The organism is Acinetobacter sp. TW_SC_4 (genome assembly GCF_054861205.1).
The window spans coordinates 1-57,671 of sequence record NZ_JBSLRK010000002.1 but is presented as its reverse complement, the minus strand read 5'-3'; the positions used below and the strand labels follow the sequence as shown (position 1 = coordinate 57,671).

At 39.9% G+C, this 57,671-nt stretch carries 46 protein-coding genes, 13 pseudogenes and 1 other annotated feature (1 of these 60 running past the window's edge); of the genes and pseudogenes, 32 read left to right on the top strand and 27 right to left on the bottom strand.

Annotated elements, in window-relative coordinates:
• From ACWM1W_RS15790 to ACWM1W_RS15770, 5 genes and pseudogenes are all read left to right on the top strand, one after another.
• A pseudogene (locus ACWM1W_RS15790) lies at positions 1–237 on the top strand (IS256 family transposase) (it extends 985 nt beyond the left edge of the window).
• A 43-nt stretch (positions 238–280) separates the two neighbouring features.
• Positions 281–2,947, top strand: a complete 2,667-nt coding sequence (locus tag ACWM1W_RS15785; protein ID WP_375726234.1) for an excinuclease ABC subunit UvrA — start codon at positions 281–283, stop codon at positions 2,945–2,947.
• A 166-nt stretch (positions 2,948–3,113) separates the two neighbouring features.
• Positions 3,114–3,362 (top strand): annotated as a pseudogene (locus ACWM1W_RS15780) (IS5 family transposase); the annotation flags it as partial.
• A 162-nt stretch (positions 3,363–3,524) separates the two neighbouring features.
• Entirely contained in the window at positions 3,525–4,193 is a 669-nt protein-coding gene (locus ACWM1W_RS15775; RefSeq protein WP_375726233.1) for a hypothetical protein, read from the top strand.
• Positions 4,190–9,238 carry a tyrosine-type recombinase/integrase gene (locus ACWM1W_RS15770; protein WP_375726232.1) on the top strand — a complete coding sequence of 1,683 codons (5,049 nt, stop codon included), beginning with the start codon at positions 4,190–4,192 and terminating at the stop codon, positions 9,236–9,238. The genes ACWM1W_RS15775 and ACWM1W_RS15770 overlap by 4 nt, the downstream gene beginning before the upstream one ends.
• 70 nt (positions 9,239–9,308) lie before the next feature.
• On the opposite strand, the pseudogene ACWM1W_RS15765 reads toward ACWM1W_RS15770, so the two are convergent.
• Positions 9,309–9,410 (bottom strand): annotated as a pseudogene (locus tag ACWM1W_RS15765) (IS5/IS1182 family transposase); the annotation flags it as partial.
• A 383-nt stretch (positions 9,411–9,793) separates the two neighbouring features.
• Here ACWM1W_RS15765 and ACWM1W_RS15760 point away from each other — a divergent pair.
• The 4 genes and pseudogenes from ACWM1W_RS15760 to ACWM1W_RS15745 all read left to right on the top strand — a co-directional run.
• Positions 9,794–10,011 (top strand): annotated as a pseudogene (locus ACWM1W_RS15760) (hypothetical protein); the annotation flags it as partial.
• Between the two features lie 149 nt (positions 10,012–10,160).
• Positions 10,161–10,322, top strand: coding sequence for a hypothetical protein (locus ACWM1W_RS15755; protein ID WP_375726237.1), 162 nt, complete (start codon positions 10,161–10,163; stop codon positions 10,320–10,322).
• A 63-nt stretch (positions 10,323–10,385) separates the two neighbouring features.
• Positions 10,386–10,952, top strand: coding sequence for a plasmid replication DNA-binding protein (locus tag ACWM1W_RS15750; protein ID WP_375726231.1), 567 nt, complete (start codon positions 10,386–10,388; stop codon positions 10,950–10,952).
• A 200-nt stretch (positions 10,953–11,152) separates the two neighbouring features.
• Positions 11,153–11,494 (top strand): hypothetical protein, encoded by a 342-nt coding sequence (locus ACWM1W_RS15745; protein ID WP_375726230.1) that lies wholly within the window; start codon positions 11,153–11,155, stop codon positions 11,492–11,494.
• A 160-nt stretch (positions 11,495–11,654) separates the two neighbouring features.
• Here the strand turns inward: ACWM1W_RS15745 and ACWM1W_RS15740 are convergent, their stop codons facing one another.
• The 3 genes from ACWM1W_RS15740 to ACWM1W_RS15730 all read right to left on the bottom strand — a co-directional run bounded on the left by ACWM1W_RS15740 (position 11,655) and on the right by ACWM1W_RS15730 (position 13,951).
• A complete protein-coding gene (locus ACWM1W_RS15740; protein ID WP_375726229.1) occupies positions 11,655–12,095 on the bottom strand; it encodes an SRPBCC family protein in 441 nt (146 codons plus the stop codon).
• A gap of 58 nt (positions 12,096–12,153) precedes the next feature.
• On the bottom strand, positions 12,154–12,813 hold the full coding sequence (locus ACWM1W_RS15735; RefSeq protein ID WP_461603326.1) for an HAD-IA family hydrolase: 660 nt from the start codon (positions 12,811–12,813) through the stop codon (positions 12,154–12,156).
• 109 nt (positions 12,814–12,922) lie between these two features.
• Positions 12,923–13,951, bottom strand: a complete 1,029-nt coding sequence (locus ACWM1W_RS15730; RefSeq protein ID WP_034171601.1) for a MerR family transcriptional regulator — start codon at positions 13,949–13,951, stop codon at positions 12,923–12,925.
• A gap of 290 nt (positions 13,952–14,241) precedes the next feature.
• On the opposite strand from ACWM1W_RS15730, the gene ACWM1W_RS15725 reads away from it, so the two are divergent.
• Positions 14,242–15,576 (top strand): ISNCY family transposase, encoded by a 1,335-nt coding sequence (locus tag ACWM1W_RS15725; protein WP_461603325.1) that lies wholly within the window; start codon positions 14,242–14,244, stop codon positions 15,574–15,576.
• A gap of 311 nt (positions 15,577–15,887) precedes the next feature.
• Complete coding sequence (locus ACWM1W_RS15720) at positions 15,888–16,085, top strand: hypothetical protein (RefSeq protein WP_004779908.1); 198 nt, start codon at positions 15,888–15,890, stop codon at positions 16,083–16,085.
• 344 nt (positions 16,086–16,429) lie between these two features.
• Here ACWM1W_RS15720 and ACWM1W_RS15715 read toward each other — a convergent pair.
• A pseudogene (locus tag ACWM1W_RS15715) lies at positions 16,430–17,665 on the bottom strand (IS3 family transposase).
• Positions 17,274–17,390: a sequence feature (AL1L pseudoknot), on the bottom strand. (Overlaps the previous pseudogene by 117 nt.)
• A gap of 214 nt (positions 17,666–17,879) precedes the next feature.
• Between ACWM1W_RS15715 and ACWM1W_RS15710 the strand changes: the two are divergent.
• Positions 17,880–19,016 (top strand): tetratricopeptide repeat protein, encoded by a 1,137-nt coding sequence (locus tag ACWM1W_RS15710; RefSeq protein WP_375726160.1) that lies wholly within the window; start codon positions 17,880–17,882, stop codon positions 19,014–19,016.
• Positions 19,017–19,018: 2 nt separating this feature from the next.
• Positions 19,019–20,164 (top strand): non-hydrolyzing UDP-N-acetylglucosamine 2-epimerase, encoded by a 1,146-nt coding sequence (gene wecB / locus ACWM1W_RS15705; RefSeq protein WP_375726161.1) that lies wholly within the window; start codon positions 19,019–19,021, stop codon positions 20,162–20,164.
• On the opposite strand, the gene ACWM1W_RS15700 is transcribed toward wecB, so the two are convergent.
• From ACWM1W_RS15700 to ACWM1W_RS15680, 5 genes are read right to left on the bottom strand one after another with little or no spacing between them, the layout of a single operon-like run.
• Positions 20,161–21,036 carry an alpha-amylase family protein gene (locus ACWM1W_RS15700; RefSeq protein ID WP_375726162.1) on the bottom strand — a complete coding sequence of 292 codons (876 nt, stop codon included), beginning with the start codon at positions 21,034–21,036 and terminating at the stop codon, positions 20,161–20,163. The genes wecB and ACWM1W_RS15700 overlap by 4 nt on opposite strands.
• Positions 21,036–22,856 (bottom strand): hypothetical protein, encoded by a 1,821-nt coding sequence (locus ACWM1W_RS15695; protein WP_375726163.1) that lies wholly within the window; start codon positions 22,854–22,856, stop codon positions 21,036–21,038. The genes ACWM1W_RS15700 and ACWM1W_RS15695 overlap by 1 nt, the downstream gene beginning before the upstream one ends.
• Positions 22,857–22,858: 2 nt before the next feature.
• Complete coding sequence (locus tag ACWM1W_RS15690; RefSeq protein ID WP_005237568.1) at positions 22,859–24,112, bottom strand: glycosyltransferase family 2 protein; 1,254 nt, start codon at positions 24,110–24,112, stop codon at positions 22,859–22,861.
• Complete coding sequence (locus ACWM1W_RS15685) at positions 24,109–25,002, bottom strand: hypothetical protein (RefSeq protein WP_375726164.1); 894 nt, start codon at positions 25,000–25,002, stop codon at positions 24,109–24,111. Before ACWM1W_RS15685 ends, ACWM1W_RS15690 begins: the two co-directional genes overlap by 4 nt.
• A complete protein-coding gene (locus ACWM1W_RS15680) occupies positions 24,999–25,514 on the bottom strand; it encodes a hypothetical protein (RefSeq protein ID WP_313399991.1) in 516 nt (171 codons plus the stop codon). Before ACWM1W_RS15680 ends, ACWM1W_RS15685 begins: the two co-directional genes overlap by 4 nt.
• Before the next feature lie 808 nt (positions 25,515–26,322).
• Between ACWM1W_RS15680 and ACWM1W_RS15675 the strand changes: the two genes are divergently transcribed.
• The 5 genes from ACWM1W_RS15675 to bioD all read left to right on the top strand — a co-directional run bounded on the left by ACWM1W_RS15675 (position 26,323) and on the right by bioD (position 30,967).
• The gene (locus tag ACWM1W_RS15675; RefSeq protein WP_004812113.1) at positions 26,323–27,048 is read left to right on the top strand and encodes an alpha/beta hydrolase family protein; all 726 of its coding nucleotides are present in this window, start codon (positions 26,323–26,325) and stop codon (positions 27,046–27,048) included.
• Positions 27,049–27,121: 73 nt separating this feature from the next.
• Positions 27,122–28,399, top strand: coding sequence for an adenosylmethionine--8-amino-7-oxononanoate transaminase (bioA, locus tag ACWM1W_RS15670; RefSeq protein WP_005237570.1), 1,278 nt, complete (start codon positions 27,122–27,124; stop codon positions 28,397–28,399).
• Positions 28,396–29,565, top strand: coding sequence for an 8-amino-7-oxononanoate synthase (locus ACWM1W_RS15665; protein ID WP_286712911.1), 1,170 nt, complete (start codon positions 28,396–28,398; stop codon positions 29,563–29,565). Before bioA ends, ACWM1W_RS15665 begins: the two co-directional genes overlap by 4 nt.
• Positions 29,562–30,317 (top strand): malonyl-ACP O-methyltransferase BioC, encoded by a 756-nt coding sequence (gene bioC, locus ACWM1W_RS15660; RefSeq protein WP_375726165.1) that lies wholly within the window; start codon positions 29,562–29,564, stop codon positions 30,315–30,317. Before ACWM1W_RS15665 ends, bioC begins: the two co-directional genes overlap by 4 nt.
• Positions 30,314–30,967: a dethiobiotin synthase gene (gene bioD / locus ACWM1W_RS15655; RefSeq protein WP_004780106.1), complete on the top strand. Its 654-nt coding sequence runs from the start codon at positions 30,314–30,316 to the stop codon at positions 30,965–30,967. The genes bioC and bioD overlap by 4 nt, the downstream gene beginning before the upstream one ends.
• Here the strand turns inward: bioD and ACWM1W_RS15650 are convergent.
• Both ACWM1W_RS15650 and ACWM1W_RS15645 read right to left on the bottom strand, forming a co-directional pair.
• Positions 30,945–31,184 (bottom strand): annotated as a pseudogene (locus ACWM1W_RS15650) (ATP-binding protein); the annotation flags it as partial. The gene bioD and the pseudogene ACWM1W_RS15650 sit on opposite strands and share 23 nt — an antisense overlap.
• Positions 31,180–31,302 (bottom strand): annotated as a pseudogene (locus tag ACWM1W_RS15645) (ion transporter); the annotation flags it as partial. The pseudogenes ACWM1W_RS15650 and ACWM1W_RS15645, both read right to left, overlap by 5 nt.
• A gap of 232 nt (positions 31,303–31,534) precedes the next feature.
• Here ACWM1W_RS15645 and ACWM1W_RS15640 point away from each other — a divergent pair.
• The 4 genes from ACWM1W_RS15640 to ACWM1W_RS15625 all read left to right on the top strand — a co-directional run bounded on the left by ACWM1W_RS15640 (position 31,535) and on the right by ACWM1W_RS15625 (position 36,158).
• A complete protein-coding gene (locus tag ACWM1W_RS15640; protein ID WP_286712918.1) occupies positions 31,535–32,452 on the top strand; it encodes a DnaJ C-terminal domain-containing protein in 918 nt (305 codons plus the stop codon).
• Positions 32,453–32,463: 11 nt separating this feature from the next.
• The gene (locus ACWM1W_RS15635) at positions 32,464–32,775 is read left to right on the top strand and encodes a chaperone modulator CbpM (protein WP_004780103.1); all 312 of its coding nucleotides are present in this window, start codon (positions 32,464–32,466) and stop codon (positions 32,773–32,775) included.
• 245 nt (positions 32,776–33,020) lie between these two features.
• Positions 33,021–35,777, top strand: a complete 2,757-nt coding sequence (gene acnA, locus ACWM1W_RS15630) for an aconitate hydratase AcnA (protein ID WP_375726166.1) — start codon at positions 33,021–33,023, stop codon at positions 35,775–35,777.
• Positions 35,778–35,843: 66 nt separating this feature from the next.
• Positions 35,844–36,158, top strand: a complete 315-nt coding sequence (locus tag ACWM1W_RS15625) for a DUF6088 family protein (RefSeq protein WP_005237573.1) — start codon at positions 35,844–35,846, stop codon at positions 36,156–36,158.
• A gap of 283 nt (positions 36,159–36,441) precedes the next feature.
• On the opposite strand, the pseudogene ACWM1W_RS15620 reads toward ACWM1W_RS15625, so the two are convergent.
• From ACWM1W_RS15620 to ACWM1W_RS15605, 4 genes and pseudogenes are all read right to left on the bottom strand, one after another.
• Positions 36,442–36,681, bottom strand: a pseudogene (locus ACWM1W_RS15620) (integrase core domain-containing protein); the annotation flags it as partial.
• Positions 36,682–36,856: 175 nt separating this feature from the next.
• Positions 36,857–37,141: a putative quinol monooxygenase gene (locus ACWM1W_RS15615; RefSeq protein WP_312329279.1), complete on the bottom strand. Its 285-nt coding sequence runs from the start codon at positions 37,139–37,141 to the stop codon at positions 36,857–36,859.
• A gap of 20 nt (positions 37,142–37,161) precedes the next feature.
• Complete coding sequence (locus ACWM1W_RS15610) at positions 37,162–38,160, bottom strand: zinc-binding alcohol dehydrogenase family protein (protein WP_375726167.1); 999 nt, start codon at positions 38,158–38,160, stop codon at positions 37,162–37,164.
• A gap of 71 nt (positions 38,161–38,231) precedes the next feature.
• Entirely contained in the window at positions 38,232–38,972 is a 741-nt protein-coding gene (locus tag ACWM1W_RS15605; protein ID WP_375726168.1) for an SDR family oxidoreductase, read from the bottom strand.
• Between the two features lie 135 nt (positions 38,973–39,107).
• On the opposite strand from ACWM1W_RS15605, the gene ACWM1W_RS15600 reads away from it, so the two are divergent.
• Positions 39,108–40,007, top strand: a complete 900-nt coding sequence (locus tag ACWM1W_RS15600) for a LysR family transcriptional regulator (RefSeq protein ID WP_461603324.1) — start codon at positions 39,108–39,110, stop codon at positions 40,005–40,007.
• Between the two features lie 14 nt (positions 40,008–40,021).
• Here ACWM1W_RS15600 and ACWM1W_RS15595 read toward each other — a convergent pair whose 3' ends face one another.
• Both ACWM1W_RS15595 and ACWM1W_RS15590 read right to left on the bottom strand, forming a co-directional pair.
• Positions 40,022–41,038 carry a zinc-dependent alcohol dehydrogenase family protein gene (locus ACWM1W_RS15595; RefSeq protein WP_005237577.1) on the bottom strand — a complete coding sequence of 339 codons (1,017 nt, stop codon included), beginning with the start codon at positions 41,036–41,038 and terminating at the stop codon, positions 40,022–40,024.
• Complete coding sequence (locus ACWM1W_RS15590) at positions 41,028–42,023, bottom strand: zinc-dependent alcohol dehydrogenase family protein (protein ID WP_312088294.1); 996 nt, start codon at positions 42,021–42,023, stop codon at positions 41,028–41,030. Before ACWM1W_RS15590 ends, ACWM1W_RS15595 begins: the two co-directional genes overlap by 11 nt.
• A gap of 468 nt (positions 42,024–42,491) precedes the next feature.
• On the opposite strand from ACWM1W_RS15590, the gene ACWM1W_RS15585 reads away from it, so the two are divergent.
• The 4 genes from ACWM1W_RS15585 (at position 42,492) to ACWM1W_RS15570 (ending at position 45,597) form a co-directional block, all read left to right on the top strand.
• Positions 42,492–42,767: a metal/formaldehyde-sensitive transcriptional repressor gene (locus ACWM1W_RS15585; RefSeq protein ID WP_001133624.1), complete on the top strand. Its 276-nt coding sequence runs from the start codon at positions 42,492–42,494 to the stop codon at positions 42,765–42,767.
• 21 nt (positions 42,768–42,788) lie between these two features.
• Complete coding sequence (locus ACWM1W_RS15580; RefSeq protein ID WP_000842149.1) at positions 42,789–43,901, top strand: S-(hydroxymethyl)glutathione dehydrogenase/class III alcohol dehydrogenase; 1,113 nt, start codon at positions 42,789–42,791, stop codon at positions 43,899–43,901.
• A gap of 228 nt (positions 43,902–44,129) precedes the next feature.
• Positions 44,130–44,960 (top strand): S-formylglutathione hydrolase, encoded by an 831-nt coding sequence (fghA, locus tag ACWM1W_RS15575; RefSeq protein WP_034171248.1) that lies wholly within the window; start codon positions 44,130–44,132, stop codon positions 44,958–44,960.
• A gap of 334 nt (positions 44,961–45,294) precedes the next feature.
• The gene (locus ACWM1W_RS15570) at positions 45,295–45,597 is read left to right on the top strand and encodes a putative quinol monooxygenase (RefSeq protein ID WP_000920558.1); all 303 of its coding nucleotides are present in this window, start codon (positions 45,295–45,297) and stop codon (positions 45,595–45,597) included.
• Positions 45,598–45,682: 85 nt separating this feature from the next.
• On the opposite strand, the pseudogene ACWM1W_RS15565 reads toward ACWM1W_RS15570, so the two are convergent.
• Positions 45,683–46,000: pseudogene (locus tag ACWM1W_RS15565) on the bottom strand (IS3 family transposase); the annotation flags it as partial.
• A gap of 191 nt (positions 46,001–46,191) precedes the next feature.
• Here ACWM1W_RS15565 and ACWM1W_RS15560 point away from each other — a divergent pair.
• The 3 genes from ACWM1W_RS15560 (at position 46,192) to ACWM1W_RS15550 (ending at position 49,430) form a co-directional block, all read left to right on the top strand.
• A complete protein-coding gene (locus ACWM1W_RS15560) occupies positions 46,192–47,349 on the top strand; it encodes an iron-containing alcohol dehydrogenase (protein ID WP_375726170.1) in 1,158 nt (385 codons plus the stop codon).
• A gap of 75 nt (positions 47,350–47,424) precedes the next feature.
• Positions 47,425–48,102, top strand: coding sequence for a type 1 glutamine amidotransferase domain-containing protein (locus ACWM1W_RS15555; protein WP_004915316.1), 678 nt, complete (start codon positions 47,425–47,427; stop codon positions 48,100–48,102).
• A gap of 200 nt (positions 48,103–48,302) precedes the next feature.
• Positions 48,303–49,430 (top strand): alkene reductase, encoded by a 1,128-nt coding sequence (locus ACWM1W_RS15550; RefSeq protein WP_375726171.1) that lies wholly within the window; start codon positions 48,303–48,305, stop codon positions 49,428–49,430.
• A gap of 83 nt (positions 49,431–49,513) precedes the next feature.
• On the opposite strand, the gene ACWM1W_RS15545 is transcribed toward ACWM1W_RS15550, so the two are convergent.
• Positions 49,514–49,744: a hypothetical protein gene (locus ACWM1W_RS15545; protein WP_001087973.1), complete on the bottom strand. Its 231-nt coding sequence runs from the start codon at positions 49,742–49,744 to the stop codon at positions 49,514–49,516.
• 111 nt (positions 49,745–49,855) lie between these two features.
• Entirely contained in the window at positions 49,856–50,464 is a 609-nt protein-coding gene (locus ACWM1W_RS15540) for a TetR/AcrR family transcriptional regulator (RefSeq protein ID WP_004281836.1), read from the bottom strand.
• A 144-nt stretch (positions 50,465–50,608) separates the two neighbouring features.
• On the opposite strand from ACWM1W_RS15540, the gene ACWM1W_RS15535 reads away from it, so the two are divergent.
• Positions 50,609–51,628, top strand: a complete 1,020-nt coding sequence (locus ACWM1W_RS15535) for an NADP-dependent oxidoreductase (RefSeq protein WP_375726172.1) — start codon at positions 50,609–50,611, stop codon at positions 51,626–51,628.
• A 16-nt stretch (positions 51,629–51,644) separates the two neighbouring features.
• Entirely contained in the window at positions 51,645–52,283 is a 639-nt protein-coding gene (locus ACWM1W_RS15530; protein WP_375726173.1) for a glutathione S-transferase family protein, read from the top strand.
• A 410-nt stretch (positions 52,284–52,693) separates the two neighbouring features.
• Here ACWM1W_RS15530 and ACWM1W_RS15525 read toward each other — a convergent pair.
• From ACWM1W_RS15525 to ACWM1W_RS15500, 6 genes and pseudogenes are all read right to left on the bottom strand, one after another.
• A pseudogene (locus tag ACWM1W_RS15525) lies at positions 52,694–52,843 on the bottom strand (PPC domain-containing protein); the annotation flags it as partial.
• Positions 52,840–53,168, bottom strand: a pseudogene (locus ACWM1W_RS15520) (transposase); the annotation flags it as partial. The pseudogenes ACWM1W_RS15520 and ACWM1W_RS15525, both read right to left, overlap by 4 nt.
• A gap of 351 nt (positions 53,169–53,519) precedes the next feature.
• Positions 53,520–54,005 carry a hypothetical protein gene (locus tag ACWM1W_RS15515; RefSeq protein WP_004780074.1) on the bottom strand — a complete coding sequence of 162 codons (486 nt, stop codon included), beginning with the start codon at positions 54,003–54,005 and terminating at the stop codon, positions 53,520–53,522.
• Between the two features lie 56 nt (positions 54,006–54,061).
• Positions 54,062–55,337: pseudogene (locus ACWM1W_RS15510) on the bottom strand (MFS transporter).
• Between the two features lie 72 nt (positions 55,338–55,409).
• On the bottom strand, positions 55,410–57,044 hold the full coding sequence (mqo, locus tag ACWM1W_RS15505; protein WP_004812147.1) for a malate dehydrogenase (quinone): 1,635 nt from the start codon (positions 57,042–57,044) through the stop codon (positions 55,410–55,412).
• A gap of 435 nt (positions 57,045–57,479) precedes the next feature.
• Positions 57,480–57,662, bottom strand: a pseudogene (locus ACWM1W_RS15500) (IS5/IS1182 family transposase); the annotation flags it as partial.
• Between the last annotated feature and the right edge of the window lie 9 nt (positions 57,663–57,671).

Genomic DNA, 57,671 nt, shown 5'->3' with positions numbered 1-57,671 from the left:
CCTGCTGAAATACGTCATGCGATTTATACAACAAATGCAATTGAATCATTGAATAGCGTGATCCGCCATTCAACTAAAAAGAGAAAGATCTTCTCTTCTGATGATTCAGTGAAAAAGGTCATTTATTTAGCAACTTCAAATGCTGCTAAAAAATGGACCATGCCAATTCAAAATTGGCGTTTAGCAATCAATTGGTTTACGATTCAGTTCGATGATCGATTAAAAGATCATTTATAAAAAAATGAGACTTACACAAAATAATTTACAGGCTCGTAGAAACATGAAAATACATTCTTTTGGTGAACACAATAACATTACTTTATCTAATAATTGTATTGAAGTTCGAGGTGCACGTGAGCATAACCTTAAGGATGTAGATGTTTCTATCCCAAGAAATGCACTTGTTGTTTTCTCAGGTGTATCGGGTTCAGGAAAATCATCACTTGCTTTTGGAACTATTTTTGCTGAAGCACAAAGAAGATATTTCGAATCTGTTGCACCTTATGCAAGACGCTTAATAGATCAGGCCGGAGTACCAGATGTTGATGCTATTGATGGTCTACCACCAGCAGTAGCATTGCAACAACAACGTGGTGCAAGTAATACCCGTTCTTCTGTTGGAAGTGTAACAACTTTATCAAATCTCGTGCGAATGATTTATTCGCGTGCTGGTGCATATCCTGCCGATCAGCCAATGTTATATGCCGAGGACTTTTCACCGAACACTCCTCAAGGTGCTTGTCCTACCTGTCATGGTTTAGGTCACATTTATGAAGTTACAGAATCGACAATGGTTCCTGACCCAACACTCAGTATTCGTGAGAGAGCTATCGCATCATGGCCACCTGCTTGGCACGGGCAAAACTTACGCGATATCTTAGTAACCCTAGGGTATGATGTTGATCGACCATGGAAAGATTTACCGCAATCGGATAGAGACTGGATTTTATTTACTGAAGAAACCCCAACAGTTCCTGTCTATGCTGGTTTAAGCCCCGCTGAGACTCAATCTGCACTTAAACGTAAACTAGAACCCAGCTATATGGGCACTTTCACTGGTGCTCGTCGCTATGTCCTTCATACTTTTGCTAATACCCAAAGTACGTTGATGAAAAAACGTGTTTCACGTTTTATGGAAGGAAAAATATGCCCTTCCTGTCATGGTAAACGCCTTAAACCAGAAGCCTTATCTATTACCTTTGCTGGAGTAAATATTGGTGAGTTTATGCAACTTTCTTTGGATAAGTTAACTTGCCTGCTTGAGCCCATTGTTCTTGGCAATTTCGACGCTCATGATGCTGGAGAAAAGACTAATAATAAAGTAACCCAACTTGATAGATCTGAACGAGCAACAACAGGTAGAGCAGTGCATTCTGTATCTCCAGATGTAAGACGTACGTCAGCACTTTCAGATGAAAAGAAAATTGCTGCCCAGCGTTTAGCAAATGGTGTGGTGGGGCGTTTAAATCAATTACGCCAGTTAGGTCTTGGTTATCTAACATTAGATAGAGCCACGCCGACTCTTTCAGCGGGAGAGTTACAACGTTTGCGGTTAGCAACACAATTAAGTTCTATGCTATTTGGTGTAGTTTATGTACTGGATGAACCATCTGCTGGATTACATCCTTCAGATAGTCAGTCATTATATGATTCTCTCGATAAATTAAGAGACGCTGGAAACTCCGTATTTGTTGTAGAGCATGATTTAGAGCTCATGCGTCGTGCTCAATGGTTAGTGGATGTTGGACCAGATGCAGGAGAGCAAGGTGGTAATATTTTATATAGTGGAGTACCTCAGGGTTTAAGTGAGATTTCAGCTTCACGTACTGCAAGTTATTTATTTAATAAAATCCCAGTTACTCAAAGTTATGGACGTACACCCTCTGGTTGGCTTGAACTTAACAATATTTACCGACATAACCTGCATAATATTGATGCTCGTATACCTCTTGGTGTACTTACAGCAGTTACAGGTATTTCAGGTTCAGGTAAATCTAGTCTCGTTTCTCAAGCTTTACCCGAGTTAGTACTTTCATATTTAGGCAATGAATCTGAAACTGAAAACAATAATGAAAATAATCCTTTAAATGAAGGAATGTTGGTTACCGAGGTTACACAGGGTTCTCTGGCTGGTGATGTGGAGGCTATACAGCGTCTGGTACAGGTTGATCAAAAACCAATTGGCCGTACTCCACGTTCTAATCTGGCAACTTATACGGGTTTATTTGATCATGTTAGAAAGTTATTTGCTGGGACTCCTGAAGCTCGCCAAGCTCATTATGATGCTGGACGTTTTTCGTTTAATGTGGCTAAAGGGCGATGTGAAACTTGTGAAGGTGAAGGCTTTGTCAGTGTAGAATTATTGTTTATGCCAAGTGTATATGCCCCTTGTCCGACATGTCATGGTGCTCGATATAATGATGACACTCTGAAAATTCGCTGGAATGGACGTAATATTGCTGAAGTATTAGGAATGACCGTCAATGAAGCACGTGATTTTTTTGATGGAGAGGTCTCGATTGCTCGTTCACTACAATTATTAAAGGAAATTGGCCTTGGTTATTTACGTTTAGGGCAACCAGCGACTGAACTATCTGGTGGAGAAGCGCAACGTATTAAATTGGCGACCGAGCTGCAACGCAATCAGCGTGGAAATACACTGTATATACTTGATGAGCCAACTACAGGTTTGCATCCATCAGATGTAGATCGATTGTTAGTTCAATTGCAGCGATTAGTCGATGCGGGTAATACCGTGGTTATGATTGAGCATGATATGCGTGCCGTTGCACAAGCAGATTGGGTGATTGATGTGGGACCAGGTGCTGGAAATGCTGGTGGGAATATTGTTGTGGTAGGAACACCAAAACAAATAACAGAAAATCAAGATAGCCGTACTGCTCCATATTTAGTTAATGAGTTAGTGAGTCGTGATACTAAACGTTGATATTGCGAGTGGGTAGAATAAAAACTTAAATTAAAATACTTTAAAATCAATTAGATATTTTTTGTTTTAGGTGGTGTGTGAGCATGAAATCTAAAAGTTTTTTTCAACTAAGGGCTTTGTTGCACAAACCTATCTGTAACGGCTTTTTCAGCGATATAATTTTCAAATGAAGAAGCCTACACACAAAATCTACCGCACAACCAATTGGCCCGCATATAACCGAGCACTCATGAGTCGCGGAAATATTGCCATTTGGTTTGATCCTGCTACGCAATGGTATGCTCCATCAAAAGGCAAACAAGGACGAAATCAAACCTACTCCGACGCAGCTATCCAATGCTGCTTAATGATTAAATCCTTATTCCGCCTATCTTTAGATATGGTCACTGGCTTTGTGCAAAGTCTGATTAAACTTTGATTTAGTATAAAAATAAAGTTAGTAAATAAATAATATAAACCATATAAATCAAATACTTTTTTATTAAATATAAAATCTATTTGAATTAATTTTGTTAATTTTGGGACTGTGTTATTCTATTATTGTAACGCTAAAAATAATTTACCTGTGCAGAAAAAAATGATGACACCATTGCTCATTGATGCATTAACAATATCTGAAGGTAGGTTTGAAAAACCATGCCCAGTTTTAGTTTTGAAAATGCTGTTACTTGATGAGGAAACGAGCGGGTTTTCAGAGGTGATTAAAAATCAAGCATTACTACTGCTCGCGACATATCGCAAATTACTGCGTGCTGTCGCTAGGGATTTAAGTAATGTAAAAACTATAGAGAACAGTGTGAAAAAAAGACATTGGGGGAAAGCGGATAAAGCACAGGATAAGATGGTGATTGCAGACCAACTTCGACTAAAGCATTTAGATTTAGAAGAAATGATTTTATTTTTAAATACACAGCATTTTTTTAAACAGCTGCCGATTTCCTTTGTTAAAAAATTGGTAGATTGGGCACCACCGGTAGTTAGTGGTATTTTTTTAATCGAAAATGTTTTAGCCGGTTATATCGCCCAGAAGCTTTTGCCATTAGAAAGAATTAAAGTGAAAGAGCTGGACAAGTCTGTGCAACCCTATTTTCACATAGCTGACTTTTTTGTATTTTTACCTCAATTGGAGGAACTTTATCAAAAACATCAGCAGCAAATTGTTTGTGCGGCACCAACTGCAGAAGTTGCTTTAGCTTTAACAGACTGGAAGAAGGCATGGGGCTATCGTATTCGGAGTAGTTCATGAATGAGTATTTGGTACAGCTCCTAGAATGTATTAATCAGAATGAAAATATAGAAAAAGAACAACTGATCCAAGCATTATTTTTGTTGCGTGCACACTATAGCTTAGCTGGCATTGTTGTCATTTGTCAGCGAATTTTCACATTGGTTGGTGATGATGAATTACCAGAATTTCGTGATGAGCTTAATACTTTAAAGATCGTTAGTAGATTACAGGATTCTGAGAAATATTCACATTTCTTCTCAGAAACAACAGATAGAAATAATATACTTACGCCATTACGCCCCTACACTGGAGACAGTGGTATTTGTGACTTGCTATTGATTCAAGCAGGACTAAGTCGAAATAATGAAAATTTTGATGCTGTAATAATTTGGTTTTTAGAGCAAATCTTTTATTTTCAAAAAAAAGTACATACTCTAGAGCTTTATAGTAGTTATTTAACGGGTGATGGAAGCATAAAGCTGAAAGATCAAAAAGGATCTCGTGTGTACAATGCCTTTTTAGCGATTAGGCTGTTGGGTGATCCAAGTCGTGAGGATATTTTAGAACGAGTCAAAGACTTAATCACTCAAAACGGACCGGAACAATGGATTCGTTCAATGTCCGATCGTTCTGAAGATAAACGATTTAAAGAAGTTTTTTATCCATTAAAGCTATTTTTATCCCAAATTTGGGAAAACAATCCTCTAAAAAATAAGAAAAAACGTCCAAAGTTTGTACACTGTATAGGGTTAAAGCACAAAAAATTGATCCTGCAACGATATGGTTCATTAAGTATTGCTATCCAACCTTTAGAGGATGTAGATGAAATTCATCGTGGTCTAGTCTCTGATGTATTTGAGCATGATGAGATTGAAGAAGATGAAACACCATTGGAGCCCTTGTTTAGATTTTTTTTGGCAGAACAATCCGATTTAATTCGAGGGCTTTATGCATCTAAGTCTACTTCTCAACATATTGAAGCTGCAAATGTTGGTTTAGTTTGGACCAAATCGCGATTGTCCTTAAATTCAATTCAAGAAGTATTTAGGCTCTGTCAACCATCTCATACTGATACCAGCTTAATTTTACGCGCAAAATTAGCTTTAATATTAAGTTTACTCACAGGACGTTCGGTGAGTGAATTAACAGCGCCTCGTTTTAATCAAAATGCAGATCAGAATAATATTGCTATTCAGTATGATCATACTTTATCTGCATATGTATTAAGTGTGTTTGCAGGGACACCGACACTCAAAAAAAAACCAGAAGATTCTAAATTTCATGTGCCATGGACCAATGAATTACATTTGGTTTTACCGATTGAACTCAATGATTTAGTGAGTCAAGTCAAAAATCTTGGGATTACAAGACATCATATGGCAGTTGAACGTGACGTGAGTGAACTGATTAACCGTGTACCTAAAGAGCTAGAAATCAGCCTCAAAAGCATTCGAGATATTCTTCCACGGTTGTTATATGATCATAGCCAAGGTGATTTAGCTGTCGTTAAAGCAGTGACTAATGCATCAGGTCGAAATTATGATAACTTGATTCATTATGCCTCTTTTGAACAGAGGCAACTTGAGCAACTCTGGGCTGCTTGTTTAAGAACGATAAAAATTAATATTCCTGAATATATATACTCTTCCAATAAGCGGGTGGGTAGCCCAATTGGAATAAAGATTATTGAAATACAAAATGAAATTACACGAATAAAAAAGAGAATAAATCATGCTGCCGAACAGAAAGATTGGCAGACGCTCTTTGATAACTTAACATTGTATACAGCATTATGGATGAATCTTGCAACTGCAGGACGAGGAATTAAGCAGCCCTTTCCAAAGTGGATCAGTCAGCAAGGCTGGGCATTGATTCAAGATAAACATCATCAAGATGAATCAACCGATCGTTATGTGCCATTGACGCAAGCGTTGATCAAACAGATTCAAGGTTTACGTGGTTTGATGGGAATGCTAGGGGAGCAAGTTGAACCACGTGTTGATTTATCATCTTATGCTGTGCAACTTTGTGCTCCTCATCAGATTGAAGGTTTAGTTAGAAATTGGGCACGGAAGTTGGTTCGCTCTGATTATAATCAGTTACCTGGACGGTTCAAGGACGCTGGACTTGGGCACTGGATACGGGGTCGTCATCCATGGGATATGTTATCTGTATTTCCTGTATCAGCTTTTCAACAACAGTGGCTTGATGTACAAGAAAACTTGCAAAAACAATTAGGTTTCGAATGTCTTGAAGGTTTTGATTTTTTAAAAATCAAGCATATTCCAATATTTGTTTTAACCCAAGAGACTAAAACAGCTCAAGTAGAGACGAAGCTGAGAATACAATATTCAGAAAATGATGTAAAAGAATGGCTGAAAAACTCAGAGTATGAGTCCTATTGTCCGTTGATTTTTGAGGAAAATCCTGAGCCACAAGTAGCTTTAGAGCTTGGACATCTATTAGCCTCAAATTTAGCTAAAAATAAAAATATTGATTTGCCAGAAGCGATCAAGGAATATTGTGCTTATATTCGCGATGAAGCGAAAATTCCTTTATTCGTTCAGCTACCTCAAAAGGCTCATCGTACATGGCTGACATCTGAAAATAGTTTTAGTACATGGTGTTATATAGAACAAAACTTACTTGATGTTATTCAGGAGGATTTAAAAAAATTACCTGAACATCAAAATTGTGATGTTGAAATAGGACGTTTGCTGGTTGTACTCTCGATGTATTCACAATTTTGCAGAGTAAGCCATTTACAAGCAATGTTAGAGTTTATTGCTTCTGATCAGCCTATAGTCGCTATGGGATATAGTCGGCTTATTGAGCTGGCAGTGAATAATGATAGATCTGTGACGAAGATACGCCGTACAGTACTGTTAAGTCCTTATGTCTCGACTTTAATTTTAGTAGACCGACAGTATCTACAGCCCCGATTAAAAAATATTTTAGCACAGTCAAAAGATCAACAAAGAAAGGCTTGGCAAAAGTGTTTTAATACATATTTAAAACAAATAGGACTTAAGTCAACTCTATCGTTAGCTCAATGGTTGAAAGCTTTACAGCAAAAGGTGATGTTAAATAGCACTCCGTTGATTGCAGGTTATATATCAGGCCAAGTCCTGACTGAAGATCTTTCAATAAATGAATTATTACGATTATCCGAATATGAAAAATTAACCATAGGTTTAGATAGCACTGAGCCTGAAAGTGAAATAGAAATAGGCGATGAGCAACTACATTTGTCTGATATTTTAGTGATGATTCAGCAACTAAAAGGTGAGTCTAGGTCAAGCATTTGGCTTAAACAGCTTGCCAATAATAAAACGAATCACTACTCAGTCAATTTATTAACGTGCTTTGTGCAATGGTTGATTTTACGCTGTGATGCAGAAGAGTTAAGTCTACAGAATCGAAATATGATTCATCTACATTTGGCCATTGTCAGTGCAGGTATATTGGGGTTTTCAGAAGATTTAACAAAAGATAGCCAGATTGATGAAGATGTATTTCAAAAATGGATGGAGTTGACGCAAGAGCATTTTCCACACCGCAAGCATCTCGCAGCGTGGAATCGCTTTAGAGATTTTTTAATTCAGTTAAATAATGATCGTATAAAGTTACACAAGTGTACAGCGCATCAAGCAAGTGCTAAAGTTTTTTCAAAAAATGAAGTGCAGCAGATCGTTCAAATATTACAATCTGTAGAATCTGGGGTGAATGATGCTGCTTTACGTCTAGAGATTCAGCGTCATTTTCGTTTATCTGCGGCGATGGGTGTACGCCGTTCAGAGACACTTCATTTACGGCCCTTAGATATTGATGAAGATATGCTCCGAATTCGTCCTTATGGTGAGCATCAGTTAAAAACACTTGGATCAGAACGTGTTGTTCCGATGAATTTATTAAGTCAGACGATTCAAAAGGGATTAGATAATATTTATAAGAATAAAAAAGATTCAATATTAATGTCTGATGAGAATAGTGGGCATAGGCCTTTTTTTGATCAAATATCTCAAATATTAAAGAAAGTCACTGGAGATGTTGATCTCAGCTTACATCATTTAAGACATACGTTTGCAAGTGCATATACTTTAAAGTGTTTGCAAACAGTGGTGGATTTTAAAGTGCTGACGATAGAACTTCCATGGCTACAAACTTGGATGCCATCGAATGAGCAATTTAATACGCTAGTAGGCAATGAAGGACAGGTTGGGCAAGGGATTAAGGCGATTAGTCGAGTGCTTGGACATTTACATGAATCGACAACGTTAAAGCATTATATTCATATCTTATTTCTAGCTACTTATGCCTATAGCATGCAACAACAGCAACCCAATTTACATACTGCATTTTTTAACCGAGTCATGAGTCGGAGTAATTTATTCAGGCATTTCCAAGCGATTAACCAACAGAATGGTAATCTAAACTATGAGTTGAGAGATACCATCGAAAAATATGTGCTCAAAAAAATAGAAAGTCAGAGGTGGGTAATCTATGCTCAAAAAATAGGGAATTCGACGGGTAAAGTAATTAAACACGACCTGTTTCAAAAGATTGAAGATATTGAGCGGTATCTTATTTCTGGACAGGGGCAGCCACAATTAGATATTGAGTCCTGGAAGAGAGCTTTAATTACGATGTCAAACATTCCTTCAGGTAAGCGTGGTTCAAATATAGGAAGACATCCATTATTGACACAAGGGAAATTAGCACGTTTGCCTGAATTACTAAGGGCTGTAGATTTTAATTCCGCACAAGAGATTTTAGAGCGATTTGATTATTTAGAACGAAACCAATCAGACACTTATAATTGGTTAATAAAAAAATGGTTGTATGAAAGTAATGTAACAAAAGTATTGATGCATTTTACCGCAGAAGATAAACCTATGCTTTCACTTCTTATAGAACATCAGTTTTTTCCGGTAGTGATGAAACATAATAAATATGATTATTTTAGAATAATGTCTCAACAAGCGTCATTAAGCGCCGTGCGATGGGTACTTGCGTGGTTGAGTGTACGATATTTAGCGATTGGAGATCATATCAGAATCTAAGTATATATGACTTACGCACGCTTTGTTACACAAAGGTTTGAAAGACAGCGCTACCTTAATTGAGCTAATTTCAAGTGACAACTTGGATGTAAGTGCAGCCAAATTCTGTGAATTCGTTCAAGATAGCTACGCGTGCATGAATATCATTTACCTGACTAGGAAAATTTCTTGCTGCTCATTTATAGCTTAATAATAGAGACTTAAGTATTTTTTATGGATCAACAGAACCAAAAAACATCGCATTATCTATTGTGTTTTGTCTGCTGCTGGAAGCTATGTAACATGATTCCTTAGGGGAAATAGCCTAAGCTTAATAAGTGATTAAAAGCGCTGAAAATCCGCAAATTTGATTTTTTTCTTCGCTTTCAATTTGATCCATACGTTATTTATTTATATTTTTCATTTACAAAGCAATAAAAGATTCTAATTTGGTTTGCTCAAAGAAAAAGATACCCATTTGATAATTAGGTTACAGCAAAATCTGTAATCAGGCGTGGAAACCTGAAAATTACTACAGAAGTATTAAAACTGCTTTAACAGTTTTTTGTGCCTATTATGCTTAGTTTGCTATTATTAAATATCATTCAGCATAAAGTCATGTTGCAGAAGAAATGTCACCTTCAATGCAGCGTGACAATTTTGAAGTAGCACTAACTGATTTTGAAAAACATCCAATCATCAAATGTTTATTTAAAGCGAATAACCAGCGTTCTACAGAATATTGGAGCGTGCAAGAAATTGCAAACTTTATTGAGGATTGTACAGAAGATCAAAAACATCAATTTATATTCTAGTAACTTAAATTCTCAATAAAAAATTATGTTTTTTTTAATAAACAATAGCTTATTTTACTATTTCTTATTAATAGTTATAATTTTTTCATAACAAAAAACTCTTGATAAAAATTTTACAGCAAGCTTACATGTTTGGTAACCAGCTGTCTCGATTACCTGAATTTTCTAATTTAGCTGTAGGAGGTGAAAGTTATGAATCTCTCGCTGTCAAAATCAAAGAAATGCTCAGAGATCCAATACAACAAAAGCAATTTTTACCAAATCTAAGAAACTTAGGCTTCAAACCTTGAGTGTATTGGAGAATACACTTATTGTATTCTCCAATACGTATCGTAAATACACAGTAATACACCATGAAAACAAGTACAAAATACAGTGTTAGTGATGCAGCTACATTGTATAAAAAATCTCGTGCTACACTTTATAAAGATATAAAAAATGGGGTATTAAGTCGTGATCATGATGGCTCTATCGACTTCTCTGAGTTACTCCGCGTTTATGGTGAACCTTTTAGTGGAAAACACTCAAAACATACTGATACGTCTCCAACACAAACTATAAATACACCTGAATACACCGACAATACAGTTATTGAACTAAAGAATCAGATCGATTTTCTAAAGAAACAGTTAGAAAAAGCAGAAGATCGCGAAGCTAAAGCAAATTCTCGTATTGATACATTACTTACCCTAATTGAAATGAGGCCAACTCAGGTTCATTCCACACCAACTTCAGATCAATCTTCAGTGCAATCTAGTTCATCTCAAGTAGAACCTACATTGAATGTAGATAACGACAAACATGACGGATTGACTACTCCAGATCAAAAAGAAAATAAGCGCATTCTGGTGCCTAAACACATTGAACCAGTGCCTGAGAAAAGAGGCTTTTGGAGCCGTTTTCTTAGACCCTATGATTAACCACGATTGTTTAACCCATATGAATAAAGTCGTGAAACTTTGATTAAATAATAAGCGTCGAACGTGAAAAATCATAAAAAAAAAGCCCACCTTGGGGAGGTTGGGCAAAAAAGGAACTACAGCTTTGATTTGTAAGCGGAATTATAACGCATTTCATATAAGGTGTATTATGTTAATTTTAGGGAAATTAAAGAGTTGAAATGAACTTAAATCTAAATAATAAAAAATTTGTAAATGCTAAAAATACATCTAATGGAGAAGTATCTCACGAGACTGTTTTTAATTATTACCAAGTAGGTGAGCGTATAGAAGCTACCTATTCTGGTGGCAGTATTACCAATGGACATTTACTAGGTTTCATGACTTCTGAAAAAACTTTCACTATGGCGTACCACCACATCAATGAGATGAATGAATTACGTATAGGTGAATGTAATACTGAGATTGAGATCCAAGCCAATGGGAAAATTAAGTTAATTGAAAACTGGCAATGGCGTAATGGCGACTGTTCTACAGGCGAATCAATACTTATTGAAATCTAAGGTAGAGATAAATAAAGCCCTGATCTAGGGTCAGGGCTTCGTATAATCCGTATTATGTAAATTTTAGATGAATTAAAAAGCTGAAATAATCAAGAAGTGAAGTGCCTACATGTATCTGTTTTTAATAACGATAAAAACTGATTGCCATATAATTTCGGATCTAATTTTTTGATTCTACAAATAATTTTAGAGATCGATTCATATATTCAAAATCTTTCGTTATATGTGTCAAGTTTTTATGCATTATAGGTACAAGCACACCACTAAATCTGTCAGAGTGTACGAGATGGGTTTTTCCATTCTCTTGAGAGTAAATTTCAAAACGATGATTACCATCTAAAAGACCAGGTATTAGAAAGTGACCTAGCCAACTTAAAGACTGAGCATTTTTAACTTCCAATAGTGTAGGCTTAAATTCCATTGCTTTTTTCTTAGTTGGATGAATCCTAATCTTTAGTTTTTCACCTATGTTTAACTTTCCTTCAACTTTACGGTTAAAGGGATTCCAACTCTCATACGATTTAAAGTCAGTCAGTACCTGCAAAACTTGTTCCGGTGTCGCATTAATATCAATATGTGTAGTTAGCTTTAAAGAAAGCATAATTTACCTCTGGTATCTAGAATGGCGATTCTCTGCTTATAAGCATAATTTAGTAGGGTTATTTTTTGCTGACAGTAATCCTCTTTATGGCAGACACATTTTCAAATGTCTCATCAGGTGACAGTTTCTTTAAAAGTTTTTCTGTACTGTAACCCCATAAAACTGCACCGAAAGCAATTCCTACCGATCTAGCTGCTTCATAATCGGTAATCTGATCACCAATATAGATAGTTTCTGAGGGTTTAAAGTCTGCTTTTTTTAAAAGCTGCTTTAACCTAGATGCTTTTCCAAAAAAAGATGCACCGCATTCAAAGTAACTAAAGTATCGACAGCTTGAACCAAGAACACTGGTCACATTTTCGTATCCATTTGAAGAAACTAATTCCACTGTAATTCCATGTTCATTAAGGTGTGCAAGCATTTCATCTGTATGATCAAATAGAGGAATCTTTGAAGAATTTACCTTCATAAGTTTTATAAAACTCTGAGTAATCGCAGGTAGTTTCCATACTGGTATCCCAAGATTTTTCATTATCTCTCGGGAAGATATTTCCCTAAAAGATTCAACCTCATCTAAATAAATCTTCTTGAAAGAATGCATGTCAGCTAGATGATTTATAGTTGAAACAAAGAAAGGAAAGGAATCTGCTAAGGTTCCATCAAAATCGAAAATAACCAACTTATATACTCTAGTTGGATAAGTTTGTGAGAATACCATTTACTCTACTTACTCTATATAAAATATTTTAAAATCATAAACTTAATGACTACCCCAAATTATGGGATAGCCATACTACTTTGATTATTTGAATAGAGGTAAGCATGTACTAAGCACAACGCATTAAAGCTGATACTGCTTTTTCTAAAAATTGCAAAGTGGTAGGTTTGAGCCAGGTTCCCTCGGCAAGACTTGGTTCATTTTGCATGGCATTGCGAATCTTCGCATGTGTCGCCGGATTTTTGCCTGCGTAACCTTGTAACATGGAGAGCCATTGCTGTGCTAAACATTTTGCTTGTTCACTGTCAGGTTCAATCCCAGCATGAATGGCCTTCTCCAATCCGATCAATAACTGGGGCCAATTTTTCATCTCACGTGCATAATTTTGCTTCATAAAAGCAAATTCCTCCTCGGATAAATAACGTGCAAAAACGTTCAGCTTACTCTCGGCAAATGCTTCAAGTAGAAACTCAACCACTTCCGGATGCACACCCAATTTTTCCTGAAATGCCGATTCAGCTGAATGCATGCTATTCAATTTAGCCAACCATTCAGGATTAGCAGCCGTATTCTGTTCGAGAGTCAGCATCCAGCGTGAAGCCAGGTTTTGGGCAGTTTCACTACTAGAAGATTCTCCGGCCTTAAAGAGTGCATTCGCTTCGACGACAAGCGCTTCCCATTCTTTTTGTTGTTTACTGTCTGCCTGTAAAAAAGTCAGATCTGCAAGTTCCTCTTTTGTAAAATATTGTTCGTACATAGACATAAGCTCCAGTGTTTTTAGCCAATTATCCAGTTCCAGCTCTTCACCATTCATCAGTTGATTTTTGAGACTGCTCAAACGATAGCGCAGTTGAGTCTGCTTAATGATCATCTGATCGATTGCCTGAATCTGCCGATCAATTAATGGGGCGAGTGCCAGGTTTGGACTATTAAGAACCGCGCCAATTTCTGCCAATGTCATTCCAAGCCCTCGCAATGCCTGAATTTGGTATAAGCGAGTAATATCTTGACGACTGTAAAGTCGGTAACCGGCGTCGGAGCGGGCCGAAGGCTGAAGTAAACCGATATCGTCATAGTGATGAAGGGTGCGAATAGTTAACCCTGTCCGCTTAGCCAGTTCACCGACTTGTAATAACATCTTTTGACTCCTTTATTCCTTAGGCGTGTCTTATGCTAGAGGCTAACGTTACGTTAGGGTCAAGTATCTAAGCTATAAAAAATATTTATGGCAAATAATTTACATTTCTAATGTTTTATTTATTTAGGTAGTAGAATTTTTTATATTCCAAAAATTTCGTATCCATTTAACATAATGGGCGTTATACGAACTTAAAATGTTAGAAACCATTTAAAGTGTCTATATTCTCACCAATAAAAATGTCTAGTTTATGATGGTTTTTACCATCATGGACTGGATATAAATTAGAGATGTTGATCACTATGTCTGACAAGGAAATTCAACGTCTTGCAGTTCTGCAAGACGTTCGAGATCATCGTATTACCCAGGTCCGTGCTGCTGAAATCCTGAATCTTTCCACTCGTCAAATTACCCGGTTATTGCAGAAACTCAATCAAGACGGTGTTTCAGGTCTGGCACATGCCAGTCGTGGTCAACCTGGCCATCATCGCCATGATGAGTTATTAAAATCAAAATGTCTTTCCATTATTTCTGAACATCTGCTGGGCTTTGGACCTACCTTGGCGCATGAGAAGCTCAGCAGCATATTTGACCTGAATATCCCGGTAGAAACGGTTCGGCGCTGGATGATGGCCAATGACCTCTGGATTCCGCGATCCAAGCGCCTTAAACGTCCATATCAGCCACGTTATAACCGGGATTGCTTCGGTGAGCTGATCCAGATTGATGGCTCATATCATGACTGGTTCGAAGGACGCGCTGCTAAGTGCTGTTTATTGGTGTATATCGATGATGCCACTGGAAAGCTGTTGCATCTACGCTTCTGTGAGGCGGAAACCACCTTCGACTATATGCTTTCAACCCGAGCCTACATTGAACAATACGGCAAACCTCTGGCCTTTTATAGCGACAAACATTCGGTATTCAGAGTTAATCAGAAATCCAGGAAAGACAGCAAAATCACGCAATTTGGGCGGATTCTGAACGAGTTAAATATTGATATTATCTTTGCCAACTCACCACAGGCTAAAGGTCGCGTAGAACGCGCGAATAGAACCCTTCAAGACCGTTTGATCAAGGAGATGCGTCTGGAAGGCATCAGTTCAATTGCCGAAGCCAATGCATGGCTACCCTGCTTCATTGAGCACTTCAATCAGAAGTTTGCCAAGTGTGCGAGAAACTTGAAGAATTTACATCGATCTTTAACGGAATCTGATGCTGAGCTGGAGGATATATTCACTTGGCAGGAACCGCGTAAGGTCACGAAGAACCTAACCATCACCTATGACAAGTGTATTTATCTGCTTGAACCGACAGAGCTGAATCATAAGCTTGTTGGGCAATACATTTCATTTCTGGAGTACCCGGATGGCACTGTGGCCCTCATGCATGAAGGACGGAAGATCAACTATAGCGTCTTCAATAAACTGGCTGGACTACAGCAGAATGAAGTGGTTGAGAATAAAAGATTAGGCTCAGTTCTGGCGCATATCCAGCAACAACATGAAGAGTTGGAGAAACAGAATAAACGTTCCCGTCTCAAGAAAAGTATGCCGAGTCGTAAAGCTCAGAAAGCTGTTATTGAACAAAGAAAGTTAAATCCTGTGCTTGACTCTTGTGGTTAAAAACAGGACATTTTAAATGGTTTATCACATAGACATTTTAATTGGTGAATAACATAAAAAATTGAGACTATAGCATTAATCTTTATGTATTTTTAAAATTTAAAGCCTAGCCAAGTGTCTAGGCTTTTTGATTTCGCATAACCCCCATTATGTTAAATAACAATGATTTTAGTTGATTATTCATCCTTATAGCTTTCGAAAACTTGCAGAACCTTTCTTAATTTGTAATCCTTGCTGCCAAGGGTGCCTAGCTAAGCTAAGGCAGGTATTTGTTGTAGTCGGGCCGCTATAACAGGATGAAGAGTACCTGTATGTTTAATCTAAATATTTTTAATAAGATTTCTACTGAAGTCTTAACCTATAAGAATGCCCTTGAACTGAAGTCAGAGAATCAATTAATCATAAAATATAAGACCTCCAGTTCTGATGACTATAGAAAAGCTATTGTTTTAGTTCTAAAAGAGCGAGGATATAGTAGGTTGGAAATAGGGCAGTTACTTGAGAGTTAATTCTTAAAATTTTCTAAAATTAACATAATACCCCCTTATACGAATTCCCAGAACATGGCTTTCAGCCATGCTTTTGTTTATCAAAATAGTATAGATATATGAATTTTAAGATAAAGAAAAAGCCTTATAGTCTCTCCCGGAACTATAAGGCTTATAAATCGCTGTAATTTTTTTCTTAATTACCTACTTTTTTACTCTATAAGTTATGAATATATTTTACCAATAGGTAAAAAAAGATATAAGACAAAAGATGAATATGCTAAGAATTCCGCGTAAAGCCTACTAGTTTCGCATAACTACCATTATGAACCGTACCGGGTTTGTCGGAGACTTTTTTATTTAAGTTAGGCCACCTGACCTAACGGGTTAATCTTATCATAGTACATTGCTTCAAACTCAAAAGGCGATACATAACCCAGTGCACTGTGTACACGCTTTTTATTGAACCAATCTACCCAGTTTAGTGTCGCAAGTTGTACATCTGCTAAACCTTGCCAATCTGCTTTTAGATATTCAATCACCTCTGTTTTGTATAAGCCATTCACCGTTTCAGCCAAAGCATTATCGTATGAATCACCAGTTGTACCGACTGATGCTCGTAAATTTGCAGCTTCTAAACGATTGGTATAGCGAATGGAAAGATATTGCATACCTCTGTCGGAATGGTGAATCACATTCTTTGGCATGCCTCGATCGTGCAATGCTTGCTCTAATGCATCGAGTACCATATCTGTATTCATACGTGTTGATACTTTCCATCCAACAATTGCTCGTGAGAACACATCAATAATAAAGGCGGTATAGACCCAGCCTGAATTTGTTTGAATATAGGTAAAGTCAGCAACCTGAGAAACACTGTTTCGTAAGGTGATTAGGCTGATCAGCTTTAAAATTCCGTTTCACCAAGTCAGGTGCTCGTTTTTGGTCATCTCGGCTACGGGTGGTTTGTTTGTTCTTACCACGCCAAACACCTTGTATACCTAGCTTTTTCATTAATCGAGCAACAGTACAGCGTGCAATAATACAGCCTTCACGTTTCAGTTTTTGCCAAACTTTACGTACACCATATCGACCTGAACTTTCCTTCCAAATTCGTTTAATTTGTTCCGCATGATGCAAGTCATGTAAATCTCGTTTCGCTCGATGTTCTGGATTGTCCGCGAGATCTAAAGTCCGATAATAGGTTGAAGGGGTGATCGGTAAAATTCTACAAATCGCCTCGACTCCATACAGCTCTTTATTATGATGGATAAAATCCACCATTATTTGTGTGGGCGGTCGAGCTCCGCCTGGGCGAAAAAAGCGGCTGCTTTACGTAAAATTTCATTGGCACGTTGCAGTTCTTTATTTTCACGTTTAAGTTGTTTAATACGTTCTTGATCAGATATCTGTTGTACTTTAATAGGATTTTGCTGATCTAAATGCTTTTGATGCCAGGCACGAAGTGTTTCAGGAGTACAACCAATCTTATTCGCAATTGCTGTGATTGCAGCCGAATTCGATGGATAATCTTTTTCAGATTCAATCAATAATTGAACCGCTCTTTCTCTGATTTCAGGGGTATATTTTAATTTTGTCATCGAACCTTGCGAAGCAGTGCTTCTCACTCAGAATATTGACTCTCCGACAAACCCGGTACGGTTCATGTATTTTTTTATAAAAATAATAGAGAGTTTGGTAACTTAATTTCATCCGCTCCAAGCTTAAAATAAATTGCTGTTATAGTGTGAACTATAATATTCTAATTCATGCATTAAAATGAAAAGATTACCTACTATTTCAAGTATTTGCTTGATGATTTTAACTTTATCAACTCGAGCAGAGACCCTTCCTGAAACTTATATATTATGGGAACAATATTACCAAGTTGAACAAAAGGATCTTGAACAGGCAACACAACTTTTACAGCAGATTAGCCAGAAATCACCGCGAGATCCAAAGGTCTGGAAAACTTGGACATATCTGGAAATGCGCAAAAATAATAATAGCGAAGCTTTAATTTATATTGATCGAACTCTTGAATTAACGCCAGATGATGAACAATTGTTGTTGCAAAAAGCCTATCTGTTGAATGCTGCTCAACGTAATCCCGAAGCTTTAGAAATATTTAGAAAACTGCAAAGTTCCTCAAATCCTGAAACTGCAGTAAAAGCCCAACAGGCTGTACTTAATTTAAATGGAACAACAAGTGGTCAGACTAAAAATACCTTTGCCGATATCTATTTTTCTCCTTCTTTTGAAGGACGTTATGACACGGCTATCTTACCCTTGAAGCTCCGTTATGGACGTTATTGGGGAGAAGAAAACCGTGGCCAGATTTATGGCTTTGCCAGCATTAACAGGGATACCCAATCCACCGGCGGTGCACGACCTGAGATTATTGACCAGAATGCAGCCATTGTCGGTGTTGGAACAAATTACCGTCCTTGGGAATGGCCGCTCTATCTATATCTGGAACTCGGCGGAAGTTATGATCTAATAGATTTAAACCGAGACAAATTCAGAGAAAGTATTAATTTTGGTTTGACCGGTTATCAGGAATGGTATTGGCATGATTCCGAAACCAGTCATAGTCCGATTACCCAGAAAACTCAGTATTTTGCCGAACTGTATGGCAATGCAGCGAGCTATTCACGTGAAGATTATAATGTAATTGGCGACCTGCGCCTGCGTACCGGTTGGAACTTTAACCGGGATCATCTAGGCAATATCCAGACTTATCTGAAGTTACATACGATTAATGATTCCAATAACGAATTTTATAACAACCTGGCAGAGTTGGGGCCGGGTATAGCCTGGCAACCTGCAGACTTCCCGGTCAAGCTACGTGTTGAACAGATGTATGGCAAATATGTAAATGGGGCACCTGAGTCTGGAAAAAGAACTTTTGATAATACCCGAGTGGAACTGACTTATTACTGGAGCTTTTAACCATGCTGATTGATCTTTCTTTTATTTTTGGTACCCGCCCTGAGCTGATTAAATTAGCACCAGTCATCTTAAAAGCCCAGCAAGATTCACGATTTAGAGTCAATGTGGTATTTACCGGTCAGCATCTGGAATTGGTACAGGATGCGATCGAGTTTTTCCAAATCAAGATTGATCATCATCTGCAAATCATGCAACCCGGCAAAAGTCTAAATATTCTATTAAGCAAGGCATTGACCGAACTGGATCAAGTATATCGTGACATGCCGAAATGTGATGTAATTGTAGTGCAAGGGGATACCACCACTGTACTTGCAGGTGCTCTGGTGGCCTTTAACCTGAATATTCATCTGGCGCATGTTGAAGCCGGATTACGCTCTTTTGATCTGATGCATCCATTTCCAGAAGAAGGAAACCGGCAACTGGTTTCCCGCTTGGCTCACTGGCATTTCGCACCGACCCGACGTTCTGCAGAAAACTTGCGTCAGGAAAATATTCCAGACCCGCAGATTTTTATTACCGGTAATACCGTGGTTGATGCTATTCATCATGCCCGTGATTTAATGCAATCTTCTTCTCAGCAGTCTCAGCAAAGGTTAGAGCGAATGGGGCTGAAATTAAGAGAGCAAGATAAACTGGTCTTGCTGACTGCACATCGACGAGAAAATTTTGGTGAAGGTATTCAAAATATCTGTGCCACCATTCATACACTATGTCGCCGTTATCCAGAGCTGCATTTTGCCTGGCCTGTGCATCTCAATCCGCAGGTATATGAAATTGCCTATCGCGAGTTTCTGGATCATCCGCAGGTACATTTGTTAAAACCTCTGGATTATCCGGACTTACTAGCTGTTTTAGGTGCAGCCTATTTTATTATGACTGATTCAGGCGGTATTCAGGAAGAAAGCCCCACCTATCAAAAACCGGTGCTCATACTGCGGAATGTAACTGAACGCCCGGAAGTGGTTGAAGCAGGTTGTGGAATACTGGTCGGTACCGACCAAGCCAAAATCGTACAAGAGTTTTCTCGTCTCATGGATGATTCAGTCTATTATCGACAACATGCAGAAGTCGAAAATCCATTTGGTGATGGTCATGCTTCGGAACGTATTTTGGAACAGATGCTGCAAGATTTAACAGCCAGAGCTTAGTAATTGATTTTCATCCACAAATAAAGCCAGAACACACTGGCTTTATTTAAATAATGTGGACCATCAAAAATATATACACGCTCTCCAGCATAAGCTTTTAACTGTTTTGCAATTTCCCAAGGGTAAGCTGCACGAAAGCCGCCCCCCGGTTTAGGCCGGAAAGCTTCGAGAATAATCACAACTCTTTTGTCCCCAACCTGATGTTTAAGGTTTTGATAAATCACCGCCGCTTCTTCGGGACTACGCGTGCCCACACCGACGCCATCCTGAAAAAAGACTTGGGCATTATCAGGCAACCAGCTTTCAAGCCAATAATGTAAAAACCGTGATTTGCGGTCTGCACTATAAATGCTGATCCAGACTGGTCGCTGGAATTCGGCAACATAACGTGCCAGATTGGCAACTCCATGCCAGCTTGGATCAGCTTCTACAGGAAAATAATAAGCAGCAGGCTGAACTGGAAGAGACGTTTCAATAATCTGTTGGGATTGTAAAAAGAGTTGGTCAATATTTTCACGTGCCACAGGTTCCTGAAAAATGCCTGCCAGACCTAAGATAACCTGCTTGGACCAGGGTTGTTCGGCAATCGTATTCCAGTCCGGCTGATGTTGCCATTGGGCTCCGGGGATTTCTTTAAAAAAGGAGCGTCCGTCTACAATACTCCATTGAGTGACTAAGGTATCGATGCCTAATAAGTTCCAGTTACCGGAGGCGTGACTCATCTGGTCAACCTGCCAGAAAATACCCTCAATTTTAGGCGCTGTTACCGCTTTAGCATCTGCACGTGCCATAAAAAACGCAGAGCCAGTAAAAGCCAAGGCAGGAAGTGTCAGTAACACCAGTAAGCCTAAAATTAGGTATTTTTTCATCATTATTCTTCTTTGGTTTTTTGTGCCTTACGGGTTCTGCGCCAGAACAGCAGCCCTATAATAAGCGCAGCAACAATCACTAGAATAATAGCAATAGTTCGCATAGAAATCTGTTCAATTATCGGGGTTTCTGCTTTTTCTATAGCGGTTTGACTAAGTACGGTAATTTGCCCTTGGGCAGAAATAAACAAGGCCGCAGTATTGTTCGGGATTTTCTGCTGGATTTGCGGCCAGAAGCGGGCAAAATTTTCTACCCCGAGGTTGTTGTCGCTATAAATCCAGAAATTCCCGTTTCTGACGGTGATCAAACTACCATTTGCGGTAGTAGGTAAGTAAAGAATCTGACTGTATTTTTGCAATTCGGATTGATAACGCTGGGCATTCAGCAGGATATTAATAGTTTTAGGTGTACTTGGATTCAGCTGGGTGATATTCAGACCAATTGGATCATTACTGAGCAGCATGTTCTTGGCAACTTGAGCCAGGCTGATCGCGATGGGGGTGGCTACAGGCGTATTCATGGCAATTTCAGGAGTCTTGTCAAAAACTGTAGACAGGCTGATGACTCCCTGTTTCATCTGGTAAGGCAGACTAAGCTTGGATTTTTTAGCATCAATCCATAAGGCATTACCCGCATTAGGTAGACAATTATTGCTATTTAACTGGTTATTACTCACCGTCATGTTAAAGCTGTTGGTATAGGGATAATCTGCACCTACAAATTCAAACTGCCGCTCAACCGGGCTGGAATCCAGTTTTGCCAGACTGGTACTACCTGCGAGTACTTCATTGAGCCAAACTTGTAAGGTCGAGCCTTGTAAGAGTCCGCTTTGCGAACGGAAATTAAGCTGACCCTTTAAAATATCCGTAACTTCCCAAACAGCAGGAAAGACCAGTGAAATATTTTTGGGAGTATTGCCGAGTTTGAAATCGGAAATGCCCAGATCGGCCAAGCTTTCAAAACGGCGTACACTGGCCCAGTTTGGTCGCGTGACAGGGCCATTTAAACTCGCTGTTGCAGTATTTAGTTGTGCTAGATATTGCTGATTGAGCAGGGCATTGACGGCCATTAATAATTGGGATTCTGAAGAGTATTCAATCGTCAGACTTGGTACCTGGTTGACCTGATTTAGACTCATCCGTGCTGCAGGTAATTTTGCGGCCGAACGCTGAATATTGATCATGAAATCAGGTGCTGATTCAGGAGTGGTATTTAGCCGCCATTGCACAGGTGTCGCAAAATTCCAAGCAGTTGCCAGCCTACTCATCATGGTGGCTTCCAGGAAATTTGCCGTATTAAAACCTAGCAGTGCCTGTACTGGTTCTGGTCGGTTCAATTGACTATTGAACAGGACATCCGGGAGTTGATTCAGCTGCATGCTGTTACGCTGCGATTGATAACTCAGATTTGGTTGAGTTAAGGTAGTCTGTAAATTGCTTGATTCAAGACAAATATTGGCAGTACTTTGTCCAGGTCCTGGTTTTTGTAAAATACTGATATCCAGCCGATGAAAACCGCTGTCGGCAGGGGGGAGGCTAAAATTTAATGTGCCTTTACCACTCAAATTTTGTTGATGAATCAGCTGATTGTCATACCGGACAATCACCGTACTGCTACCCTGTACATTGAACTGACTGCTGAACTGGACATCATGCCAGCTTTCACCTTTTCCAACATAAAAAAAGTAAGGCGTAGTTTGCTCTACATGCCGCGCAACTACCTCATCAAGCTTCCAGCTGGCCGCATAGAGATGTGCACTAGACAATGCCAAGATAAGTGAAGACATTAATCTCAAAGGAGCTGTTTTTATGTGCATGATCATTATCATTTTTTTTCCTTCTTTCGTTCTGTCTTGTACCAGGTAATTCCTTCACCCTTGATTTTGCCTTTTAACATGTCCCAGGCAGCTTTAAAGACAATCAGGAGAAAGATTTGTGAATAGGTGAAATAGGCAATAAAGGCATAGAAGTAAAATCGTTTAGGCACTTCTTTTTCCAGACTGAGGGTGAACCAGATCTGGACCAGATAAAGAATAAAGGCCAAAATGAAGAGTAAGGTAAATGGGCCGGGAATCGTGGTGCCATCAATACCGAGTAGCCCAACCACCAGCGTCATATGACTTAAGAACAGGGCTGGCACAAAAATGATGTAACACATAATATTGTTGCCGATCTCCATTCCGATTGGAAAAGGATGCCGGAGCGCTGTTCTTAAATATTTACGGGTTACATAAAAGTTACCTTGAGTCCAACGCGAGCGTTGTTTGATAAAAATATTCAGGTCACCCGGATCCTGTTGCCAGCCTACGGCATAAGGCACCCATTTAATCCGTTTATGTCCCAGAAAAATCCGGTAACTCATTTCGGTGTCATCGACCAAGGATTTTTCGTCAAATCCGCCTAGAATATCGAGTGCATCTCGCCAGATCACATAATTGGTTCCCATTAGGGTGGAAAGACGGAAACGCAGCCAGCGTCCACCCTGAAAAATCCACTGGAAATAGATAAACTCGATAGCGATAAAGGTACTAAGGGGGCTGTCTTTCCAGTTGCGGGTACGAACTTTGCCATTCACTGCGACCAGACTAGAATCTGCCAGCAATGTCTGGGCAATCAGTCGCACACAATCCGGCTCTGGCGTACTGTCCGCATCATAAACCGCAATCAATTCTCCGCGGGCGTGTTTGAGTCCGTTATTCAAAGTTCTGGATTTACCTTTACCACCTTGACCTTTAGGCACATTGATGACCCGAATGACTGGAAATTCGGCTGCCATACGATCGGCAATTTCCTGGGTATTGTCTTTGGAGGCATCATTAATTAGCAGTACTTCATAACTTTCAGCCGGATAATCCTGTGCAGCTAGAGAGCGTAAGGTATCTTCAATCACCAGTGCTTCGTTATATGCCGGCACCAGCACACTCAGCATGGGCCAACGTTCAGGTATTGGTAAATTGGTCAGTTCCTGACTGGCACGAATCGAATAGCGCCAGGCAGAAAAGCTGAGCCAGGCCCAAAAGGCCTGTGGAATCCAGATCCCGATAAAGCCGGTAATAAACAGAATATCGATCATGCTCATGATTTTTTGAACCTCCGCCATAACATGGTGATCAGGAGGATGAGCATTAAGATAACGATCACAACAACGGATGCCCAGGAAGTTGAGGTACCCCAGAAGCTTAATAAATTAGGGTAATGGGTCGAGAGTACCAGATGTAATGGCAAGATTACGATTCCTGCTGAGAGCAAGACATAGCCGAGTGGATTGGTATGCACCCGGTTCAGTTGGCTGTCAAAGCGTGTATTTAAAAAGGTCCAGGAAATTCCCAATTCAGGATAAGCAATCTCATTTTCGGCAAGTGGCCCCTGAGGATTCAGGATAATTCCGGTACCATTGAAAGCAGTTTGTGGGTAGGCGGTGTAAAATTGTTGCTGACCAGATTGAATTAAACGGGCGGGTAAAGGCAGTTGTCCTGGATTGGCCTGAACAATGTAAAGTCCCGCAGGTAAAGTTTTTAGATTCGGATTCCAGCCATCCTGTATATAGGCAGCCATGGGACGTAGACCTGCACTGGTGGCGAGGGTCGCAAGTCCGCGAAAACGATTCGGTTCGATACTGCTTAGATCAAGAATCGGGATAGCACCTTCCGAAACCTCCTGTTTGATCTGAAAGTAGATTGACGGTTTCATGAAATTTTCAGGAATGATTAAACCCGGTTTAATACCCTGATTTTTCATGTTTTGATAAGTTTCGTAGTGTATTTGATCAAAGCTAAATACCGGCCATAACTTCCTGGGAGCTGGGAAATAGGCTGGAATTTGCTTAATATCTAAGGAATCTTGCTGCTGAACCGGATCGACTGTTTTAAGCTCACATTGATAATATTGTTGATAATAAGAACTCAGTACCGGGTCAGGCAGTGTATTGACTGAAACGATCAGACCGCAGACATGCAAAATATCACTCATAGGCGTTCCTCCAAGGAGGGTCGGCCCTGATGATGGGGTAAATGAGTAATCTCTGTTTTAATCAGTTCAATCTGTCTGAGTTTTTCAATCAGTTGTTTGGAAATAGTAGATTCTCGATCGGCAATCATAATTACGCGCAAGACCGAGAGCCGGCTATCAGTAAAGGAAAAATGAGGAACTTCGAACTTACTTTCCAGCACATGGATAATTTTTTGTTGCAACAGTTTTAGTTCATCCACCTGCAACATATCTCTTAATAAATTGTGGTTGGTAATTTCTATATAAATTTCATCATATTGAGGAATCAGATTCAGATTTAACATATCCTGAACTTGAGTTTGGGTATAGAAATAAGTACTGATGGGTAATGTTTTATGGGTCAGGTTTTTACGATAAGTATCTAGTAAATTGTCGGTTTGCCTGTTGGTCGACATCATTTCATAGTAAATACTGAGTAGAAGTGGCGCTAAAGGTAGAATAAAAAGCTGCAAGAAGCGAGTATTGATATCCATGCTATCAGCCTGGACATTAAATAAAATATAAATAAAAAGAGTAATAAAAATGACAATACTCAGTACAACGGACTGAACTACATTTAAAAAGCGTCCCAGTAGAATAAAGCCAATTAAAAGAATCCAGCTTCCGACCAGTTCTGTACGTACCCATTCATAGCCAATTAGTCCTATAAATATAACTATAACCATGGGCAAAAAGGTAATAGTTTGATTTGTCCTTACTAACCAATTTTTTTCCATTAAAATAATTATTTAAAGTAATAATTTAGGATGTTAATGAAATAATTACATGAATAATGTATGAAAAATATATATTTGTTTTTCAGAGTTTAAAGTAATAATATTTTTTGTATAGAAAGAATAAAAATTATTTTTAATATAAAGCATTATGATTAATTTCATATGCCATTATTATTTATTCAAGTATAGAGATTTATTCTTGAGATTAAAGACATAACCGTATGTCATAAGTCGTAAGATACAACATGATGTGTGATTGTCTTATATATGAATATGGCTTAAATGTTCTGGTCACGATGTGAATATTCTTACTATCCCGTTTTTGAGCCTGAGATAGCAGTTTTTTCTTGTAGCTATCGGCTAACTTGCCGAATTGTGAATAAAGAGGACATGGCCTAGGTCGCTTTATTCGTACAAAGATCTAGGCGTTGGGTTATTAGCGTTAAGACAGGCACTTTTTTCTTTTTTGGTTAAAAGTATTTTCATGCTTTTTTGAAAAGCAATAATTTTTAGCCGAGAAATTTTACGGCTTGAAGGCCTAATGTATTTTCACAGGGAATAGCAGATGAATATATTATTGATTGCAGGCTGGGGACTGGGGACAACCGTCCTGAAAGAATTTTCTGAAAAACTCAGGACAGATCATACAGTAGCAATCTCTGATATTTTTGACCCCTTTGATGCGGTGACCCTGCAGGAAAAGATAAAGCTCGCACAAGATTATGATGTGCTCATAGGCTGGTCTTTAGGAGGACAATTGGCCATATATTTGGCGAATGAAATCTTTCAGCAGACACGAGTAGCAAAGCCTGTCATTGCCTGTATGTCCAATCCTTGTTTTGTTGCCAATAAAGATTGGCAACAAGCAATGCCTGAAACTGATTTTGAACAGTTTCTCCAGGCCGCCCGACTAGACATGTTAACGACATTGAAACGTTTTTGTCATCTCGTCTGTATGGGAGCGAAGGATGCACGGCAACGGGTAAAATATTTACAATCCAAACTGTCTTTAATTGATTTAAATCATCAAGAAAAGCATCTTTATCTTTTAAAACAATTAGATTTGGTAGAGATATTAAAAACCTGTTCAACGAAGATACTGTTTATATTTTCAAATCAAGATTCACTAGTTCCTTGCCAAGTTTCCATAGAACCTGTCTTTTATCAACAAAGTTTAATCAAAGTCAAAGAAATCGAGGCCGCACATGATGCAATCCTGTTCGATACAGAATTGGTGCTAACACCTATTCTGGATTTTCTGGATGATTTATCAGTTGCTTCAGCAAGATAGAGAGTTCAGTCATTTGCATTTTCAACTGAGCAGGCTAAGATCGATATTTCCACAATTTTTCAGGATGAATTTTGTGTTTGACGCTTTTGATCAAGAGCATATTTGGCATCCTTATACCTCAATGACTGCCCCCTTGCCATGTTATCCGGTCGCTAGCGCCAGCGGTGCCCAGATCTATCTGGAAGATGGCAGGGCGCTGATTGATGGGATGTCCTCCTGGTGGTGTACGATTCATGGCTACAGTCATCCTGAGCTGAATCAGGCCGCCATTGAGCAGCTGAATAAGATGTCACACGTGATGTTTGGCGGATTGACCCATCAGCCTGCCATTGAACTTGCGAAAATCCTGCTGGAGATTACGGCATCTGAGCTTGATAAAGTCTTTTTTGCTGATTCCGGTTCGGTTGCTGTAGAAGTTGCCTTGAAAATGGCGGTGCAATATTGGCATGCCCAAGGTCAACCGGAAAAAAGTAATTTTGTCACGACACGTTCGGGCTACCATGGTGATACATGGAACGCTATGTCAGTTTGCGATCCCGTCACGGGTATGCATCAAATCTTCGGTTCAAGCCTGCCTAATCGATATTTTGTTCCTGCACCTGAAAGTCGCTTCAATGGCGAATGGCAGGAGCAGGATATCCAGCCACTGAAACAGTTACTGGCAGAAAAGCATGAGCAGATTGCAGCCATGATTATTGAGCCGATTGTTCAGGGTGCGGGAGGGATGCGTTTTTATCATCCTGAATACTTACGCCAAGCCAAAGCTTTGTGTAAGCAATACGATATACTCCTGATTCTGGATGAGATTGCGACAGGTTTTGGACGCACTGGTAAGCTATTTGCCTATGAGCATGCCGATATCATCCCTGACATACTTTGTTTAGGTAAAGCCCTGACCGGTGGCTATATGACATTGTCTGCTACGCTCACCACTAGGCAGGTTGCAGAGACCATTTCTCGGGGGGAAGCGGGTGTTTTTATGCACGGCCCGACCTTTATGGCCAATCCGTTGGCGTGTGCAGTTGCAGTAAAAAGTATCCAGCTTTTACTGGCACAGGACTGGCAAGCCAATATTCAGCGTATTGAACAGCAATTAAGTACTTTGTATGTTTTAGATGGGCATCCTGTAGTCAAAGATGTGCGGGTGCTTGGGGCAATTGGAGTGGTTGAGCTGCATCAGGCAGTGAATCTAGCTGAATTCCAGGCAGAATGTGTTCGTCGTGGTGTATGGATTCGTCCATTTGGCAGAATGGTGTATGTCATGCCACCTTTTATTATTTCTACAGCCGAATTGCAGACATTGCTGGAACATATGATCGCTATGATTCAGCACCTGGAGCTTGCAGCATGAATCACCTCGAACATTTTGCACAGCAACTTGATGTATTAAAGCAACAAGGGCAATACCGCGAGTTTAAATCCAACATTACCAGTGCTGCCCATTTTGAACTCAACGGCAAAACCATGTTGAATCTGGCATCGAATGATTATCTAGGTCTTGCCAGCCAAGTGGATTTACGGGAAGCATTTTTTGATATGACTCCTGTTTCTGAACGGCAGATGAGTGCCAGTTCCTCCCGATTGCTGACTGGAAATTTTCCCGCTTATGAACAGCTTGAACATAACATGTCGCAAGCCTTTGGCCGTGTGGTACTGCTGTTTAATAGCGGCTATCATATGAATATCGGGATTTTACCTGCGCTTGCAGACAGTAAAACCCAAATCATTGCTGATAAACTGGTTCATGCCAGTATGATTGATGGTATCCGTTTATCTAAAGCGAATTATGTGCGATATCGGCATAATGATTTAGATCACTTGGCACAACTTTTATTGAAATATCATTCAGATGAGTCGATTGAACGTATCATTGTCGTCACAGAATCCATTTTTAGTATGGATGGGGATGAAACCGATTTAACTGCTTTGGTGGCGCTAAAAAAACAGCATCCTAAAGTCATGCTGTATGTTGATGAAGCGCATGCGGTAGGCGTACGCGGTTTACGTGGACTGGGCTGTGCCGAGCAATATAATGTGATAGGGGATATCGACTTCCTAGTAGGTACCTTTGGTAAAGCGCTTGCTTCGGTTGGTGGCTATTTGGTCTGCGAACCGATAATCCGGGAATATTTGATTAATTCAATGCGCCCGCTCATTTTCAGTACGGCCCAACCTCCCATCTGTATGGCTTGGACAAATTTTATCTTTCAGCATCAACAGGGCTTACAGGCAGAACGTCAATCGTTAACTGCATTATCACAATACAGTCAGCAGGCAGTAAAAAATCTGGGTTATGACTGTCCGTCAAGTTCCCAGATTATTCCGGTCATTATTGGAGATACGCATCAGACTGTAGCTTCAGCAGCCTATTTGCAAGATTATGGTTTTTATGTATTGCCTGTACGTCCACCCACTGTTCCCAAAAACTCGTCACGACTGCGGATATGTTTGCATCACGGAATAAAGAATCAGGAAATTCAGCACTGTTTTAGTGTACTGGAGCAGTATCAGCCATGAACAATACACTGATTGCACAACGATTTGCTCAGGCTCAGCACAGTTATGATCAGCATGCCGTAGCACAGCACCATGTCGCTCAACATTTACTTCATTTAATGCAACAGTATATTCCCCAAACACATATGCAACGTGCGCTAGAAATTGGTTGTGGTTCAGGTCTGTTTAGCCATGCTTTTTTACAGCATTATGGGGTTGATCAGTTGTTTTTAAATGATCTTTATCCTGAAGTGAAACAGCATTTTCCTGAAACTGAGCAATTCATCTGGGGTATAGGCGATATCGAACAGTTGCCATTACCGCAGTCTTTAGACTTGGTGGCGTCCTGTTCAGCCTTGCAGTGGATTCAGGAGCTACCAGCCTTAATCCGAAAAGTGGCCAATGCCTTGAACCCATCAGGATACTTCTGTTTTGCCAGTTATGCAGAAGACAATTTAAAAGAAATTAAAGCATTAACAGGACAGGGTCTGGATTATTTACCACTGGAAACTGTAGCAAATATCTTGCAGGCACAGGGCTTTGAACTGCTGATGGCAAATGAAGAACGGATCCAACTCAACTTTGCCCAGCCTAGAGATGTGTTAAAACACATGAAATCTACCGGTGTGCAGGCAACGGCTCAGGGTTTTCGTTGGGGCAAAAGCTCACTTGCGCAGTTCGAGCACCATTATGCTCAATTCCAGATCCCGGAAACAGAGGGTTATCCTTTGACTTACCATCCCATTTACCTGATTGCACGGAAGGCTCTATGAGTTTGAAAATCTATTTTGTCAGCGGCATTGATACCGCTATTGGTAAGACCTATGCCACCGGTTTTTTAGCCAGAAGCTGGAATGAACAGGGGATTCGAACCATTACCCAAAAGCTGATTCAAACTGGCAATGTGGATGTTTCAGAAGATATTGAGCAGCACAGGATGATCATGGGGTGTGGACTGCTGCCTGAAGATCATGACAAGCTGACCATGCCAGAAATTTTTAGCTATCCAGCCTCACCGCATCTGGCATCTGAACTAGATCGGCGTTCAATCGATTTCGAAAAAATTCAGCAGGCAGCCACTATACTGGCCGAGCGTTATGACCGGGTTTTGCTTGAAGGGGCAGGAGGATTAATGGTGCCGCTGACCCGGGACATGCTGACAATCGATTATATTGCAGCGCACGATTATCCTGTCATTCTGGTAACTTCAGGCCGTCTGGGCAGTATTAATCATACTTTACTGAGCCTGGAGCTACTCAAACAGCGTAAAGTCACACTTCATGCTGTGGCATTTAACCATACTGATGACCATCAGGACCAAACGATTGCGATGGATACTATTCAATATTTAAAGGAGTATCTGCCCCAGTATTTTCCAACAGCCGTATGGCTGGATATTCCTAAGCTTGCAGGTCACGCTTAGATACGCCGCACTTGATTTCAATGCGAAGCCCATAGGGCCGTCGGGCATTAAAAGAGAGCAGATAACCATATTGTTTTAACAGGTTAGCGGTTAATGTCAGTCCCAGACCATGGCCGTGCTGCTGAGCAGATTTGCGCCAGAAGCGTTGTCCTAAATGTTGGATATCCTCGGCTGTAAGTTGTTGTTCATTATCTTTAATCACTAGGCAACCAGGATGCAGGGATGGAGCTAAAGACTTCCGGTTGCGCCTTGTTTTCAACCACATATGCGCCAGCAGCCGCGAAAATGATCATGATCAGCAGGATAAAAATAACCGCCTGAAATGAGCCATTTTGCGCTATCTACCAAAAGGCAGACTGATCCTAATCATGATTTCGAACAGGCTAATTCAAAAAAGACAAGATTATTTAGCGGCTGTCGTCAGAAAAATATAGATTATCCTATGATTTTAAAGAATTATTTCTTGTGTAAAAGAAATAATTTATAACAAGAAAAATCTTTAAAAGGTTTTTTTAGCTATAAAAAAATTGAATAATGAATAAAACATAAACCACCAATAGGGCAGAGATGACCAAGAATTATTATGAAATATTAGGTGTACCTCGAGATGCAACTGTTGAGCAAATTAAAAAAGCTTATCGTAAACTTGCCAGAAAATATCATCCCGATGTCAGTAAAGAAGCTGATGCAGAAGAGCATATGCAACAGTTAAACATTGCTTACGATGTGTTAAGTAATGATGAAAAAAAAGCAGAATATGATTTTGAATTAGACCATCCACAGAATAGCCAGGGTAGGGATGCTCATCAATATTATTCAAATATGGGCGGACAGGATTTTACAGGGTTTGAAGACTTGTTTGGTCGCTTTGGTGGCGGTTTTGGTGGTTTCAATGAACAGCGTTATCAGGGTCGAGCATCCTATAGAGGTGATGATCAACACGCGACTCTAGAAGTAGATTTGGATGTTGCATTCCATGGTGCAACTCAAAATGTCACTTTACAGATTCCAACTATCAATGCGTACGGGCAAGCAGAAGTACAGCGTAAAGTCTTAAAAATTAAAATTCCAAAAGGCATGAAAGCAGGGCAAAAAATTCGTTTAACCGGACAGGGGCAACCGGGTATTCATGGGGGTGAAAATGGTGATCTGTATATTGAAATCCAATACAAAGCTACAGATTCAACTTATGTTGAAAACGCGGATGTCTATCATCATCTGAAGATTAGTCCATGGGAAGCAGCACTTGGACAATCGATTACGGCAAGCTTACCTAATGGTAAACAACTCAATATTCAAATTCCAAAAAATGCCAAAACAGGTCAACAATTACGTTTAAAAAATCAGGGGATTCCTGCTAAAGATGCAGGGCATTTATTCCTCATCCTCGATATTGTGCAACCACCTGCACAAACCGAACAAGAACAACAGGCTTATGAAGCATTTGCAGCAGCATTCTCCAAATTTAAGCCGAGATCATCATAAGGAATAAAATTATGACGACAGTTAAATATTATGAGGTGGTCTTAGAAGATATCCAACAGGCAGAAGTTGTAGATGAGCAACAACGTTATGATTTAAATAGTTTTGCTCAAGTTTGTGGTCAAAGTCCTGAATGGATTCTACAACTGATTGAATACGATATTTTGCCGAATCGCGTAAATGCATCAGATTTATATTTTTTAGTGGATGATGTGGCACGTGCACAAAAAGCGTATCGTTTACAGCGTGATTTTGATGCAAGTTTTACTGCTGTAGCCATGATGTTGGATTTAATCGAAGAATTAGAGAAACTTCGACGTTTATAGACACAGAACAAAGTAATACGCTGGTCAATTTAGCTTATGTCCTTAGGATGGGCAGAAACGTTGTTGATGCCAGATTTGAAATGTCGGCAACTCTCTGGAAAAATGCCCTGGCAGCCTTGCATTTAACTGGCTAGCGCAATCCGATAATAAATAATAACAAACCCACCGCTCAGTTAGCATACAGTAAGTAAAGAGGTGGTTGACTGTGATCATAAAAATAACAGCTCAAGCAGGAGGGAAGCTAGATGGCCAAGTATACTGATATCAATAGTTTTAATACCTTAGAAACATTAACCGTCGGTTCAGAACACTATCAGATTTTCAACCTATCCAAATTGCAAGTGCAGTTGGGCGACCTGTCCCGGCTGCCCAAATCTTTAAAGGTCTTGCTGGAAAATTTATTACGTTTTGAAGATCAGCTCACGGTGAAGACCGAGCATATTCATGCCTTGGCAGGATGGCTTAACGACCGAACTTCAGAACAGGAAATCCAGTATCGTCCGGCACGGGTGCTGATGCAGGATTTTACCGGTGTTCCTGCAGTGGTTGATCTTGCTGCAATGCGTGCAGCAGTGGCCAAAGCCGGCGGTGATCCGGAAAAAATTAATCCGTTGTCACCGGTGGATTTAGTCATCGATCACTCGGTGATGGTCGATTACTTTGCCAGCCCGCAAGCTTTTGAGCAGAATGTTACCATTGAGATGCAACGCAACGGCGAACGCTACCAGTTTCTGCGCTGGGGGCAGGCGGCACTCAATCAGTTTCGCGTGGTGCCGCCAGGAACCGGGATTTGCCACCAAGTCAATCTGGAATATCTGGCACAAGTGGTCTGGAGCAATGAGGTCGATGGGCAGCGCTTTGCCTTTCCTGATACCTTGGTCGGTACCGATTCACATACCACCATGATCAATGGCTTAGGCGTGTTAGGCTGGGGGGTAGGTGGTATTGAGGCGGAAGCGGCCATGCTAGGCCAACCGATCTCCATGCTAATTCCGGAAGTGATCGGCTTTAAGCTTACCGGTAAACTCAAAGAAGGGATTACAGCAACTGATCTGGTGCTGACCATTACCCAGATGCTGCGCCAAAAAAGCGTAGTTGGAAAATTTGTCGAATTTTATGGTGATGGCCTGGCCGATTTACCCTTGGCGGACCGTGCCACGATTGCCAATATGGCACCGGAGTATGGCGCTACCTGTGGCTTTTTCCCGGTTGATGAGGTGACGCTTTCCTATTTACGTTTAACAGGACGTCAGCCGGAAAGAATTGCCTTGGTAGAGGCTTATAGCAAGTTGCAAGGATTATGGCGCAATCCGGGGGATGAACCCGTCTTTACAGATACGCTGGCTTTAGATATGTCGACGGTAGAAGCCAGTCTGGCGGGTCCGAAACGCCCACAGGATCGTGTACTATTGTCACAAGTGCCGAGAACCTTTGATGCCTTCATGGATCTGACCTTGAAACCGGTCAAAGAAGAAAAAGAGCGTCTGGAAAATGAAGGAGGGGGAGGTACGGCTGTTGAAGCGAGACAGGCCAACCTGCCCCATGAAAATGTTTTTTGTATGATTGAGGGTAAAAAATATCCGTTGCAGCATGGTGACGTGGTGATTTCAGCGATTACCTCCTGTACTAACACTTCGAATCCCAGTGTCATGTTGGCAGCAGGGCTATTGGCCAAAAAGGCAATCGAAAAAGGTTTGCAGCGGAAACCCTGGGTGAAAAGTTCACTGGCTCCAGGTTCTAAAGTGGTTACCGATTATCTCAATGCAGCAGGGTTGACGCCTTATTTGAATCAACTGGGTTATAACCTGGTAGGTTATGGTTGTACCACCTGTATTGGTAATTCGGGACCTTTACCTGAAGCGATTGAAGAAGCTGTGCAATGTTTCGATTTGAATGTAGCCTCAGTGCTTTCCGGAAACCGTAACTTTGAAGGACGAGTGCATCCTTTGGTGAAAACCAATTGGTTAGCATCTCCCCCCTTGGTTGTTGCCTATAGTTTGGTCGGGAATATTCGAACTGATCTCACTGCTGAGCCGATAGGTGAAGGCTTTGATGGGCAAGCAGTTTATTTAAAAGATATTTGGCCGACACAGATGGAAATTGATGCCGCACTGCAGAACTTGAATACTGAGATGTTCCATAAAGAATATGCGGAAGTGTTTGAAGGTGATGCCAAGTGGAAAGCGATCCAGATTCCTCAAAGTCAAACCTATACTTGGGATGAACAATCGACCTATATCCGACATCCACCCTTTTTTGCAGAAATTGATCAGCCGGTGCGACCAATTCAGCAGATCAAACAGGCACGGATTTTGGCTGTATTGGGAGATTCAGTCACGACGGACCATATTTCCCCTGCAGGCAACATCAAAAAAGATAGTCCTGCCGGACGATATTTGCAGCAACAGGGGGTTGATGCAAAAGACTTTAACTCTTATGGATCCCGCCGTGGCAACCATGAGGTGATGATGCGAGGCACCTTTGCCAATATCCGCATCAAAAACGAAATGCTGGGTGGGGAGGAAGGTGGCAATACTCTGCATATTCCAAGTGCAGAAAAACTCTCGATTTATGATGCGGCAATGCGCTATCAGGCAGAACAAACCCCACTCGTGATTATTGCCGGGAAAGAATATGGCACTGGTTCTTCACGTGACTGGGCGGCCAAAGGCACCAACCTATTGGGGGTGAAAGCAGTGATTGCTGAAAGTTTTGAGCGGATTCACCGTTCTAATCTGGTCGGCATGGAGGTGTTACCTTTACAGTTTGTGGAGGGTCAGAACCGGCAGATCTTGAACCTGACCGGGCATGAAACCCTATCAATTCTAGGATTGTCGGATGATATTCATCCGCATCAAATGCTGGATGTAGAAGTGCAACATACCGATGGTACATATAGCCATTTTCAGGTGTTGTGTCGTATTGATACCTTGAATGAGGTGGAATACTTTAAGGCAGGTGGGATCTTGCACTATGTTTTACGCAATTTGCTCGCTTCCTAAATTGGATGATGAAAACCCGACACCGGCCACAATGCCGGCCAGTTAAGCAGTTTTACTGACTTATTTATGCGAAATGATTTTAATGACATTGCAAATTATGACCAAATTGAAAGAACTCTGCGAAACTTAGTTCAAGAAGGTGAGCTAATTAAAGTGGGTTATGGTATTTATACCAAAGTAAGAAAAAACCAAATGACCGGAAAAATAATACCAGCCTGTCTAGAAGGCGCTGATGCAGTGATCTTCGAGGCATTAAAAAGATTGGATGTACAGATTACGTTGGGTAAGGCTACGGAAAATATTTATCTGGTCAACCCACCTAGATTCCAGTCTTTACTCAAATTAAAACCCTACATCGTTTTATACGCCAATTGTCTGTAGGTTGTAGCCAATTAATGCCTGATATAAAAACAGTTTGCAGATGTCGCTGATGGATTTGGTATTGGTGCAATTTCTATGTGTAGACAGGTAAGTGTCCGCCGAACCTGATATGATCCTCGAAAGTTAGACGGTTGATTAAGCAGCTTTAAGGACTGATTTCTATATACAAAGGGAGAGCCTTTTAATATCACCTTGATTCATCATATTGAAATACTGGTACTACAAAATAGCACTATTCATGTGATTGAACCGTACCGGGTTTGTCGGAGACTTTTTATTTAAGTTAGGCCACAAACTCAAAAGGCGATACATAACCCAGTGCACTGTGTACACGCTTTTTATTGAACCAATCTACCCAGTTTAGTATCGCAAGTTGTACATCTGTTAAACCTTACCAATCTGCTTTTAAATATTCAATCACCTTTGTTTTGTATAAGCCATTCACCGTTTCAGCCAAAGCATTATCATATGAATCACCAGTCGTACCGACTGATGCTCGTAAATTTGCTGCCTCTAAACGATGACATTATTGTCAAAATGCAGGGTATGGGTGGCTCCCCTTAGGGGCATAATTTGTTGAATCCTAGGTTACTATTAAAAAATCAGAAAAAATAGGAGCTTAGAGCTCCCATTTTTTGTTAGCTTTCTAAGTCCCTATGTTAATTTGAAGAATACTTCATCATAACGTCCGAATACAGCTATATTTTTTTGATTTCTACAATATCACTTGATTCAATGAGCGATTGGATATTATCAAATAAACTTTGAATATAATCAGACGCTATATGGATATCTAAATCCTCCCTGCTACGCCATTCTTCTAAGAAGAAATATCTACTCGAGTCATTTTCGCTAATATAAAGCTCATATTTCAAGCATCCTTCTTCTTGCAGCGTAGGCTCTATTACACTTTGTAAAAGCGCTTCTAACCTCTCTTTTTGATCTGATTTTGCCTTAAAGTTCGCAATTACTGAAATAGTCATTATTTCACCTTTAATTTGTTTTAGAAGTTTTCTAGTACAATTTTGCCTTTTGACTTACCTGATTCAAGCAACTTATGCGCCTTCTCCAAGTTTGCAGCGTTAATTTTGCCTAGATTTTGTTTAAGCGTACTTCTAATTTTTTGCTGGTCAACTAATTGGGCAACCTGTTGCAACAGTTCACCTTGCTTTTCGATATCATCGGTTTCAAACATTGAACGGGTGAACATCAACTCCCAATGGATAGAAATAGATTTAGTCTTAAACGGCATAATATCAAATGTTTGTGGATCATCGATCAATCCAAGCTTGCCTTGTGGTGCAATCAGAGAAACTATTTGCTTGATATATGTTTCTGTATGATTTGTAGAGAATACATACTTTGGTTTTGCAATGCCTAGTGTCTCGATTTGTGCATTTAAATCTTTGCTATGATCAATGACATGGTCGGCACCCAGTGATTCCACCCAAGATTTCGTTTCTTCACGTGAAGCTGTTGCTATAACGGTCAGATTTGTTTTTGCTTTTAGGAGTTGGATAGCGATAGATCCTACACCGCCTGCACCACCAATAATTAGAATACTGCCAACTTCTGTTTCTGAAATTTGAAACCGATCAAACAGCATTTCCCATGCCGTTATTGCAGTTAATGGCAATGCTGCTGCTTCTGCATTAGATACTGTAATGGGTTTAAGACTGATAATTCGTTCATCGACTGCTTGAAACTCAGCATTACTACCATCTCGGGTTAAATCGCCAGCATACCAAACAGAATCTCCTACTTTAAACGAGGTAACTTTTGAGCCAATTTCAATAATTTCCCCAACGGCATCCCAACCTAAAATACGATTATTTGCTTCAGACGAATTTTTTCTCACTTTAGTATCAACTGGATTCACAGAGATTGCCTGAACTTTTACCAGTACATCACGCTCCTTAAGCGTAGGCTTAGCTTTTTCAATATCTACCAATGAATTTTTAAAATCATCATGGTTATTGATAACATACGATACGGCTTTCATAGATTTGTCCTTAACTTTAAAAATATAGTAAAAATGGGAGCAAGGTGCTCCCATTTTTTGTTATTCAATTATTAAAACTCTTGGCTCATTGGGCGCAAAACAATTTCATTAATATCTACATCCGCAGGCTGTTCAATTGCATAAGCAATTGCTCGAGCGACTGAGTCAGCTGGTATGGCTTGTTTGTAGAAATCAGTAACAAACTCTGAACTTTCTTTATGAGAAGAACCAAATTTTAGTTCTGACTCAACTGCACCAGGCTCAATAGTAGTGGTTCTAATTGTTCCCCCAACTTCATGACGAAGTCCTTCAGAGATGGCTCTTACAGCAAACTTAGTACCGCTATAAACAGTACCTCCTGGACTAAATACTTTTATCCCTGCAACAGATGCGAGATTAATAAAGTGTCCAAAGTTTTGTTTTTGGAAAACAGGTAGGGTAGCTGCTATACCATAAAGAACACCTTTAATATTGATGTCGATCATACGATCCCATTCATCAACTTTTAGCTCACTTAATGGTGCAATAGACATTAATCCAGCATTGTTTACCAATACATCGATTTGACCAAATGCGCTTAATGCCTTTTCAATAAGTGCTTGTACTTCCTGTGGTTTGGTTATATCCATACCAATAAATTCAGCTTGACCACCTTCAGTACGAATGTCGTGAACAATAGCCTCTAATTTTTCAGTACGTCTAGCACCAAGTACAACCTTTGCACCTTTTTTAGCAAGTAAGCGAGCAGTAGCTTCACCTAAACCACTACTTGCACCAGTGATAACAATAACTTTATTTTCTATATTATTCATACAAGTAACCTTCAACCTATCTGTCAATCATATTTGATGGATTAAGTATTACAGCCTTGTTAGGTATAATAAATGAATAATATTATCTTTCAGAATTCCTATTTACGGAATAATTACCATAACACAGGATTGGACATGCAGAACAAATTGGAAATGATGCGTATCTTTTGTGTCGCAGCAGAGTCTCGAAATTTTAAAGAGGCAGCCACTCAGCTGGGTATTTCCCCACAGTTAGTGACACGGGCAATAAAAGAGCTAGAAGAGCAGCGCGGAGAGATTCTGTTCTACAGGAGTACTCGACAAATTAAAATTACCGCTGATGGTGAGCGTCTGGCAAAGCAAGCACGTTTTGCGGTGGGATCCATTGATGCTCTGCTTGTAAAAGACACCAAGGAAAAACGAGATGAAATGCGTGGGACTGTCCGTGTTACTGTGTCGTCTGTGTTAGGGCGCAAATTGGTAGTACCTGCACTAGCAGAATTTGCCACACGTTATCCAGATATTGTCGTGGATTGTGTGCTAACAGATTCACACTCGGATGTGATCGATGAGCGGATAGATATCGGGATCAGATTTGGATTTTTGCCGGACAATCGATATGTGGCAAGGGAATTGGCTAAAGTGAACTTTTATTCCGTGGGTACGCCAGAGTTAATTGATAAGGTTGGAATGCCCAAAAAAATTATTGACCTAGATAAATACCCTCTAACAGCATTAGTCGATCATAAAACAGGACGTTACTGGCCATGGACATTCACCGAAAGTCGAAGCTTTACGCCATCAAAGCCCCGTTTTATTACAGATGATCTAGAAGCTGAATTTCAAGCGATTCTCGCTGGAGTTGGATTCGGACACATGCCTGGATTTCTAGTTTTGCCGTGGCTTAGGAGTGGTAAGCTCATTCAGATACTTCATGAGGAAACCTCTCCTGTTTGGCGCCTGTATTTATATCGTCCACAGCGGGGCCCGACACCTTTGCGAATCCGAGCATTGTTTGATTACTTAATGGAAGTGCTGGGCCATATAGAAACCTGAATCAGATAAGACCATCATGTATCTAGAGTAACTACAATTTTTCCTATTTGCTGATTTGATTCAAGATAGCGCTGAGCGTCATGCATGTCCTCAAAGTTAAAGCAACGGTCGATCACTGGACGAAGATATCCTGCACCTATACTGCTAAGAATAAATCGTCTGGCTTGCTCCCTTAGAACAGGGTCATGCAGAACCTCAAGGAACAAAAAACCTCGCATGGTTAAGCTCTTGCGTAATGCAACTTTAAGGGGAAATGGTGTGATCTCTGGGCTAAGTGCACCATGCATAACCATAGTTCCTCCCACAGACATCGCTTTTGCAATCTGTTCAATATGTGGCCCTCCTACAGCATCAAAGGCGACATCAAGATATTCTCCACCCAAACGTGAAACAAGCGCCTCATACAAATCGGGTTCATCTTCACTGGCTATAACATTTTTAACACCGAGATCCAGTAAACGTTGCTTTTTCTCTATCGTTTGTGTACTTGCAATGACCTTAGCACCCGCTGCTTCAGCGATCTGTATCGCAGCTAGTCCTACACTACTTGAAGCTGCTGTGATCAAGATCGTTTTTCCTTTCGAAACTCCACCAGCATGGATTACACCACCCCAAGCCGTCAAATACTGCATCCAGATTGAAGAAGCTTCTTCCCAGCTTAAACTATCAGGTTTGTGAACTAAAAAAGTTTCTGGAATCAGAAGCTTGTCCGTATATGTCCCATATTTGGCTAGATTGTCAGTCGGAAGAATCGATACTGCATCTCCTGGAGAAAATTGGCGTACATCTTCACCTATCGCAAGAACTATGCCTGCTCCCTCATATCCCAGACGAGAAGGGAATACTGCCTTTTGAATATAAGTACCACGCCGAAACATTACATCAGCCCGGTTGAGTCCGATCGTTTTCATCTGGATTAGAACTTCTCCTGCTGCTGGTAAAGCAACAGGAAGTGTTTCTAATGTCAGAACATCTGTATCTCCAATACTATTGAAGCGCCAAGTCTTGGCCTGAAGTGCGTTAAATGACATCAATCACTACCTTAATATTGGCAGAGCGATCTTGAACAGCATCATGAGCCTCAATCGCTTGGTCTAGAGTAAAATGACGAGGATCAACAATAGGACGCAGTTTACCTTCCTCAACGAGACGAGTCGCGATCTTAAGGATATCACCATGATGAGCGCGGCGATTGCCTGTTAACATCGGCATTAGGACGAATACGCCAGACACTGTGGCACACCGTAGAGATGAACTCGCTAAATTATGATTACCAAATGCAGCACAGCTGGTAATGTGGCCATAGTGAGTTGTCATGGAAAGTGAAGCTTCGAGTACTGGACCACCCACAGTGTCGTAAACAATGTTAAAACCTTGACCCTCAGGGCTTGCAGCAATAATGTCATCGGAAGATGCTGTTGTGTAATCGAGAGGTGTTGCACCGAGTTCTGAAATCAGTGATTGATCAGCTGTACGACCAGTCGCCCAAACATTTGCATCAAGTGCTTTTGCAAGCTGAACCACCATATAACCAACGCCACCAGCACCACCTTGAACCAGTACAGTTTGCCCTGGTTGGACCTTCGCATTATCCACTAAACCTTCCCAAGCGGTGAGGAACGTCAATGGTAGTACTGCTGCCTCGCGCATAGAGATATTCCGTGGCTTTAATGCGATCAGATCAGCATCTGCTACAACATATTCTGCTAAAGATCCTTGAAGATTACGAACGCCACCAATCAGACCGTAAACTTCATCTCCGACGTTGAAGTGAGTGACACCTTCACCAATAGCAGTTACAACCCCAGCCATATCTGTTCCCAACACGGCAGGAAGCTCTGGCATAGCATATGGTGCTTCACCAAGACGAATTTTATAATCAATAGGGTTTACACCACTGGCATGAATACGTACTAGAACTTGCCCAGCCTCTGGTTGAGGTATAGGGAGTTCTACACGTGTAAATTCATGAGCACCAAAATTTTCTAGGATAAGAGCATTCATCATCTTATTCATAGTTGTTCCTTATTCTTAACTGGGGGATGATATGCACAGTACCAAAGTAAATTAATCCAATAAATGATATTTATAGGATTTAATAATTCCTAAATAATGAATAATAAATATCATCCGCTCACTAAAAATATTCTATTACAGTCTGTAAAGGCAGTTTAATCTAAACTGTCGGTAGTATTTTCAAGGCTTGAAACGTTCAGAATATCTACAAAGTGGCTAAAATTTGAAACATAATTCTAAAAGGTCACAGCATTACAAAGAACATGAGCCAAAATAAAAAATGGCAGCTAAAAGTCCCATTTTTTTTGTGACCTTCGCATAAGCTCTACGATGTTAATTTAAAAAAACTAAAAACAGGGATAGAAAATTTTCGCTAAAGACCTTTTTGATTTTTCGATTTATAAAAATTATTGCTTTTTTTATACTATGGGGTACTATAGTATAAATGCTAGCAAATAAGGAGGTCTGATGCCTAATCAGGTTGAAGACAAAAAAAAGATTCTTCTACGCGTCAGAAAGATCAAAGGTCAGACGCAAGCGATTGAAAAAGCGTTAGAAGACAATGTGGAATGTGGTGCAATTCTGCAACAAATATGCTCTGTGCGTGGTGCTATTAATGGTTTAATGAATGAGATGTTAGAGGTTCATTTAAAAGACACTTTAGTATCAGGTGAAACCACAGAACAACAAAGAAAAGAAGAATTGGCTGAAATCGCCAAGATTCTAAAATCATATTTAAAATAGATCTGTATAAGGAATTATTCCATGAAGTCACGTGCTGCTGTTGCGTTTGGTCCTGGTCAACCTCTTCAAATTGTTGAGGTTGATGTTGCACCACCGAAGAAAGGTGAAGTATTAATCAAGATCTCCCATACCGGTGTGTGTCATACAGACGCATTTACTTTATCTGGCGATGATCCTGAAGGTGTTTTTCCGGCTATTCTCGGGCATGAAGGTGCTGGTGTCGTAGTTGAGGTTGGTGAAGGCGTGACTAGCGTCAAACCAGGTGATCATGTAATTCCACTTTACACCGCTGAATGTGGCGAGTGCGTATTCTGTAAATCTGGAAAATCGAACTTGTGTATTTCCGTTCGCGAAACTCAAGGTAGAGGCGTAATGCCAGATGGCACAACTCGTTTTTCCTATAATGGTCAACCGATTTACCACTATATGGGCTGCTCAACGTTCAGTGAATACACGGTAGTGGCAGAAGTATCATTGGCTAAAATCAATCCTGAAGCCAATCACGAACATGTCTGCTTACTAGGTTGTGGTGTCACAACGGGTATCGGTGCAGTACACAACACCGCTAAAGTACAAGAAGGTGATAGTGTTGCGGTCTTTGGTTTAGGTGGTATTGGTCTGGCAGTCGTACAAGCCGCACGTCAAGCTAAAGCAGGACGTATTATTGTGGTTGACATGAATCCAGATAAATTTGCGCTGGCAAAAGAGTTTGGTGCAACGGACTTCTTGAACCCTAAAGACTACGATAAACCGATCCAGCAAGTAATTGTCGAAATGACTGGCTGGGGTGTAGATCATTCATTTGAATGTATTGGTAACGTGAATGTAATGCGTGCAGCCCTTGAAAGTGCACACCGTGGCTGGGGACAATCCGTAATTATTGGTGTAGCTGGCGCAGGTCAAGAAATCTCTACCCGTCCATTCCAACTGGTTACTGGTCGTAAATGGTTAGGTTCTGCTTTTGGTGGCGTAAAAGGTCGCACGCAACTTCCAGGAATGGTTGAAGATGCCATGAAAGGTAAAATTCAATTAGAACCATTTGTGACACATACGATGGGCTTGGATCAGATCAATGAAGCCTTTGATCTAATGCATGAAGGTAAGTCAATTCGTACTGTAATTCATTACGAATAATTCCATCAGACCTTATACTTTTCCATGCATGTGCATCATGAATGATATGCATGGAATCCTCTAAAACGGCACATCATCTGTAAAACAGATCTATCTGTGTAGGCATCATGTATAGGTTCAATAAACCTGCCTACATTTTAAATCTTTATCACTATTCTCTGTGGAGAATGTCAGACTCTTTGTTTACTCGATTTCTCATGAAGTCTTGCTCAACATAGGTAATTGATTATGGAAATAATTGAGAAACATGCTTCTTTTGGTGGATCGCAAGAAGTGTATCGCCATCAGTCAATAGCATTAAACTGTTCAATGAAATTCTCAATATATCTGCCACCTCATGATAAAGATGAGCGGTTGCCAGTTTTATATTGGTTATCAGGACTGACTTGCAACGAACAGAACTTTATTACTAAAGCCGGAGCACAAAAGTATGCGGCTGAACATAAAGTCATTATTGTTGCACCAGATACCAGCCCACGTGGAGAGGATGTACCAGATCATGCAGATTATGATTTAGGCCAAGGCGCAGGATTCTATGTGAATGCAACACAAGCACCCTGGTCACAGCATTTCAAAATGTATGATTATATTGTGGAAGAGCTCAGAAATCTGATTGACCTGAATTTTCCGACCAATCAAGTCCAAAGCATTATGGGGCATAGCATGGGTGGTCATGGTGCATTAGTAATTGGGTTAAAAAATTCTGAGCTGTATAAAAGTATTTCTGCTTTTGCACCAATTGTTGCACCTAGCCAAGTACCTTGGGGGAAAAAGGCTTTTACACACTACTTAGGTGAAACCGAAACTTTATGGAAAAGCTATGATGCGATTGAATTAATCAAAAACGCTGAAGTTCATTTACCTATTTTAGTCGATCAGGGAACAGCTGATGATTTTCTTGAAGAACAGTTAAGGCCTAAGCTTCTTAGTGATATTTGTTTGGAACAAGAATATCCTCTTACACTTAACCTAAGAGAAGGGTATGACCATAGCTATTACTTCATTGCGAGCTTTATAGAGAAACATCTAGAGTTTCACAGCAAATTCCTAGCTAAATAACTTTCATAGATATGAGGATGTACACTATTGTTCTTGAATGCTTCTTGAGCAATATAATTTCCAGATGAAGAGGTCAGCTTATAAATCTAAGGTAGAGTCAATTGATCCTTATATAACTAAGATTGAATTTAATCATCTCATATCTTAATTTTTTGATTCAAATGTTAATGATATTAACTTGAATAAATTCATAGCATTATGTCGAAATAAAAAAATCAGATTTTGGCTCAGCTATGGGAATTTTTTTTAACTTTTATACAACAAAACTTTCTGACATGCATCCATTAGCAATGTAAGAATCGTTTTAATTCTAATCAATTGTGGAGTTTTAGTCATGCTTAAAACAGCTTTATATGTCCGCCTTGAAGCTAAACCGGGTAAAGAAGACGAAGTGGAAGCTTTCCTTAAAGCCGGTTTACCTATTGTAATGGAAGAACCTGCGACAGTTGCGTGGTTTGGCCTACGTCTTGGACCTACAACATTTGGTATTTTCGATGCATTTCCTGATGAGGCGGGTCGCCAAGCACATCTATCTGGCAAGGTTGCAGCTGCGTTGATGGCTCAGGCCGAAGAGCTATTTTCAGAGCCACCGTCTATTGAAAAAGTAGATGTTTTGGCGAGTAAACTACCAGCTTAAACCGACGCTTAAATGTATGAGTGTGCTGCCTGAAATTTTGAATGAAAGGCAGCACTTTAACCCTGTGAGGTTTGTCAGAGGCTTTTTATTCAAGTTGGGCTACTTTATTTAATGGCTTAATTTCATCATTTACATGGGTCAATATCAAAACAGGGTAAATAAACGAATGCACCCATTTACATGCTTTATATTGAACCAATATATTTAATTTACTGTCGCATTTGTACATCTGCTAAACCGTGCCAATCTGCTTTAAATATTCAATCACCACTGTTTTGTATAAGCCATTCACTGTTTTAGCCAATGCGTTCATGACCATGTCAGTAGTCATGCGTGTTGATACCTTTCATCCAACAATCGCTCGTGAAAATACATCAATAATAAAAGCGGTATAGAACAAGCCTAGATTTTTTTAACCATCACTAAAGTTGCAAGCTGAAATAATTTTTATAAAAATAGACGACTGGTCTATTTTTATGTATAGTCACCACATGGTGTAGGCAAAAGCCGCAGTGTTGTCCAATTTTTTAAAGTTTATTTGATGAATAACGGTGGTTTTTCAAATCAATTAGTTGATCATCCTAGGATAAAAATATGCTGAATTTTAACTTTTATAATCCGACCCGCATTATTTTTGGTGGCGATACAATAGCTAAAATCAATGACTATGTGCCTACAGAAGCAAAAGTATTAATGTTGTTTGGTGGTGAAAGTGCACGTAAGAATGGTACTTTAGCTGAGGTGCGTGAAGCATTAGGTGCAAGAGAAATTCATGAATTTGGCGGAATTGAGCCGAATCCGAGTTATGAAACCCTCATGAAAGCTGTAGAGCTGATTCGAGAACAAAAGATAGATTTCTTGATGGCTCTCGGTGGTGGATCGGTAATTGATGGTACTAAATTTATTGCAGCAGCAGTCAATTATACAGGGGATGCATGGGAGATTTTAGAAACCCATGGTACTAAAATTACCCAAGCTTTGCCTTTTGCTAGTGTACTCACCCTTCCAGCAACTGGTTCAGAAATGAATAGCGGTGGGGTAGTCACCAGAAAATCGACCCAAGCCAAATTGTCATTTAGCAGTCCCTATGTTTTTCCACAATTTTCCGTACTCGATCCGAATAAAACTTTTAGCTTGCCGACGCGCCAGTTAGCAAATGGCGTGGTCGATGCATTTATTCATGTCATGGAACAGTACTTAACTTACTCTGTGAATGCACAAGTACAAGATCGTTTTGCCGAAGGTCTATTGCAAACTCTGATTGAGATTGGACCGAAAATCTTTGAAGATTCAGCAGATTATGACACGCGTGCGAATTTGATGTGGTCTGCTAGCATGGCACTGAATGGGCTAATTGGAGCTGGGGTACCACAAGATTGGTCAACCCATTTGATTGGACATGAGCTCACGGCTTTATATGGTATTGATCATGCTCGTACCTTGGCCATTGTGTTGCCGGCTAATCTACATGTACGTCGTCAAGAGAAGCGAGAAAAATTACTACAGTATGCAGCTCGTGTCTGGCAGATTGTCGAAGGTGATGAAGAACAACGTATTGATACTGCTATTGCTCGTACTCGAGCCTTCTTTGAGCAACTTGGATTGCCGACTCGTCTTAGCGATTATGGACTGGGGGAGACAGATATTGAGATCATCATTACGCAACTTAAATCACATAATCTTACACAGCTAGGCGAACATAAAAATGTTTCATTAGAGATCAGTCGCCAAATTCTCGAGATGAGCATCTAAGCTAAATGCGCGTATCTAGCATGCTCTGACCCTGTAACAATGCTCCTCAATCATGAAAATTATCGGAGAAATAACATGAAAATTTTAATCGTTTTAACCTCACATGATCAACTTGGCAATACTGGTAAGAAAACAGGTTTCTGGCTAGAGGAACTTGCTGCACCGTATTACACCTTTATTGACTCTGGTGCTGAAGTTACGTTGGCGTCGCCTCAAGGTGGGCAGCCACCACTAGATCCGAAAAGTAATTTAGCAGATGCACAAACTGAAACCACTCATCGTTTTGAAGCTGATCCAACTGCAATGCAAGCATTGGCACAGACGCATAAACTTAGCGAAATTTCTGTAGCTGATTATGATGCAGTGTTTTATCCAGGCGGGCATGGCCCATTGTGGGATTTAGCAGAAGATCCGATTTCAATTTCTCTGATAGAACAGGCGATTCAGTCTGGCAAACCTGTTGCAGCAGTGTGTCATGCCCCAGGTGTTCTTCGTCATGTGAAAGCGAGTAATGGAGCGCCTTTAGTTAGCGGTAAATTAGTGACTGGTTTCACCAATACTGAGGAGGCCGCTGTAGGTTTGACTGAAATCGTACCATTTTTAGTTGAAGACATGCTTAAAGAAAACGGTGGTCATTATTCTAAAGTAGATGATTGGCAAGTATATGTTCAAGTAGATGGCTTGCTGGTTACTGGACAAAATCCAGCATCTTCTGCTGCAACTGCCTCAGCATTACTTCAATTGTTGAAATAAAGAGTAGCTAGTGCCTGTTGTGGTGCTTAGTAGTGAATAAACTTCTAACTCTGAGCAACTGGCTCAATAAGCAAAATAACCCTCACTTAATGGTGAGGGGCCTGAGTGAATAGCTTTCCTTCCTTTATTTTTCTATATACAGGAAGGATGGGTATTTAATGTAGATCAATTAAGTCATGATGACTTGGATACACAGTGAAATGAAAGACAGTAAACTTTTTCAAAACTTAAGCTTAGGCCCTTATGTTTTGAAAAACCGTATTGTATTGCCACCATTAACGCGGTCGCGTAGTACTCAGCCAGGGAATATTCCAAATGAACTGATGGCAACCTATTATCAACAGCGTGCCGGGGCAGGATTTATGGTCACCGAAGGTACGCAAATCGAGCCACGTGGTCAAGGCTATGCTTGGACTCCAGGTATTTACAGCCCTGAACAGATTGCTGGATGGCGTAAAGTGACGGAAGCAGTGCATGCTAAAGGAGGTATTATTTTTGCACAACTTTGGCATGTTGGGCGTGTTTCACATACATCTTTGCAACCCGATCATGCATCACCGGTCGCGCCTTCGGCTATTAAGGCTGATAATAATGTTAAAGTCTTTATTGAGACCGGGCCCAATGCAGGTGTCTTGGCTGATCCTTCAATGCCACGTGCTTTAAGCAATGCAGAAGTTAAAGAATTAGTGCAACTCTATGCTCAAGCTGCACGCAATGCCTTGGCTGCTGGTTTTGATGGAGTTGAAATTCATTGTGCAAATGGTTATTTGGTAAATCAATTTATCTCTGCACATAGTAACCACCGTGAAGATGAATATGGTGGATCACTAAACAATCGTTTGCGTTTTTTACGTGAAGTAGTACAGGCAGTTGCTGAGGTGGTTGGTGCAGATCGTTTAGGAGTGCGTTTTGCCCCACTATTTGAAAGTACAGAGGAAGATCGTGTGTACATGGGGTTGGTTGAAGATGATCCACATGTGACTTATATTGAAGCCATAAAAATACTTGAAGAAGTTGGGATTGCCTATCTATCTATTGCAGAAGCTGATTGGGATAATGCACCAGAACTTCCTCACGATTTTCGTAAAGATGTCAGAGACACTTTCAGTGGTCGTATTATTTATGCAGGTCGATATACGGCAGAAAGAGGGACTCGAATTTTAGAGGCAGGACTGGCCGATTTAATTGCATTTGGACGCCCATTTATTGCGAATCCAGATTTACCCGATCGCATCGCTAATGGCTGGCCATTGAATGCAGTAGATGCAAGCACTATGTATGGTGGGACGGAAAAAGGCTATATTGATTATCCAGCTTACGCAGATTAATCTCGACTAAGTGAGTTATTTTGCCAACCTTTGTGGTTGGCAAAATAAGGACTTAGGATTGCTGTTGCCAGCACAATTTCTTGTTAAAACAAATTCTTAAAATTTTTTAGCTGTGTAATGAGCCAACCTGCCAGTGGGAAAGAAATCAGTTGCGTTACTGGCACTAATACTATGACTTCAATCAACACCATCATCGGGAAACTTTGATGCTGAGTAATTGGCTTTAATAAAGTGAGTACTAGTAATAGTGTGGGATATAAGCCTAAATATCCGACTAAAATACGAGTCATGAGGGCTTTAGAAGGAGAATTCATTGCGCGCTATACTCATTGATTGTAAATCGATCTAATAGCAATACATGAATAAGTAATCATTGGGTTGCTATCATAAACCATTAATTATGTTGTTGATATTTAATTTAATTTTTATGAATCTTCGCTTTTTAATAGAAATTTAGTTGCTCTCAGAGCTTGATGTAATGGCGTTTTATCTTTTTGCAACTTACTCAGTAATGCTGCACCTAACCACATTTGGTAAAGTACTTGTGCCAACGTCGAGGCCTCAGTATCTGCTTGGATAGACTGATCCTGTTTTCCCAAATCAATTAAAGCAGCAATCCGTTGGATTACATCATCGACGCCAGCGGACATAATGGAGCGCATATCTTCAGATAGATCGGCAACTTCTGCGGCAAGTTTCACAATTAAACAGCTATCCGCCCAACCACACTGTGTTTCAGGATCTTCTATCCATAAATTAAAATACTCAATCAGCTTTTGATAAGGGGATTTATCACTACGCCATACATCATTTAAACGGACTTGGTAATTATCCACATAATGTTGTACCAATTCACATCCGAAAGCTTCCTTGGATTGGAAATAATGATAAAACGAGCCTTTAGGGATCTCACAGCTCTGTAAAATTTCCTGTAATCCTACACCAGTAAAACCTTTATGCAAAATCAGGTCTGAACTGGTATTAAGAATGTGTAAGCGCTTCGCTTCAGACTTTTTAATAGGAGTAGGCTTCATATTAATTATTTACTCTATTGTAAAAAAATAGACCGGTCGTATTGTTTTTTATTATAACTCATCTACAATGGATGTAAAGAAATTTTAATCATAATTTTTGATTATGAAGAGAAATACTTTTAAATAAAACATGGAGTTATATGTGTGAAAACAGTTATTAATCAACGCATCGTTTTAGCTAAACGGCCAGTGGGTGAGCCAAAACACAGCGATTTTCGTATTGAACAAGTTGAGCTCAATGAACTTAAACAAGGCGAGATATTGTTAAAAACCATTTACTTGTCACTCGATCCTTATATGCGTGGTCGCATGAGCGATGCTCCTTCATATGCAGCACCGGTTGAAATTGGCGAAGTGATGGTCGGTGGAACAGTCAGTCAAGTGGTGGCCTCTAAAAACCCAAAATTCAAAGAAGGCGAGTGGGTTCTTTCAGGAAATGGCTGGCAGGGCTACGCAATTTCTAATGGGACTGCATGTCAAAGCTTAGGTATGCAACCTGAACATCCATCTTGGGCACTGGGTATTTTGGGAATGCCAGGATTTACTGCTTATATGGGGCTGTTGGACATTGGTCAGCCTAAAGCCGGTGAAACTTTAGTCGTTGCAGCTGCAACGGGACCTGTTGGTGCTACGGTTGGACAGATTGGCAAAATTAAAGGTTGTCGCGTGGTTGGCATCGCAGGTGGGTCTGAAAAATGTCGTTATGCAGTAGAAGAGCTCGGTTTCGATGCTTGTATCAATCATCATGATGAAAATTTTGCAGAACAATTACAACAAGCAGTTCCCAACGGTATTGATATTTATTATGAGAATGTAGGGGGTAAAGTGTTTGATGCAGTATGGCCATTGCTTAACTCTGCGGCACGTGTACCGGTGTGTGGTGTGGTTTCCCAGTATAACGCTACCGAGCAAGCACAAGGGCCAGACCGTTTACCGGGCTTTATTTCCACCCTTTTAAGAAAGCGTATTCGCATGCAAGGCTTTATTATTTTTGATGATTATGGCAGTCAGTATCCGGAATTCTATCAGCAAATGTCTGAATGGTTGAAAGACGGAAAAATCAAATATAAAGAGCATATGGTGCAAGGTTTAGATAACACGATCAATGCTTTCAATGGTATGTTGAAAGGCGAAAACTTTGGCAAAGTCGTTGTAAAAATTTAAAAAAATAGGAATTATCATGATTACACTACATCATTTAGATCAATCACGTTCTTTTCGCATTTTGTGGTTACTTGAAGAAATCAAGCAGCCTTATGAGCTGAAACGCTATTATCGTGACTCAAACACGCATTTGGCCCCTGACTCTTTAAAAACCATTCATCCTTTAGGGAAATCTCCAGTATTGGAATGGGATGGCAAAGTTATTGCAGAGTCAGGCGCAATCGTTGAGTTATTAATTCAGAAACTTGCGCCGCATTTAGGACCAGATATGGATGAACCTACCTATGTCGATTATCTACAGTGGATTCATTTCTCAGAAAGCTCTGCCATGCTGCCATTTTTATTAAAAACGTTTAATGCGATAGAAACCAAGCAGGGCACGAAGTTGGTATTTCTAGAAAATTATACTCAAGTTGAGTTCGATAAAGTATTTGGCCATTTAAATGAATATTTAAAAGATAAAGAATTTCTAGTGGCAGACCGTTTAACCGGTGCTGACTTTATGATGGGCTTTGGACTACATGCTTTAGTTTATCATATGGGACAAGGTGAAAATTATCCGCATATCCAACGTTACGTAGCAGGTTTAAGCCAACTACCTAGCTGGCAAGCCGCAGTACAAATTGAACAAAATGGTGTGAAAAGTCAAAAATAGCAAGATTGTTTTTTTAGGCAATTGAGAAAAAGAATCATGATTGACAAGTACATCTGGTTATAAAATAAGCTGACACTTAGTTAAAGTAAACGCCTAATGAATTTCATCGGGCGTTCTTTATTTTAAAGATAAGGAATTACCATTATTTAAGACAAGTTTCGCCTATTCTTTCACTGCAAATTCCTATCAAAAGGGCTTGAATATCACGACGGTTACCTTGAAAGATATAATCAACTTTTGAAAGAAAAGTGACTAACGCACAGCAAGATTAAATTATTCCTCGGGGGATTAAACAAGTGATCTACATCATTTTACTAACATAAACACATATACGTAAAAATCACGCCCCAGTTTAACTGGCACTAGTTTTTGAACCCTTGTATAAAAGCTTAAACGAATCTAGCAAGTCTTTATTTAATGTCAATACTCATCCAGTATTGAGGTTTTTTATCTTTTCTTGCCTGTGATCTAGGTTGTAATACTCTAATTTCATACTCACCTGAAGCAGGTAAAATATAAAGACCATTATTATCAAGCTCTGGAGAATATTCTCCAAGATTGCAATATCAATATGCTTTTGTCTTCTACAAAGCGTGGTGTACGAATATCACTGATATTCGGGGCTGCTCATCCGCAAAGTTTAATCATACTTTGCACAAAGCCTGTGACCATACGTAAAGACAGACGGAATAAGGATTTAATCATTAAGCAGCATTGGATGGCTGCATCGGAGTAGATTTGATTTCGTCCTAGTTTGCCTTTTGATGGAGCATACCATTGCGTAGCAGGATCAAACCAAATGGCAATGTTTCCGCGACTCATGAGTGCTCGGTTATATGCGGACCAATTGGTTGTGCGGTAAATTTTATGTGTATGCTTCTTCATTTGAAAATTATATTGCTGAAAAAGCCCTTAAGAACATCTTTGTGCAACAAAGCCGTTCGAGATTGTTATGATCTTTTTTGACGGAAAACAAATTTTCCCTGATCAAGCAAATAACTTTAAAATTTTCTTAATGAGCAAGATGGCCAATACTTATTAGAAGAAAAATCTTTTGTTTATGATGCTGAAAATGATCAATTTCTAGAATTTGATATACAGGCATTTTATTCCCTTTCATCTGCAATTCCAGACTAGCAAGACCCGCCTTTTAAAGGCAGTTTTCCTATGTAATAACATGATAAATCAGAATTAGGATTGTAAATTTTTCACCCACCGAATTTTTTGTGCCAGCTTTTATAATGCGCCAAATTGCTGCCAAGTCTCATCATTATGTAAAGAGTCATAATAATTTTGCAGTTCTACTAAATCATAATATTGAATATAAGCTAATAGTAATAGGCCGAGGATCAGTCCAACTTTAAGACAACTAAGTCTATTTGGCTTTCTATATAAATTATCTATTCCAAAGGCAGTTAAAATTAAAGCAGGAACCAATACAATTGTTTTTAAATGGTTTAGAAAGTGAATTCCATGTGTATACAATAACCCAATAATAAGCAAAACTAACCCTAAACTGGTGTAAATACGGTCATGCAGAGAAGTGCGTAACGCGAAATTACATTGAAAAGCTAAAATAAAAGTTGCAAATAAATAAAAACCAGTCCCACCAATAATGAACGTATAAATTGCATTGAATAGGCAATAAGCCAACAGCACTGATAGTACGAAAGAATAGAGTTTGGTATAGAGAATATGTGAAAAGGGGAAAATCTGTTTCATAATTTGCTCTATTGAAAACTCACATCATATTAAAAGAGGATTTGAAGCTTAACATGCTATTCACTTTTTGCCACTGTGGCATGTTTTTTTTAGTGTTGGAGATGGCTTAAATAAATGTCGCGTACGAGTAGAGCTTAGACCACAGATTATTAAACACAGCGTCCCTCCAATAAGTACTGCTGGCACCACAGAAAAATAGCGCGTCATCAGGCTCATGTGTAGGGCACCGAGCTGATTGCCTGAAGTGACTAATATGCCATTTAAAGCCGCTACACGCCCTAATAGTGCTTTTGGGGGGAGTTGCTGTAATAAAGTTTGTCGAATGACCATGCTGATGCTATCAAAGGCACCGATTAAAACAAGGAAGAAGACTGAGAGCCAAACATGAGAGGATAGTGCAAAGGCTAAAGTACACAAAGCAATTGCAAAACTACTATAGAGCATATTTCTCCATGCATTTTGCATCGGAGAATAACAGGTCAACATCAACATCATGATACAGGCGCCAATAGCTGGTGCAGCTCTGAGTATACCTAAGCCTTCAGCACCAAGATGCAGGATATCGTGTGCAAAAATAGGCAGTAAGATAATGACACTACAAAAAAGCATGGCGCCGAAATCCAGCAACATACTCCAAAACATTAGTGGATGTTTAAAAATAAACAAATAGGCTTCTTTCAAACTTTTGCTTAAATGCTGTTTATGGGGGCTAGGGAATTGACGAGGACTTAATCCGAATAAGCAGATGCTACCCATGCAACACAAGAAAAAAACAATAAAGAGGGTTTTTTCAAGCCCAAGTTGGCCGAGTAAAAGTCCTGCGCATAAAGGCGCTAAAATGCCGCCTATTTGCCAAATGAGCGCGGTCCATGTGGCTGCATTGCTATAGACTGACTCGGGGGTTAGAAAAGGGCGTAATGAATTAAATGATGGGCTGTAGATGCCTCTAAGTATGCCTAAGCAAAAGATGAGGCTATAAATGCCGCATAAAAGTGTATTTTGTTGAATGTGCTGTTGTTGGTACTGAGAAAAAAGAACAATAAATAATAATGGAATTAAAGTGCTACAGCTAAAACTCCACTGCACAATTTTTTGTCGGTTATAGCGATCAGCCCAGTCGCCACTGATCAGGGAGAGGAAAATAAAGGGGAGTAACTCAATTAAGGCAATCATGCCAAGGCTGAGTGGATTTTGAGTGAGTTGATAGATACTATAGGCAATGACGACTTCTTGAATCATGATGGTTAGAATTAAGCACAACTGATTGACACTCAGAAGTGAAAAATCACGTGAACGAAAAGCCAAAAAAGCATCGGAATGGAAAAGCGACATAAACAGAATAGTTTCAAATATGAATTAAAAAAGGATGGCGCAAAGTCCATCCTTTTTAGGGTTTAAAGCAGATTACTGTGCTTTTGCTACCGCAATAGTTTCGTCATTTGCAGCTTTAGCCATAGGTGTATATTTCAAACCAAGGGTTGTGCTGGTGTATTGGCGAACTTGGTCAAGAAGCACAGGATTAGTGCTGAGTTCTTGTTGGTACGATTTTACAATTTCATGTAATTTCGGATTCCATTTACCTGCTACTTGCTGAGGGAATGCTTTTTCAAGCAAGCTCAACATAATATAAGGGGAAGTTGAAGCACCAGGAGACGCACCTAATAGGGCAGTCACAGCACCATCTTGTGATGCAAAAATCTCGGTACCAAATTGCAAGCTTGCAGGTTTGCCTGGTTCTTTCTTAATGATTTGAACACGTTGACCACCTTGATTCATACGCCAGTCTTCTGGTTTTGCATCAGGATAGTATTTTTTCAACTCATTAAAACGGTCTTCATCGGTCATCATGACTTGGCTAACTAAATATTTCACCAAATCAAGATTTTCCATACCTACAGCGGTCATTGGTAAAACGTTGTTTTTAGTGGTTGATTTCAATAAATCAAGCTGAGAACCTTGTTTTAAGAACTTGTTTGAATAAGTTGCAAATGGACCAAACAACACATATTTTTTACCGTCGATATAACGTGTATCAATATGTGGAACAGACATTGGCGGTGCGCCTAATTCAGCACGACCATAAACTTTTGCAGTATGACCTTCAGTGACTTTTGGGTTGTCGGTCATTAAGAACACGCCACCTACAGGGAAGCCAGCATATTGCTTCGCTTCTGGTAAGCCTGTCATTTGTAAAAGTTTAACCGCTGCACCGCCTGCACCAATAAAGACAAATCGCGTTTTCACGTGATCTGTTTTCCCTGTAGTGAGGTTTTTAAATGCAACAGTCCACGTTTTATCATCGTTTTGGCTAATGCCAGTCACTTCAGTCGATGTTTGTAACTGGAAATTAGGTTGTTTTTTAAGGTGATCGACCAATTGAGTGGTGATTGAACCATAGTTCACATCCGAACCTACATCCATGCGTGTTGCAGCTACTTTTTGTGCAGCATCACGGCCATTCATCACCAATGGTGCCCATTGTTTAATTTCAGCAGGATTCTCAGAGAATTTCATGCCATAAAACATTGGGTTTTTAACCATTGCAGCGTAACGTTTTTCGAGGAAATTCACGTTATCACCCCAAACGAAAGCAATGTGCGGTACAGGGTTGATGAAACTATTTGGTCGTCCCAAAACACCTTCTTTGACTTGATAAGACCAGAACTGTTTTGCAACTTCAAATTGTTCAGCCACTTTTACAGCTTTGGTAATGTCCATTTTCCCATCTTTTTCAGAGGTGTAGTTCATTTCCATAAAGCCAGAGTGACCTGTGCCTGCATTATTGAAGCCGTTAGAGCTTTCTTGTGCAACTTTGTCTAGGCGTTCATACATGCGAATTTGCCAGTTTGGCTCAAGTTCACTAAGATATGTGCCTAGGGTTGCACTCATGATGCCACCACCAACTAAGACTGCGTCAACGACAGGCTCATTGCTGGTGTTTTGAATTTTCTTAGACGCGATAGGTCTAAATAAAAAGATTAGTGCTGCAATAATAAGCAGAACGATGAATACCAATAGGTATTTTAAAAATTTGTTCATGCGATTATGACCATGGAGGGCAGGTTTGGATCGCTTTATAGCGAAGACAAGAATAACAATTATGGTGATAGGAACACTTGTAAAGAATTAGCTTAGAGAATTGAAGTAATACTCAAAATTACAAGTATGCAAAGATTAACGTTCGAAGCTATCACACATTTTTGATTGATGGATATTTTAGACTAAATATGTATTGACTTAGTAATTTTTATTCTAAATGAACATAATTAAAATATAAATACCAATGATGTTTGTTCTTGTTTATTGGTTTTTATTTTAATTCAATATCTGGTTTAAAAAAAATCAGATGTTGAATATTTATACAAATACTCAGTAATTTATTAAAAAGAAGCTTATAACTTGTTTCAAGGTTACTTTCCAACGGCTTTATTGCACAAATATTTGAAAGGCAAAGCGCCCCTAATTGAGCCAAATTTAAGGCGTAACTTGGGTAAGTGGTCGACCTAATTCCGTAAATCTATTAATGACTGCTACACGTGCATGAAGCTCATTGACTTGGCTATCAAAACTCCTTGTACTGAGTTTATCTCCTAATAATTTAATGCAGCGCATCTTAGTTTCAACTAAACTTCGCCGATGATAACCTGACCATTTTTCCATAGTGTC

Coding starts and splice junctions, on each gene's coding strand:
- wecB (WP_375726161.1), top strand. CDS start 19,019: ATGCTGATTGATCTTTCTTTTATTTTTGGTACCCGCCCTGAGCTGATT.
- ACWM1W_RS15550 (WP_375726171.1), top strand. CDS start 48,303: ATGAAAGACAGTAAACTTTTTCAAAACTTAAGCTTAGGCCCTTATGTT.
- ACWM1W_RS15785 (WP_375726234.1), top strand. CDS start 281: ATGAAAATACATTCTTTTGGTGAACACAATAACATTACTTTATCTAAT.
- ACWM1W_RS15545 (WP_001087973.1), bottom strand. CDS start 49,744: ATGAATTCTCCTTCTAAAGCCCTCATGACTCGTATTTTAGTCGGATAT.
- ACWM1W_RS15615 (WP_312329279.1), bottom strand. CDS start 37,141: ATGACTATTTCAGTAATTGCGAACTTTAAGGCAAAATCAGATCAAAAA.
- ACWM1W_RS15775 (WP_375726233.1), top strand. CDS start 3,525: ATGATGACACCATTGCTCATTGATGCATTAACAATATCTGAAGGTAGG.
- ACWM1W_RS15720 (WP_004779908.1), top strand. CDS start 15,888: ATGTTTAATCTAAATATTTTTAATAAGATTTCTACTGAAGTCTTAACC.
- bioD (WP_004780106.1), top strand. CDS start 30,314: ATGAGTTTGAAAATCTATTTTGTCAGCGGCATTGATACCGCTATTGGT.
- mqo (WP_004812147.1), bottom strand. CDS start 57,044: ATGAACAAATTTTTAAAATACCTATTGGTATTCATCGTTCTGCTTATT.
- ACWM1W_RS15610 (WP_375726167.1), bottom strand. CDS start 38,160: ATGAAAGCCGTATCGTATGTTATCAATAACCATGATGATTTTAAAAAT.
- ACWM1W_RS15755 (WP_375726237.1), top strand. CDS start 10,161: ATGTTTGGTAACCAGCTGTCTCGATTACCTGAATTTTCTAATTTAGCT.
- ACWM1W_RS15680 (WP_313399991.1), bottom strand. CDS start 25,514: ATGGATATCAATACTCGCTTCTTGCAGCTTTTTATTCTACCTTTAGCG.
- ACWM1W_RS15665 (WP_286712911.1), top strand. CDS start 28,396: ATGAATCACCTCGAACATTTTGCACAGCAACTTGATGTATTAAAGCAA.
- ACWM1W_RS15710 (WP_375726160.1), top strand. CDS start 17,880: ATGATTTTAACTTTATCAACTCGAGCAGAGACCCTTCCTGAAACTTAT.
- ACWM1W_RS15690 (WP_005237568.1), bottom strand. CDS start 24,112: ATGAGCATGATCGATATTCTGTTTATTACCGGCTTTATCGGGATCTGG.
- ACWM1W_RS15685 (WP_375726164.1), bottom strand. CDS start 25,002: ATGAGTGATATTTTGCATGTCTGCGGTCTGATCGTTTCAGTCAATACA.
- ACWM1W_RS15560 (WP_375726170.1), top strand. CDS start 46,192: ATGCTGAATTTTAACTTTTATAATCCGACCCGCATTATTTTTGGTGGC.
- ACWM1W_RS15730 (WP_034171601.1), bottom strand. CDS start 13,951: ATGTTATTACAAGTCGGTGAACTGGCTAAGCGGACAGGGTTAACTATT.
- bioC (WP_375726165.1), top strand. CDS start 29,562: ATGAACAATACACTGATTGCACAACGATTTGCTCAGGCTCAGCACAGT.
- ACWM1W_RS15635 (WP_004780103.1), top strand. CDS start 32,464: ATGACGACAGTTAAATATTATGAGGTGGTCTTAGAAGATATCCAACAG.
- ACWM1W_RS15580 (WP_000842149.1), top strand. CDS start 42,789: ATGAAGTCACGTGCTGCTGTTGCGTTTGGTCCTGGTCAACCTCTTCAA.
- ACWM1W_RS15515 (WP_004780074.1), bottom strand. CDS start 54,005: ATGAAACAGATTTTCCCCTTTTCACATATTCTCTATACCAAACTCTAT.
- ACWM1W_RS15745 (WP_375726230.1), top strand. CDS start 11,153: ATGAACTTAAATCTAAATAATAAAAAATTTGTAAATGCTAAAAATACA.
- ACWM1W_RS15590 (WP_312088294.1), bottom strand. CDS start 42,023: ATGAATAAGATGATGAATGCTCTTATCCTAGAAAATTTTGGTGCTCAT.
- ACWM1W_RS15675 (WP_004812113.1), top strand. CDS start 26,323: ATGAATATATTATTGATTGCAGGCTGGGGACTGGGGACAACCGTCCTG.
- ACWM1W_RS15695 (WP_375726163.1), bottom strand. CDS start 22,856: ATGATCATGCACATAAAAACAGCTCCTTTGAGATTAATGTCTTCACTT.
- fghA (WP_034171248.1), top strand. CDS start 44,130: ATGGAAATAATTGAGAAACATGCTTCTTTTGGTGGATCGCAAGAAGTG.
- acnA (WP_375726166.1), top strand. CDS start 33,021: ATGGCCAAGTATACTGATATCAATAGTTTTAATACCTTAGAAACATTA.
- ACWM1W_RS15600 (WP_461603324.1), top strand. CDS start 39,108: ATGCAGAACAAATTGGAAATGATGCGTATCTTTTGTGTCGCAGCAGAG.
- ACWM1W_RS15555 (WP_004915316.1), top strand. CDS start 47,425: ATGAAAATTTTAATCGTTTTAACCTCACATGATCAACTTGGCAATACT.
- ACWM1W_RS15770 (WP_375726232.1), top strand. CDS start 4,190: ATGAATGAGTATTTGGTACAGCTCCTAGAATGTATTAATCAGAATGAA.
- ACWM1W_RS15735 (WP_461603326.1), bottom strand. CDS start 12,813: ATGGTATTCTCACAAACTTATCCAACTAGAGTATATAAGTTGGTTATT.
- ACWM1W_RS15595 (WP_005237577.1), bottom strand. CDS start 41,038: ATGTCATTTAACGCACTTCAGGCCAAGACTTGGCGCTTCAATAGTATT.
- ACWM1W_RS15625 (WP_005237573.1), top strand. CDS start 35,844: ATGCGAAATGATTTTAATGACATTGCAAATTATGACCAAATTGAAAGA.
- ACWM1W_RS15530 (WP_375726173.1), top strand. CDS start 51,645: ATGATTACACTACATCATTTAGATCAATCACGTTCTTTTCGCATTTTG.
- ACWM1W_RS15725 (WP_461603325.1), top strand. CDS start 14,242: ATGTTGATCACTATGTCTGACAAGGAAATTCAACGTCTTGCAGTTCTG.
- ACWM1W_RS15540 (WP_004281836.1), bottom strand. CDS start 50,464: ATGAAGCCTACTCCTATTAAAAAGTCTGAAGCGAAGCGCTTACACATT.
- ACWM1W_RS15605 (WP_375726168.1), bottom strand. CDS start 38,972: ATGAATAATATAGAAAATAAAGTTATTGTTATCACTGGTGCAAGTAGT.
- ACWM1W_RS15640 (WP_286712918.1), top strand. CDS start 31,535: ATGACCAAGAATTATTATGAAATATTAGGTGTACCTCGAGATGCAACT.
- ACWM1W_RS15740 (WP_375726229.1), bottom strand. CDS start 12,095: ATGCTTTCTTTAAAGCTAACTACACATATTGATATTAATGCGACACCG.
- ACWM1W_RS15570 (WP_000920558.1), top strand. CDS start 45,295: ATGCTTAAAACAGCTTTATATGTCCGCCTTGAAGCTAAACCGGGTAAA.
- ACWM1W_RS15585 (WP_001133624.1), top strand. CDS start 42,492: ATGCCTAATCAGGTTGAAGACAAAAAAAAGATTCTTCTACGCGTCAGA.
- ACWM1W_RS15700 (WP_375726162.1), bottom strand. CDS start 21,036: ATGATGAAAAAATACCTAATTTTAGGCTTACTGGTGTTACTGACACTT.
- ACWM1W_RS15750 (WP_375726231.1), top strand. CDS start 10,386: ATGAAAACAAGTACAAAATACAGTGTTAGTGATGCAGCTACATTGTAT.